The sequence below is a fragment of the Candidatus Methylomirabilota bacterium genome (assembly GCA_035936835.1).
Lineage (GTDB): Bacteria > Methylomirabilota > Methylomirabilia > Rokubacteriales > CSP1-6 > AR37.
On record DASYVT010000023.1, the window covers coordinates 1 to 57,671 of the forward strand.

The following is a 57,671-nucleotide window of genomic DNA, read 5'->3' on the forward strand; positions in this document are numbered from 1 at the left end:
CGATCCCGGTTGTGCGCTACCAGGTCGCCGCGCTGGGCCTGGCGGGCGGTACTCACGTGCGGAAGTCCCCCTACGATCCCCAGCTGCTTGACATCAAGTTCTTCGACTCGCGCGGACTCGAGGTGGCGCCGGACAAGGAAAAGGCTATGGAGCGCCTGTTCTTCATGGAGGACTTCGAGCGGGCGCCGATGGACGGCATCGGGACGCTGTCCTTTCCCCACGCGGGCACGGACAGGTACCGGGACGGCCTGCTCGGCTCAGTGGACCGCGACGTGGTCCGCCGGGCCGGCCTGCGGATGGTCCTCGACTACGCCTTCGGCTCCGCGTCGTCGATCTTTCCCTCCGTGCTCGGCGCGCTCGGGGTCGAGGTCATCTCGCTCAACGCCTACCTGGACGAGACGAAGATCTCCAAGACCGCGGAGGAGTTTCAGCGCTCGCTGCACCAGCTGTCCAACATCGTCCGCACGCTCGGGGCCGATCTCGGGGTGCTCCTCGACACTGGGGGCGAGAAAGTGTTCCTGGTCGATGAGAAGGGCGAGATCCTCGCGGGCGACCTGGCGCTGGCCTTAGTCGCGCTCCTCGTGATGCGCACGCGGCCGTCCGGCCGCATCGTGGTGCCGGTCACCGCATCGCGGGCGGTCGAGCGGATGGCCGAAGAGCACGGGTTCCAGGTCACGCGCTCCCGCGGGACCGCGCGGGCGCTGACCGAGGCCGCTTTGGCGCCCGACGTCGCCCTGGTGGGCGAAGAGCTGGGCGGGCTGATCTTCCCGAGCTTCCACCCGGCGTTCGACGGAATGTCGGCGGTCGTGCGGATCCTCGAGATGATGGCGCGGCTCGACGTGCGGCTGCATCCCCTTACGCGCGAAGTTCCCGAGACTTACGTCGCGCGGCTCGAAGTGCCGTGCCCGGACGAGCGGAAGGGCGCTGTGATGCGGCGGCTGATCGAGGCGACCAAGGGCGGCAGCGTCGAGCTGATCGAGGGTGTGCGCGTGAGCATGGGTGATGACTGGGTGGCGGCGATTCCGGACGCGGACCGAGCGACGTTCCATGTGGTGGCCGAGTCGGCCAATCGGGATCGTGCCCAGCGGCTGGCGGAAGAGTTCCGCGACCGCATCACTGGTTGGAGAAAGGAGCCTGCGTGAAGAAGGCGACCATGAAGAAGCCGAACCCCGGAGCCGTGCAGGAGTCGAGGAGCCGGGCTGGGGGTGCCGGGCAGGCGAAGGTCAAGGAGCGTATCGACGTGGCGCTGGTGGCCCGGGGTTTGTGCGACAGCCGCGAAAAAGCGGCCCGCCTGCTCCTGGCTGGCGCCGTCACGGTGGACGGAAAGCGCGTGGACAAGCCCGGCGTCCTGGTCGCCCCGAGCGCAGACCTGCGCGTGACCGCGCGGCCGAAGTTCGTGAGCCGGGGCGGCGACAAGCTCGTGCATGCCCTGGACGCCTTCGCCGTCTCGCCCAAGGGGCGGGTCTGTATCGACGTCGGCGCGTCCACGGGCGGCTTCACGCACTGCCTGCTCGAGGCCGGCGCCTCTCGCGTGTACGCGGTGGACGTGGGGCAGGGACAGCTCGACGCGTCCCTGCGGGCCGACGGACGCGTCGTGGTGATGGAAAAGACGAATGCCCGCCAGCTGCCCGCGGACGCGTTCCCGGACGCGCCGGGGCTCGCCACCCTCGACGTCTCCTTCATCTCCCTCGAGAAGGTCCTGCCGTCCGTGTTCGCGGTGCTGACGCCCGAGGGGGAGGCGGTGGCGCTGGTCAAGCCGCAGTTCGAGATCGGCAAGGGGCTGGTGGGCAAGGGCGGAGTGGTACGAGATGCCGCCCACCACCGGACGGTCGTCTCCCGTGTCGCCCGCTTCTGCGTCCTGCACGGTTGGCACGTGCGGGGCGTGACCGCGTCGCCGCTCAAGGGGCCCAAGGGCAACCGCGAGTTCTTCCTCCATCTCACGCGCGCGGGCCGCACCGCGCCCGACCTCGACGCGCTCATTGCCCGAGCGGCGGAATCCGCCGAACCCGCATGAAGCGGATCGGCGTCGTCGCCAAGACCGACCGGGCGGATGCCCGTGAGGTCGTAGAGCGACTGCTCGCCTGGTGCGCGGAGCGAGGGCTCCAGCCGGTCCTCGAGAAGGAGACGGCGGGGCTCTGCCCGGACAGCCAGGCGGCGACTGCGCGAAAGCCCGACCTGCCGGGCCAGGTGGACCTGCTGCTCGTGCTGGGCGGCGACGGCACGCTGCTCTCCATGGCTCGGCTCGTTGGCGACCTGAGCGTGCCCATACTCGGCGTGAATCTGGGCGGCTTGGGCTTTCTGACGGCCCTGACCAAGGAGGAGCTCTTCCCGGCTCTTGAGGCTTTTCTCGCGGGCGGGCTCGTGATCGAGGAGCGCGTGATGCTCGCCGCACAGGTGTGGCGCCACGGAGAGCGGCTCTCGGAGTACGTCGCGCTCAACGACGTGGTGATCACCAAGTCGGCGATGAGCCGCATCATCAACCTGGCGGTGTCGGTGGACGGGCAGTTCGCCACGGCCTACCGCGCCGACGGGCTCATCATCTCGACACCGACGGGCTCCACGGCCTATTGCCTTTCGGCGGGCGGCCCTATCGTCTTCCCGACCATGCCCGCGGTCGTGCTGACGCCGATCTGCTCGCACACGCTCACGAACCGTCCGATCGTGCTGCCCGCTGACCAGCGCATCGAGGTGACGCTCCAGTCCGACCAGGACGTGATGCTCACCATCGACGGGCAGGTCGGCTTCGCACTCAAGGAGGCCGACGTCGTGGCGGTCCACCAGGCGGTGGCGCGCATCCGGCTCCTCCGCTTCCCGCAGAAGCACTTCTTCTCGGTGTTGCGGACCAAGCTCAAGTGGGGAGAGCGCTAAGGTGGGAAGCCGGTGACGCCAGCCTGTGCCCCCGGGGATACGTCTTGAGCCCCCCCGGGGATACGTCTTGAGCCCGAAGTCCCCCGCGTCGTAGCATGGCGTCCGCGATGCTCCGCGAGCTCGCCATCCGGAACCTCGCCGTCCTGGAGGAAGCGCGTGTCGTCTTTGCGCCGGGGCTGAACGTCCTCACCGGCGAGACCGGGGCCGGCAAGTCTATCGTCATCGACGCCCTTCTCCTGGTCCGCGGCGCCCGCGCCCAGCCCGATCTCATCCGCACGGGCGCCGAGTCCGCCTCGGTGGAGGCCGTGTTCGATATCTCCGCCACGGGCCCGGTGGCGGCGGCGCTCGACGAGGCCGGGCACGCCGCCCCCGACGGCCAGCTCGTCGTCAAGCGGGAGCTCTCCCGATCCGGGCGGCATCGGGTGTTCGTCAACGACTCGGCCGCGACGGTTGCGCTCCTCGAGCGCCTCGGCGACCTCTTGGTGGAGATCCACGGCCAGCACGAACACCAGCGGCTCATGGAGCCCCTGCGCCAGCTCGACGTGCTGGACCGCTTCGCCGGGTGCGAGGAGACGCGGACGAAGCTGGCCGCGTTCTGGCGCCGATGGGAGACGGCGCGGACTGAGCTCGTCCGCATCCGCGACGACGCTCGCGAGGGGGCCCGCAAGCAGGAGCTCTACCGCTGGGAGATCTCCGAAATCGACGCGGGCCAGCTCCGCGAAGGCGAGGAGGACGAGCTCCGCGCGGAGCGCCGGCGGCTCCAGAACGCCGAGCGGATCTTCGCCGGCCTTCAGGAAGTCATGGGGCTCCTGCACGAGGACCCACAGGCGGCCGGCTCGGGAATCGGCCGCGCCGCCGCGTTGCTTCGGGAGCTTTCGCGCTTCGACCCCGACGTCGCCACGCCCATCGAGGCGCTCGAGGGGGCACAGGCCTATGTCGAGGACGCCGTAGCGCGGGCGCGCGGGCTCCGCGACCGTGCGGTCTTGGATCCGGACCGGCTGAGGCAGATCGACGAGCGCCTCGACGCCATAGGCAACGTCAAGCGCAAGTACGGCGAGACCGCGGCTGCCGTCGCCGCCTACCGGGAGGAGATCGCTCGGGCGCTCGACCGGATCGAGCGCCACGACGCCATCGCCGAGGAGATTGAGCGCGAGGTGGCGGAGGCGGCCACGAGCGCGGCGCGGGCGGCGGCGGTCCTGTCGGAGGCCAGGGTGGAAGCGGCGCAGCGACTCGAGCGGCTGATCCAACGCGAGCTGCGCTCCCTCGGCATGGAGCACGCGCGTTTCCGCTCGCCATTGAAGCGCGAGGTGGCTGGGGAGGGAGACCTCTCGAGCGGGCCGGGCGGCTGGCGCCTCGGTGTCCGGGGGGCGGAGACGGTCGAATTCCTTCTGTCGGCCAACCCTGGAGAGGAGCTGAAGCCGCTGGCGAAGGTCGTCTCGGGCGGCGAGCTGTCGCGGACCATGCTCGCGATCAAGACCATCCTCGCGGCGGCCGAGGATGTGCCGAGCATGGTCTTCGACGAGGTGGACGCCGGCATAGGCGGGCGCGTCGCCGACGCGGTGGGACAGAAGCTCCGTCAGACCGCCGCGGGGCGCCAGGTGCTGTGCGTGACGCACCTCGCCCCGATCGCCGCCTATGCCGAGCACCACCTGCTCGTGGAGAAGCGCGTGGCCAAGGCTGCCACGCGGACGACGGTGACTGCGCTGGATGCGGGCGGCCGTGTGGAAGAAGTCGCGCGGATGCTGGGCGGTGAGCACGTGACCGAGGCCTCGCGGCGGCACGCGCGTGAGCTCCTCCGGGCCGCTCGACCAGCCGGGTAGTGTAAGATACATCGTATGCTGAACGTCCTCGTTCGCGCGGTCTTCGGCACCAAGCACGAGCGCGATGCCAAGCGCATGCGTCCGGCGGTCGAGGCCATCAACGCGCTCGGCGGCGATCTCGAGCGTGTCCCGGACGCCGCCCTCCGGGCCAAGACCGACGAATTCCGCAAGCGGTTGGCCGACGGCGCGCAGGTGGACGATCTCTTGGTAGAGGTCTTCGCCGTGTGCCGCGAAGCCGCGCGGCGGACGGTCCGGATGCGGCACTTCGACGTCCAGCTCATGGGCGGGATGGTGCTGCACCAGGGCACGATCGCGGAGATGGCGACCGGTGAAGGCAAGACGCTCGTCGCGACGCTGCCGGCCTATCTGAACGCGCTGCCGGGGCTTGGCACGCACATCGTGACCGTCAACGACTACCTCGCGCGCCGCGATGCGCAGTGGATGGGCCCCATCTACCACGCGCTCGGGCTCGGCCTGGGTGTGATCCAGCACGAGGTGTCGTACCTCTTCGACCCGGCACACGTGTCACCCGACATCCGGCTGGCGGGACTCAGGCCCTGCACGCGCCGCGAGGCATACCACGCCGACATCACCTACGGCACCAACAACGAGTTCGGCTTCGACTACCTCCGCGACAACATGCGCTTCGGCCTCGAAGACATGGTCCAGCGCGAGCACCACTACGCCATCGTCGACGAGGTCGACTCCATCCTGATCGATGAGGCCCGGACCCCGCTCATCATCTCGGGCCCGGCCGAGGGCTCGACCGACCGCTACTACAAGATCGACCGAATCATCCCGAAGCTCACGCGCGCGGCGACGATCGTGGAGGGCAAGCTCTCCGAGATCGAGGCGCAGGCGCCGGGCGACTACATCGTGGACGAGAAGTCGCGGGCGGTGTCGCTGACCGAGCAGGGCATCTCGCACTGCGAGAGGCTCCTGAACGTCGACGACCTCTACGACCCCTCGCAGATGGACGCGCTCCACCACATCAGTCAGGCGCTCAAGGCTCATGCCCTCTTCAAGAAGGACGTGGACTACGTGGTCAAGGACGGGCAGGTCATCATCGTGGACGAGTTCACCGGGCGGCTGATGCCCGGACGCCGCTGGTCGGACGGCCTCCACCAGGCGGTCGAGGCCAAGGAAGGCGTCAAGATCGAGTCAGAAAATCAGACCCTTGCCACCATTACGCTCCAGAACTACTTCAGGATGTACGAGAAGCTCGCAGGGATGACCGGGACGGCGGCGACGGAGGCCGACGAGTTCGCCAAGATATACAAGCTCGACGTCACGGTCGTTCCGACCAACCGGCCTATGTCCCGCGTCAACTACCCGGACGTGGTCTACAAGACGGAGCGGGAGAAGTTCGACGCGGTCAGCGCGGAGATCGCCGCGTGCCACGAGAAGGGCCAGCCCGCGCTCGTCGGCACGGTCTCCATCGAGAAGTCCGAGCACCTCTCGCGGCTCTTGAAGAAGCGCGGCATCCCGCACCAGGTCCTCAACGCCAAGTACCACGAGCGGGAAGCCGAGATCATCGCGCAGGCCGGCCGCGAGAAGTCCGTCACGATCGCCACGAACATGGCGGGACGGGGCACCGACATCCTGCTGGGCGGCAACCCGGACTTCCTGGCCAAGGAGCTCCTGAGGAAGAAGGGACTCGACCCGGCGCTGGCGCTGCCTGAGGCCCGCCAGACCGCCTGGGAAGAAGCCAACAAGGTCACGCAGCCCGAGCATGAGCGCGTCGTGAAGCTCGGGGGGCTCCACATCATCGGTACGGAGCGTCACGAGTCCCGGCGAATCGACAACCAGCTGCGGGGCCGATCGGGGCGGCAGGGCGACCCGGGCTCCTCGCGCTTCTACCTGTCCCTCGAGGATGACCTGCTCCGGATCTTCGGCTCCGAGCGCATCCAGCGCATCATGGAGCGGCTGGGGATGGAGGAAGGCGAGCCCATCGAGCACAAGCTCGTCACGCGGGCCATCGGCACCGCTCAGAAGCGCGTCGAGACGCGCAACTTCGAGATCCGCAAGCATCTCCTCGAGTACGACGACGTGATGAACAAGCAGCGAGAGATCGTCTACGGCCTCCGCCGCGACATCCTCGAGGGCGAGAGCCAGGAGGACCGGATCCTCGAGTGGACGGGGGAGGTCGCGGAAGGCATCACCGAGCGGTTCGCGGCCCGCGACGTCCATGTTGACGACTGGGACCTACCCGGTCTCAACGAAGCGCTCTACCGCCAGTTCGACCTGCGCCTGGGCGGCGAGAAGACCGAGGGCGCGGTGGAAGCCGGGTCGGCCGAGGCTCTCAATGCGGCAGTCCAGGAGGCCGTGGAGGCGCTGTACCGGGAGCGCGAGCAGCAGGTGGGGCCTGAGCTCTTGCACCGGCTCGAGCGCTGGATCCTGCTGGGACTGCGCTGGGAGGACGGCGAGTTTCGCGGGATCGACCAGCTGTGGAAGGACCATCTGCTGAACATGGATCACTTGAAGGAGGGCATCGGGCTTCGCGGCTACGGCCAGCGTGACCCGCTGACCGAGTACAAGAAGGAAGCCTTCGACATGTTCCAGGAGATGATGGACCACCTGAAGGAGGTCGTGCTCGAGCAGCTCTTTAAAGTCCGGATCGGCAGCGCGGATCTTGCCCCCATGCCCGGCCCGGCGCCGGCCGCAGTCCGGGAGCCCAGGTGGCGCGAGATCCACGGCACCAACGGGGAAGCCGCGCCCAGTGAGCCCCGCATGCTGGCCGGGGCAAAGGTCGGGCGCAACGAGCCGTGTCCTTGCGGGTCGGGCAAGAAATACAAAAAGTGCTGCCTTCTCAAAGGTGTGTGACCTGCTCCGACGAGTAGCCTGCTCCGGGAGCCCCGCATCTAGTGCTCCGGTGGTCCTCAACCCCCTTCATATGGGGTTTTCCCTTGTGCGTCCGACCCTGGCCGTGTTATCTGTGAGTGCCGGAGTCCGGCAACCGTATGCGCCTCGAACAGATCGTCATACAGGGCTTCAAGTCCTTCGCCGAGAAGACGGAGGTCCCGGTCTTTCCCGGTGTGACGTGCATCGTCGGCCCAAACGGCTGCGGAAAGTCCAACGTCGCCGACGCAGTGAGGTGGGCGCTCGGCGAGCAGAGCCCGAAGATCCTGCGCGGTCATAAGATGGAGGATGTGATCTTCCACGGCTCCTCCTCGCGCAAGGCCGTGGGGCTGGCCGAAGTCGGCCTCGTCTTCAACAACGACGGCGGGCTCAACGTGCCGTGGAGCGAAGTCGGCGTGGCCCGCCGACTCTACCGAACCGGCGAGAGCGAGTACCTTCTCAACAAGGGTGTCTGCCGCCTCCGGGACATCCAGGACCTCTTCGCGGGAACCGGCGTCAACCCCAAGGCCTACGCTCTCATGGATCAGGACCGGCTCAACCACGTCCTGACGGCCAAGCCCTGGGAGCGGCGCATCTTTATCGAGGAAGCGGCCGGCGTCGCGCGCTACAAGCAGCAGCGGGCCGAGACCCAGGGCAAGCTCGACGCCACCCGCCAGAACCTGCAGCGCGTCCGCGACGTCATGGACGAGGTCAAGCGACAGGTCAGCTCCCTCGAGCGCCAAGCGAAGAAGGCCCAGCAGTACAAGGTGCTCCATCAGGAGAGGCAGGCCCTCGACCTGGCCATGCTGGCGGCCGACTACGCCGGGCTGACGGCTGCGCATGGGGCGCTGGTCCAGGAGGGCGCCAGGCTCCGCCGGGAGGAAGACGAGCGGCGGGTGGCCATCGCCCAGATCGAGGCCCGCGAGGCGACGCTGCGCGCTGCGATACAGGAGAGCGAGTACCGGCTGGCGGATCTCAGGCAGTCTGCGCAGAAGTTCCAGGGCGAGGTCGAGCGCCTGCTCGAGCGGCGCGAGCAGATGGGCGCGCAGATCCGTGAGATGGGGGAGGAGGAGCTGCGGCTCGGCGAGGAGATCCGCTCTCTCGCCGAGCGCCGAGCCGAAGTCGGCCTCAAGCGCGAGGACGTGATCCGAGCCCTGGGCGAGGCGCGGCAGCGCTTCGCCGGGCTGGACCGGCAGGTCAAGGAGCTCGAAGCCGATCTGGAGATGCGGCGGGCCGAGCTTGGCAGGCGCCGGGAGGCCGTCGAGGCGCTGCGCCTCGAGCAGATCCGCGTAGCCGGGGACCGCGCCGAGCTGACGCGTTCCGCGGGCGAGCTGCGGGAGCGCGGCGCCCAGCTCGAGCGTCGGCGCGAGCGGCTTGAAGCGGAGACGACGTCGGCTCGGGGCGAGGCCGACGCGCTGGCGGCGGCGCGGCGTCACCTGGAGCGGAGCTTCGAGCAGACAGGTGTCCAGCTCTCCCTGCTGACGGGGGAGAGGGAGCAGGTCGAGCAGGAGCTCGTCCGGCAGGGAGTCATGCGCGTTCAGGCGCAGGAGTCGCTGGCGGCGCTCCGGGTGACCATCGCCGCGAAGGAGTCCGCCCGCGAGGCGCTGGGTCGGCTCGAGCGCGAGCGCGAAGGCTACGGCGCCGGGGTGCGCTCGCTGTTCTCACCGCAGGCGGCTTCGTCCGTGGCCGGCGTGGTGGGCACGGTCGCGGACCTGCTCGAGGTCCCGCCGGGTCTCGAGCCGGCGGTTGAGGCGGTGCTCGGCGACCGCCTCCAGTGGGTGATTGTCGAGCGCTTCGAGCATGCGCGGGCGGCGCTGACCTATCTCGAGCGCGAAGGCGCGGGCGCGGCGACGCTCCTCGCCCTCGAGACGCTCGCTCCCGCACGCAGCGCCGGCGAAGGGCGCAGCGACGACAAGGACGTCACCTGGGCGGATCGCCTGGTCGGCGGGCCGCGGCCCGAGCTGGTCCGACACCTGCTTGGGGGCGTCGGAGTCGTCGGGCACCTCGACCTGGCCGAGGCCCTGTGGCGGCGCGACGGAGCCGTGGCGACGTATGTCACGCGGGCCGGCGAGGTGCTGGCCCCGACCGGGGCGCTGACGGGCGGTCGTCGACACAACGAACGGCAGGCCAATGACCATTCCCTTCTCGGAAGGAAGCGAGCGCTGCGCCAGCTGTCGGAGGAGTTGGGCGAGCTCGCCCTCCAGGCGGAGGAGGCCCAGCGGCGGTTCCATGCGCTGGACCGTGAGGTCGAATCGCTGCGGGGCCGCCAGGAGGTCTTGCAGGTCTCCGTCCACGCTCAGGAGACGGCCCGGCTGAGCGGCGAGAAGGATATCGAGGCCGCGCGCCGCGAAGCCGAGCGAGTGCTGCGCCATCTCGAAACACTCCAGGCCGAGGGACGCCAGCTCTCGGGCGAGGCGTCGACGGCGGCGCGCGAGATCGAGGCGCTGGAAGGGCGGCTGGCTGAGGTGGCGGCCCGCGAGACAGCCATCGAGCGGGAGATGACGGCGCTGCGGCAGAGCCTCGAGGCCGACCAGGCCGGCGAGGCGTCCATCGTGGTCGCCGCGACGTCCTGTCGTGTCGACCTCGCCACCGTTCTCGAGCGCGTCGAGGCGCTCGGACGCGAGATCGACAGTCTGAGCGAGCTTGAGCTCGAGTTTGGGGCGCGTCTCGAGGAAGCCGGGAGCCGGCGCGCCCAGATTCTCGACCGGCGCCAGGACCTGACGCGGGAGCAGGGCCGGACAGACGAGCGTGCGCGCGAAGTCGGGGCGGAGCGCGACCGCAAGGAGCGGGATGTCGCCGTGCTCGCGGAGGAGCACGGGCGACGGCTCGACCTGAGGCAGACGACGGAGAACGAGCTCCGCGAGGCGCAGCGGCGGCTCGACGGCTTGGTCTCGCGGATTCACGAGCTGGACCTGAAGGAGACGGAAGGGCGCGTCCGCCGGGAGGAGCTTCTCCAGGAGGCCGGGCGCCGCCACGCCGTCGACGGGGCGGAGACGCTGCTCGCCGCTCACGATCCGACTCGGGACATCGAAGCCGGTAAGATCCGCTACGAGGATCTCGGCGCCAAGCTCGAAGGGATGGGGCCCGTCAACCTCGTGGCGGACGACGAGTACCGGGAGCTCCAGGAGCGGCTCGAGTTCCTTCGAAGCCAGCACGACGACCTGGTGCAGTCCATGAAGGATCTCGATCGGGCGCTCCGCGGCATGACGCGGACGGCGCAGGAGCGCTTCCAGGAGGCCTTCGAGGAGATCAACCGGCATTTCGGTGAGATCTTCCAGCGGCTATTCGAAGGCGGACGGGCCGAGTTGCGCATGGTGCCGCCGGAGGAAGGCGAGGATGACCCGCTGGAGCTGGGCGTCGAGCTCATGGCCCAGCCGCGCGGCAAGCGGCTCCAGGCGGTGACTCTGATGTCGGGCGGGGAGCGGGCGCTCACCGGCCTCGCCCTCCTGTTCGCGATCTTCTACTACCGGCCGAGCCCATTCTGCGTGCTCGACGAGGTGGACGCCCCGCTCGACGACGCCAACATCCACCGGTTCATCAGGGTGTTGCGGGAGCTCTGCTCCCAGACCCAGTTCATCGTCATCACGCACAATCGCAAGACCATGGAAGCCGCCGACGTGCTCTACGGCGTCACCATGCAGGAGCCAGGGCTCTCCCGCCTCGTTTCCGTCAAGCTGACCGAAGCCTAACTCCGCCCCCGCTTTGACTCTTTGGCCGCCCAGGGCGTAGACTGCCCTGGAGGTGTCATGAGCTCTCTGGGAATTCGTCTGCGCGAGCTTCGCGAGGCCAAGGGTGTGTCGCTCGACAACATCGCGCGCTCCACTCGGGTCGGGCGAGGGCACCTCGAAGCCCTCGAGTCCGACAGGTTGGATGAGCTGCCTTCGCCGGTCTTCGTCAAAGGCTTCATCCGGGCATACTGCGAGTTCCTCGACGCCTCACCTGACGAGGCGCTGGGGCTGTACCGCGAGGCCGCCGGGAAGACCGTGAAGCCGGAGCGAGTCCAGAGCGCCACGCTGACGAAGCCGTCCCGCCGCGTCGGGCCGCTCATGGTCAGCCTCGTCCTCTTCATCGCACTCGGCGCGAGCCTGTTCGCGCTTCGAATGGGGCTCAAGAGCTCCCCGCGCCCGGCGCCGGCCGTGTCGGGGCCTGCGCGGGGCAACCCCGAGAGCGTAGCCTCGTCGACGCCCGCCCCCGCCACATCCTCGACCGCCGTGCGCGTACAGCCGGCGCCCGTTCCGGCGGGGGAGCCAAGGCCCGCAGGGCAACGGCTCCTGATTCGCGCCGTGGAGCCGACGTGGATACGGGTGCAGGTGGATGAGGGGCAGGTGACGAAGGAGCTTTTGCAGGCGGGCGCGGTCCGCGAATGGACAGCCGCGCGAAGGTTCGTCCTCACCGTGGGCAATGCGGGCGGCCTCGAGGTCGACCTCAACGGGCGACGGATTCCGGCGCTGGGAGCCAGGGGCGCGGTCATCCAGAGACTGGTGCTGCCGGCGGAAGCCCAGCGGGCGGGATCGTAGTGGGCTTCCTCGGCGCCTTGGCCGATCGCCTGAAGCAGGGGCTTGAGCGCTCGCGCCTGACGCTGAACCAGGGGCTCGACGGCCTGCTCTCGGCGGGCAGGGTTGTCGACGAGGTCATGCTTGAGAAGCTCGAGGAGGTGCTGGTCGCCTCCGACCTCGGGGTCCGTGAGGCGGCCGAGTTCGTGTCGCGCGTGCGGGCCGAGGCCAAGCGCACGGGGGCGCTGTCGGGACAGGACGTGCGCGCGCTCCTGCGAAGGTTTCTCGAGGAGGCCCTGGCGGGCGCGGCAGCGCCGCTCAACGTGGACGGAGCGCCGAGCGTCATCCTGATGCTGGGGGTCAACGGCGCGGGCAAGACCACAAGCACGGGCAAGCTTGCGGCGACGCTCCGCGCGTCGGGCAAGAGCGTCCTGCTTGCGGCAGCCGATACCTTCAGAGCGGCGGCGGTGGAGCAGCTCGAGGAGTGGGGGCGCCGGGCGGGCGCGGAGGTCATCCGTCAGGGCGCGGGCGCCGACCCAGCGGCCGTAGTCTTCGACGCCGTGAAGGCCGCGGCGGCCCGCGGCGTGGACGTGCTCCTCGTGGACACCGCCGGCCGCCTCCATACGAAATCGAACCTGATGGACGAGCTCGCCAAGCTCAAAAAGGTCGTAGCCCGGCAGCTGCCGGGGGCGCCGCACGAGTGCCTGATGGTGCTGGAGGCTTCGACCGGGCAGAACGCCTTGGCTCAGGCCAGGCTCTTCCACGAGGCGGTAGGGCTGACGGGGCTCGTGCTGACGAAGCTCGACGGCACGGCCAAGGGCGGCATCGTGGTGCGCATCTACCGCGAGCTGGGGGTGCCAATAAAACTCATAGGAGTAGGGGAACAGGTGGAGGACCTCCAGCCCTTCGATCCGAAGGCGTTCGTGGACAGCCTGATCTCCCCATGAAGACGGACGCCGCGCTCAGACCCGAAGACTTCCGTTGGATGGGGCGCGCTCTTGAGCTCGCCGGGCGCGGCGTGGGCATGACCTCTCCCAATCCCGTCGTGGGCGCCGTGCTCGTGGCGGCGGACCGCGCCGTCGGGGAGGGCTTCCACGCCCGAGCGGGCGCAGCCCACGCAGAGACGGAGGCGCTCGGACAGGCGGGCGCAGCGGCCCGCGGCGCGACGCTCTACGTCACGCTGGAGCCCTGCAACCACACGGGCCGGACGCCGCCGTGCGTGGAGGCGATCAGGGTTTCCGGTGTCAAGCGGGTCGTCGTGGCAACGCGCGATCCCAATCCCCGGGTATCGGGCGGTGGAGCCGCCGCGCTGTCCCGGGCCGGCGTCGAGGTGACGGTCGGCTGCCGCGAGGATGAGGCGATAGCCCTCAACCGCGTCTTTATCATCGCGGCTCGGCGCGGCCGGCCTCACGCCACCCTCAAGTGGGCCGCGACGCTGGACGGCGCGACCGCCGACGCTCGGCGAGCGTCCCGCTGGATCACCGGACCCGAGGCGCGGCTCGAGGCGCACCGCATGAGGAGCCGAGCGGATGCCATCGTCGTCGGGATAGGGACAGCCCTGGTCGACGATCCCGGTCTCGACGTGCGGCTGGGTCATCCCTGGCCACGCGAGCCCTTTCGGGTCGTCGTCGACAGCCGAGCGCGTCTCCCGGTGTCGGCACGTCTCATCGGAGCGGGCAAGCCCGAGCGCGCGCTCGTGGCAATCACGGACGCCGCCGACCCGGAGCGCCTCGGCAACCTCGAGACGCGAGGGGTCACGGTGCTCAGGTGCAAGTCGCACGAGGGTCATGTTGACGTGCGCGACCTCGTATCTCGGCTCGGTGCCCTCGACGTAGGCGGGATCCTCGTGGAGGGGGGCGGCACGCTTGCCTGGGCCTTCCTCGAGGCGGGGCTCGTGGACCGCGTCGTCGCCTTCACGGCTCCCAAGCTCCTCGGGGGCGCGTCTGCGCCCAGGGCTCTCGAGGGCACCGGCCTGCTCCTGCCGGAGGCGATTCGGCTCGAGGGAATCTGTGTCCGTCCTATCGGGACGGACTGGATGATGGAGGCGGATGTCGTGCACCAGGGCGTCAAGGCCTGATATGTTCACGGGCATCGTCGAAGAGACGGGCCGGGTGCTGCGCCGCACCGGCGCCCGGCTGGTGGTCAGCGCGGGCGCGACGCTCGACGCCACGCAGGTGGGCTCGAGCCTCGCGGTGAGCGGCGTCTGTCTGACGGCCGTGGAGCTGGGTGCCGACTCCGTCGGCTTCGACGTCGGGCCCGAGACCCTCGCCCGGAGCGCCCTCGGGGATCTCTCGCCCGGAGACGAGGTCAACCTCGAGCGCCCCATGCGGCTCGACGGCTTCGTAGGGGGGCACCTGGTCCTTGGACACGTGGACGGCGTCGGGGTCATCGAGGCGGTGGAGAGGGAGGGAGAGACGGCGCGGCTCAGAATAGAATGGCAGGACCCGGGGCTGGGCCCGCTTCTGATCCCGAAGGGCTCGGTTGCGGTGGACGGGGTCAGCCTAACTGTCGCGGTCCTGGGGGCGAAGGCTTTCGAGATCATGGTGATCCCGCATACACTGGAGCGGACGACGCTGGGCGGGCTGAAGGCTGGCCGGCGGGTCAACCTGGAAATGGACGTAATCGGGAAGTACGTGCTGCGCGCCCTGAGCTTGAGAGAGGAGCGACGGTGACGACCGAGAGTAGGCGGGAGTTCGCGAGCATCGAGGAGGCGGTGGGAGACATCCGCGCCGGGCGGATCATCGTGGTGGTCGACGACGAGGACCGGGAGAACGAAGGCGACTTCCTCATGGCGGCCGACAAGGCCACGCCCGAGGCCGTCAACTTCATGATCGTGCACGGGCGGGGCCTCATGTGCATGCCCATGCTGGGCGAGCGGCTCGAGGAGCTGCAGATCCCCATGATGGTCAACGACAACACCGCGCCGCTGGGGACCGCCTTTACGGTGAGCGTGGACGCGCGGCGCGGTGTCACCACCGGCATCTCGGCGTACGATCGCGCGGTCACCATCCGCACGCTCGTCAATCCCCTGTCGCGCCCCGACGATCTGACGCGCCCCGGGCACATCTTCCCGCTTCGGGCTATGCCGGGCGGGGTCCTGCGGCGGGCGGGGCACACGGAGGCGGCCATCGACCTGGCGCGGCTTGCCGGCAGCGCACCGGCCGGCGTCATCTGCGAGGTGCTCAACGACGAGGGCGGCATGGCGCGGGTGCAGGACCTGCTCTTCCTGGCGAAACGCCACGGGCTCAAGTGCATCACGATCAAGGACCTCATCGAGTACCGCATCCAGAAGGAGAAGCTCGTGCGGCGGGCGGCAACCACGCAGCTGCCGACCGAGTACGGAGATTTCACCTGCATCGCCTACGAGACCACGGTGGACGACCGCCTCCCGCTGGCCCTCGTCATGGGCGACGTGTGCAGCGACGACCCCGTGCTGGTGCGTGTCCACTCGGAGTGCCTGACGGCCGACGTGTTCGGCTCGCGCCGCTGCGACTGCGGCTCGCAGCTGCACAAGGCCTTGGCCATCATCGAGCGCGAAGGGCGCGGCATCCTCCTGTACATGCGTCAGGAGGGGCGGGGGATCGGGCTCTTGAACAAGCTGCGCGCGTACGAGCTCCAGGACCAGGGTAAGGACACCGTCGAGGCCAACCACGTCTTGGGCTTCCAGGCCGACTTGCGCCACTACGGCATCGGCGCGCAGATCCTCGTCGATCTCGGCGCGAAACGCCTGCGCATCCTCACGAACAACCCGAAGAAGATCGTCGGGATCGAGGGCTACGGGCTGCAGGTGGTCGAGCGCGTGCCGATCGAGATTCCGCCCACCGAGAGCAACAAGCGCTACCTGATGACCAAGCGCGAGAAGATGGGCCACCTCTTCTCTTCGCTGCCTGATTGAGATGGCCGGAGCCGCCCCCGAGAGGAACCCGAACAAAACATCCAGGCACGGCGCCCGCCGAGCGCCCACGGGTCGCTTCGCCGTCGTGGCGGCGCGATTCAACGAGTCGATCTCGAAGAAGCTCGCCGACGGAGCCGTCTGCGCGCTCGAGGCCGGCGGCGTGGCCGGCGAATGCGTCGAGGTCCACTGGGTGCCCGGCGCGTTCGAGCTTCCGCAGGCGGCCATGGCGCTCGCGCGGACGGGCTGGTATGCCGGCATCGTCTGCGTCGGTGTGGTGATCCGGGGCGAGACCCCGCACTTCGATTACATCGCGGGCGAGGCCGCCCACGGGCTGTCGAGGGTCGCGCTCGAGACCGGGGTGCCGGTGAGCTTCGGTGTGATCACCGCGCTGACGGAAGCGCAGGCGTGGGAGCGCGCCGGAGGCGCCGTCGGCCACCGCGGCGAGGAGGCGGCACGGGCGGCGCTCGAGATGGCGGGCTGGATGCGGGGGCTCAAGGCCGGCCGCGCTCGCCCGCGCCGGCGCTGATGGGCAAGCGCCGCAAGGCCCGCGAGCTGGCGTTGCAACTGCTCTACCAACTCGATGTCCAGGGCGAGGGCTCGCCAGGGCCCCACCTCGACGAGTTCTGGACGCGCCACCCCGTGGACGTCGAGGTGCGCGAGTTTGCCGAAGCCCTGGTGCGCGGGACCAAGCTCCACGAGGCGAAGATCGACGAGCTGATCTCCCAGTACGCGCAACACTGGGAGCTCGAGCGGATGGCGGTGGTGGACCGGAACATCCTCCGCGAGGGCATCTTCGAGATCCTGTGGGCCGGCGACGTGCCTCCGAAAGTCGCAATCAACGAGGCGCTCGAGGTGGCCAAGAAGTTCAGCACGCAGGAGTCGAGCCGCTTCATCAACGGGATCCTCGACCGCGTCCACAAAGAGCTGCGGCCCTCCGGCTGAGGCCTGCGTGCGATACGCGGTCCTCTCCGACGTGCACGGCAACCTGGAAGCTCTGTCGGCCGTGCTGGCCGACGCGGCTTCCGAGGGAGCCCTCGGAATTCTGTGCCTGGGAGACGCGGTCGGGTACGGCGCTGATCCCGCTCCCTGCATCGAGCTGTTGGGCGAGCGCTCCACGCGGATGGTCGCGGGCAACCACGAGCACGGCGCGTTGGGCTTGCTGGACGTCCGCTGGTTCAACGCAGCAGCACGTGCGGCGGCGCTCTGGACTCGCGACCGCCTGGGCGCGGACCACCAGAGTTTTCTCTCCGCGCTCCCCCTCGCATCGACGCTCGGCGAGGCGACCTGCGTCCACGCGAGCCCGCGGCGCCCGGAGGAGTGGGACTATCTCCTCTCGGCGGAGGACGGGTTCCAGGCGTTCGGCGACTTCGCGACGCGTCTGTGCTTCGTCGGGCACTCGCATCGACCGGGCGTCTGGTCGCTGGGCTCGAGCGGGCCGGAGTACGAGGACTTGGCCGGCCCGGCCTTCCATGATCGCCGCATCCCCTTCCACGACGGGCGGCGGTACATCATCAACGTAGGCAGTGTCGGGCAGCCCCGCGACCGCGATCCGCGGGCCGCGTACGTCCTATGGGACGAGGACGAGCGAAGCGTCACGCTTCGGCGCGTGATGTACGATCACAAGACGGCGGCGGCCAAGATCCTCCGAGCCGGGCTCCCGCGCGCGCTGGCCGATCGCCTCGCGCACGGGGTGTAGCCCGCTGCCTCTCCCCGGCCGCACGGCGACACGCAGGGCTGTCCTCACGTTGTCGGGGGTCGCCGGGGCCCTGGCATTCCCGACGACGGACTGGTCGATGCTGGCCTGGGTCTGGCTGGTGCCCGCCTTTCTCTGCGCTCTCGAGCGTTCGCCCAGAGAGGCCCTCGCCGACGGATGGCTGGCCGGCACGGCATTCTTTGTCGTGCTCCTTCGCTGGCTCGACCACACCTTCCAGAACTACAGCGCCATCCCGTGGCCGGTGACGTGGCTTCCGATCCTCGCGCTGGCGGCCTACTGCGGTCTGTATACGGGGCTCGTGTGCGCCGCCATCGGGCGCCTGCGCGGCCGTCTCGGCGACGGCTGGGCGCTCGCAGTGGCGCCCGCGCTCTGGGTGGCGGGAGAGTGGATCCGCGACTGGCTCATGGGCGGGTTTCCGTGGGGCCTGCTGGGCTACTCTCAGCACCTGGCGCTCCCGGTGATTCAGATCGCCGAGATCGGCGGTGTCTACCTCGTGTCGATGCTTCTCGTAGCCGTGAACGCCGCCATCGCGGGGCTCTGTGTTCTCGGCAGGCGTCGGGCGGCTCCGGGCCTCGCGTCGGTCGCCCTCCTGCTGATGGGTTCGCTTGCCTTCGGCTGGTGGACTCTCTCGCACGAGTTCGGCCCTGCTGCCGACCGCGCGCTGCGCTTCGTCGAGATCGCCGTGATCCAACCCTCCGTCGAGCAGAGCCAGAAGTGGGACCCCGCGTACCAGGCACAGACTCTCGACCTCTACGAGAGCCTGACGCGCCAGGCAGCCATGACGAAACCGGCCGTCATCCTCTGGCCGGAGACCGCCGCGCCTATCTTCCTTCGCGGCGATCCCGCCCTGCTCAAAAGGCTCGTGGCGCTGTCCCGGGAGATTGAAGTGCCGGTGCTGGTCGGCTCCATCGACCAGCTGACGGGCCCACGGGATCAGTTTCTGAACAGCGCTTTTCTACTGGGAGATCAGGGGATTACGGCCAAGTATGATAAGATTCACCTCGTACCGTTCGGCGAGTATGTACCCCTTGCCGGGATCTTCGGCTTTGTCAGACAGTGGGCGGAGTTCATCTCTGATTTCGCGGCCGGCAGCCGCCAGACGGTGTTCCCGCTGCCCGGGGCGCCATTCGGCACCGTGATCTGTTACGAGGTGATTTTCCCCGGTCTGTTCAGGGGCTTCGTGGTTGGAGGCGCGAGCTTCATGGCCAACATCACCAACGATGCGTGGTTCGGACGGACGAGCGGCCCTTGGCAGCACCTGGGCATGCTTGCGCTCCGCGCTGTCGAGAACCGAGTGGCCATTGCCCGGGCGGCAAACACGGGCATCTCGGGATTCCTGGGCCCGGACGGACGCGTGGGGCGGACGCTGCCGCTCTTGGAGCGCGGCTTCCTCTCCGCCCGGATCCCGCTCCGGTCGCGAACGACCCTGTACACGCGGTTCGGTGACTGGCTCGTCTACCTGTGCCTTGGGTTGTCCGCCGCGGCGTGGGCCGCCGCGGCCATCAGGAAGCCTGCGGCGCTAGGCAGGAAGCCTTCGGCGACATGTTAGGCGACCTGAAGCGCGACCTCGCCGAGGTCGGGAAGCGCGTGCTGGACCTTCGGGGGCACCTTTGACCTGGAGGCGAAAGAGACGCGCATCGCAGTGATCGACCAGGAGATGTCCGCCCCGGCCTTCTGGGAAGACAGCCGCAAGGCTCAGGCGCTCGTGCAGGAGCGCGCGGATCTGGCCAGGACGGTTGGACGCTTCAAGGATCTCGCGGGTCAGGCCGAGGATCTCCGCATGCTCTGGGAGATGGCGACCGAGGCGGGGGACGAAGGCGAGACCGCCGGTCTCGAGCAGGCGCTCTTCGCCCTCAGGAAGGATCTCGAAGCTTTCTCCGTCAAGATCGTGCTCTCTGGGCCCCAGGATCGGAAGAACGTCGTCCTCTCGATACATCCGGGCGCGGGCGGCACCGAATCCCAGGACTGGGCGCAGATGCTCATGCGCATGTACTTGAGATGGGCCGAGCGCACGGGGTTCAAGGCCGAAGTCGTGGATCTGCTGCCGGGCGAAGAGGCGGGCATCAAGTCCGCGACCATCGAGATCACGGGCGAATACGCGTACGGATACCTGAAAAGCGAGATCGGCGTGCATCGGCTCATCCGAATTTCGCCCTTCGACGCCTCGAAGCGTCGCCATACGTCCTTCGCCTCGGTGTCGGTCATCCCCGAGGTGGAAGACGTCGAGGTCGTCGTGAAGGACGAGGAGATCCGCGTGGACGTCTACCGCTCCTCGGGCCCGGGCGGGCAGGGAGTCAACACCGCCGACTCGGCCGTCCGGATCACGCACCTGCCGACGGGCATCGTGGTCGCCTGCCAGAACGAGCGCTCCCAGCTTCGCAACCGCGACACGGCGATGCGCGTCCTCAAGGCGAGGCTGTACCAGGTCTACGAGAAGAAGCAGCGCGAGGAGCTGGCGGCGCTGACGGGCGAGAAGAAGGACGTCGCCTTCGGCAGCCAGATCCGGACCTACACCTTCCACCCCTACCAGATCATCAAGGACCACAGGACCGGGGTCGAGATCGGCAAGGTCGACGCCGTCATGGACGGCGAGATCGACCCCTTCATCGAGGCGTATCTCGCCTCGGGAAAGTCGGGCTAGCGTGGCCGCCGCGCAGCCAGAGGGACCCCTGCCCGAGGCGCCCCAGCCGGAGACACCCAAGCCGGAGACACCCAAGCCGGAGACAAATGACCTCATTCGGCGGCGCCTCGAGAAGCTGGAGGCGCTTCGCGCCGGCGGGATCGACCCGTTCGGGCAGCGTTTCGCGGTCACGCACTGGGCAGGCGAGCTCGGGCGCCGCTTTCACGCCGCGGGTGACGACCTGCTCAAGCAGGCCGGCCCCGTGGTCGTCGCCGGGCGGGTGGTCGCGCTCAGGCACCACGGGAAGACCTGCTTCGCGCACCTGCGCGACCAGTCCGGGCAGATACAGCTCTACGCCCGGGTGGACGGGCTCGGGGAGCGCTACGCGCTGTTCACCAACCTCGACGTCGGCGACTTCATCGGTGTGACAGGGGAGCTCTTCCGAACGCGCACTGGCGAGTTGACCGTCGCCGTCCGGAGCTTCGAGTTCCTCGCCAAGTCGCTCCGGCCGCTGCCGGAGAAATGGCACGGGCTCAAGGACGTCGAGACCCGGTACCGGCGCCGCTACGTCGACCTCGTGATGAACCCCCAGGTCCGCGAGGTCTTCGTGATCAAGAGCCGGCTGATCCGCGAGATGCGCGCCTTTCTGGACGCGCGTGGCTTCCTCGAGGTCGAGACCCCGATGATGCAACCCATTCCCGGCGGAGCGGCGGCCAAGCCCTTCGTGACGCACCACAACGCGTTGGACATGGCGCTCTACCTGCGCATCGCCCCCGAGCTGTATCTCAAGCGCCTGGTTGTCGGCGGGCTCGACCGCGTCTACGAGATCAACCGGAGCTTCCGCAACGAGGGGATCTCGACGCAGCACAACCCCGAGTTCACGATGCTGGAGTTCTACCAGGCCTACGCGGACTATGAGGACCTCATGAGCTTGACGGAGGAGATGCTCGCGCATCTCGGGCGGGAGGTCCTCGGAGCGACCACGCTCCGGTACCAGGGCGAAGAGGTGAGTCTCGCGGGCCCGTGGCCGCGCCTGCCGTTCTTCGATGCGATCTCCCGGGCCATCGGCGCCGCCGTCGGCCCGGAGACCCCTGAGGCCGCCTTGCGGAAGGCGGCGGTGGCGGCGGGCGTGCCGGAGCCCAAGGCGGGGGCGGGCGCCGTCGGCCTGTGGAAGGACGTCTTCGACACGCTCGTCGAGCAGACCCTGGTCCAGCCGACCTTCATCACCGACTTCCCCATCGAGCTCTCGCCGCTGTCCAAGCGCAAGACCGGCAACCCGCGGTTGGTGGACCGCTTCGAGCTGTTCATCTGCCGGCGGGAGATCGCCAACGCCTACTCGGAGCTCAACGACCCGGTAGACCAGCGCCGCCGCTTCGAGGAGCAGGCACGCGAGCGCGAGCGCGGCGATGAGGAAGCGCACTGGATGGATGAGGACTTCGTCCGCGCCCTCGAGTACGGCATGCCGCCGACGGCAGGCGAGGGGATCGGCATCGACCGGCTGGCCATGCTCTTCACCGACTCGCCGTCGATCCGCGACGTGATCCTGTTCCCCCACCTGCGCCCCGAGCGCGGCCAGGCTGGCCAGCCCGCGCCCGACGATGAAGAGGGCGAGGGCTGATGCCCGGCCGAGGCCTCCCCTTCGAGCTGTTCCTGGCGCTCCGCTATCTCCGCGCGCGCGGACAGCGCGCCAACTTCTCGCTCTTCGTCTGGATCGGCGTGGGAGGCGTCTTCCTGGGCGTCAGCGCCCTCATCGTGGTGCTGGCCGTGATGACCGGGTTCCAGGACGGCATCAAGGACAGGATCATCGCAGCGAACCCTCACATCCTGGTCGTCGAGCGGGGCGGTCGCGGGGTCGCCGGGGCCTCGGAGGTCGCCTCGCGGGTGCGATCCATACGCGGGGTGCTCTCGGCCACGCCTTTCGTGGTCCAGCAGGCGCTGTTCACCAGCCAAGGCCGCGGCGCCACGGGCGGGCTCCTGCGGGGCGTCGATCTCGCGTCGCCGACCGTCCGGGCGCAGCTCGCGGGCGAGGTCAAGACTGGAAGCCTCGACCCGCTGCTGCGGGTATCGGGGGAGCCCGCCCTCCTGCTGGGACGAGAGCTCGCGAGGACGCTCGGCGTTGTTCCCGGCGATCACCTAACGCTCATCTCGCCCGAGAGCGCCATGACGGGGGTCGGCCTCGTTCCCAAGATGCGGCGATTCGAGGTGGCGGGTTATGTCGAGGTGGGGCTGTACGAGTACGACGCCTCATTGGCCTACACCGGGATCGCGGCTGCCCAGGAGTTCGCAGGGCTCGGCGACCGGGTCTCCGGGGTCGAGGTGAAGCTCGACGACCCCTTCGATGCCAAGAAGATCGGCCGGCGAATCGCCGCGGTCGTCGGGCCCGGGCTCTGGATCCGCGATTGGATGGGGATGAACCGCAACCTCTTCGCGGCGCTCCAGCTCGAGAAGCTGGCGCTCTTCGTCATCGTCACGATCATCGTGCTGGTCGCGGGCTTCGCGATCATCGGCCACCTGATCCTGCTCGTGGCGGAGAAGCGCAAGGAGATCGGCATCCTCAAGGCCATGGGCGCGAGCGCGGGAAGCATCGGGAGCGTCTTCCTGGCGGCCGGGATGGCGATCGGCCTCGTCGGCACGGTGGCCGGCAGTCTCTTCGGCCTGGCGTTGATCTGGGTCCAGAACACATACAAGATCATCCGGCTGGCCGGTGACGTGTACCAGATCGACCACCTTCCCATGAAGCTGACCGGGCTCGACTTCGCCCTCGTCACGAGCGCGACGCTGCTGATCTCGTTCCTGGCGACGCTGTCCCCGGCGCGCCGGGCCGCTCGGCTGGACCCTATCGAGGTGCTCCGGTATGAGTGAGGCGCTGGTCGCGGCGCGCGAGCTTGAGCGGGAGTACCGGGTCGGCCCCGAGACCGTGCGTGTGCTGCGGGGCGTGAGCCTGTCCGTCAACGCGGGGGAGAGCGTCGCCCTGATCGGCGCCTCGGGGGTCGGGAAATCGACGCTGCTCCATCTCCTGGGCGGGCTCGATCGCCCTACGGTCGGGCAGGTGCTCTTCGCGGGCGAGGACATGTACGCCCGCTCGGAGGGCGCGCTGGCCCGGCTCCGGCGCACCGAGATCGCGTTCATCTTCCAGTTCTACAATCTCTTGGGCGAGATGACCGCGCTCGAGAACGCGATGATGCCGGCCTTGCTCCAACGCCTGCCGGCCGCCCAGGCCCGGGAGCGCGGAGCCGCTGCTCTGCACGAGGTCGGGTTGGGCGACAGGCTCGGCCACCGCCCGGGCGAGCTGTCGGGCGGGGAGCAGCAGCGGGTCGCCATCGCCCGCGCGCTCGTCGCCCAGCCCCGACTGGTCCTGGCCGACGAGCCCACGGGCAACCTCGACCCCAAGACCAGCGAGGTGATCTGGGATCTCTTCCTGAGACTGCAGGCGGAACGGGGCCTGGCCTTCGTCATAGCGACCCACAACCACGATCTGGCTCGCAAGGCCGACCGCGGATACCGGCTGCTGGAGGGGCGGGCGGTCGCCTGGAGCTGAGGGTCGCGGAGGCCCTTTCCGGCCTCTCATCGAATTCGCGCACTTAGATCTCACCAAAGGGGCCCGAAGGAAGAAAATGCTAGGCCGACCGAGGACTTGGGAGGTATACTTTGCCCAGGTCAGGGTCGGGCTCAGGGGCGGTTCTAACCCTTAGAGAGCAGTGCTAACCCTTAGGGGGCAGTGCTAACCCGAAGTTGCGAGGGCTCCAAGTGTTCGAGAGATTTACGGAGAGAGCGCGGCGGGTCATCATCCTGGCGAGAGAAGAGGCGGGCCGCTTCCGCCATGATTTCGTCGGGACCGAGCACATCCTCCTGGGGCTCATCCGGGACGGCGAAGGGATCGCGACGGCCGTCCTCCAGCGCCTCGGCCTCAGGCTCGAGACGGTCAAGGCCGAGGTGGAGCGGGCGCTGGCCGGCTTCCCGAAGACCCTGACATTCGGCGAGGTGCCTTTCACGCCTCAGGCCAAGCGGGTCCTCGAGCTCAGCATCGAGGAAGCCCGCCAGCTCGGGCACAACTACATCGGCACCGAGCACCTCCTCCTGGGGCTCATGAAGGAGGGGCAGTCCATCGCGGCGAAGATCCTCGAATCCCTCGGTGCGCGCCTCGACGAGGTTCGCCAGGAGACGCTTGCGCTCTTGGGAGACCAGTACTACCCGCGTCCCAAGAAGCGCTCGCAGACACCGGTGCTCGACGAGTTCGCCCGCGATCTGACGCAGTTGGCCCGCGAGAGCAAGCTCGACCCGGTCATCGGGCGGGAGACGGAGATCGAGCGCGTCATCCAGATCCTCGCCCGGAGGACCAAGAACAACCCGGTCCTCATCGGGGAGCCCGGCGTCGGCAAAACGGCCATCGTCGAGGGGCTCGCCCAGCGCATCGTGGGCCACGAGGTGCCCGACGTGCTGGCGCAGAAGCGGCTCCTGCAGCTCGACCTGGGCGCCCTTGTAGCCGGCACGAAGTACCGCGGGCAGTTCGAGGAGCGGCTGAAGGCCGTCATGAAGGAGATCCGCCAGTCGGAGAATGTGGTGCTCTTCCTCGACGAGCTCCACACGCTGATCGGGGCGGGCGCCGCGGAAGGCGCGATCGACGCGTCGAACATGCTCAAGCCGGCGCTGTCGCGAGGCGAGATCCAGACCATCGGCGCGACGACGCTGGATGAGTACCGCAAGTACATCGAGAAGGACGGCGCGCTCGAGCGCCGCTTCCAGCCCGTTATCGTCCGCGCCCCCTCTGTGCCCGAGTCCGTGGAGATCATCAAGGGGCTGCGCCACAAGTACGAGGCGCATCATCGCGTAAAGATTACCGATGAGGCGATCGATGCGGCTGTGAAGCTCGCCGACCGCTACATCACGGACCGGCAGCTGCCTGACAAGGCCATCGACGTCATCGACGAGGCCTCCTCGCGCACCAGGCTGATGGCGCTGACCCCTCCGCCCGAGATCAAGGAGATCGGCAAGGAGGTCGAGCGCGTCGTCCGCGAGAAGGACATGTACCTGGAGGCCCAGGAGTTCGAGAAGGCCGCGTCTCTCCGGGAGAAAGAGAAGCTGCTCCGCGCGCGGGACGAGGAGATGAAGCGCGAGTGGGACAAGCGCAAGGGCAAGGGGCCCCAGACGGTCAGCGAGGAGGATATCGAGTACATCGTCTCACGCTGGACGGGCATCCCGCTGTCCAAGCTCGAGGAGAAGGAGTCTGCGAAGCTCGCCCGGATGGAAGACGCGCTCCACGGGCGCATCATCGGTCAGGAAGACGCGGTCGTCGCGGTGTCCCGCGCGATCCGCAGGTCGCGGGCAGGACTCAAGGACAGCCGGCGGCCCGTGGGATCCTTCGTGTTCCTCGGTCCGACGGGTGTGGGCAAGACGGAGCTGGCCCGGGCGCTGGCGGAGTACCTCTTCGGCGACGAAAACGCGCTCATCCGAGTGGACATGTCCGAGTACATGGAGAAGTTTTCCGTTTCGCGCCTGCTGGGGGCGCCTCCCGGCTACGTAGGCTACGAAGAGGGCGGTTACCTCACGGAGAAGGTGCGGCGCCGCCCGTATTCGGTCGTGCTCTTCGACGAAATCGAAAAAGCCCACCCGGATATCTTCAACATGCTGCTCCAGGTACTGGACGACGGGCGCCTGACCGATTCGGTGGGCCACGTGGTGGATTTCAAGAACACCATCCTGATCATGACGTCGAACCTGGGGACCAGCTTCATCGGCAAGCGGTCGGCCCCGGGCTTCCTGGCCGAAGGGGACGAGACGAGCTACGAGCGCATGAAAGAGAAGGTGCTGGACGAGTTGAAGCGCGCGTTCCGGCCGGAGTTCATCAACCGGATCGACGACATCATCGTGTTCCACGCGCTGTCCCGGGAGCACATCACTGCGATCGTGCAGCTCATGGTCGATCGCATCAACAAGCAGCTGTCGGACAAGGGCATCCAGCTCGAGCCCACCGGGGCTGCGCTGGACCTGCTCGTCCAGAGGGGATACGACCCGACTTACGGGGCGCGCCAGCTGAGGCGGACGATCCAAAAGTACGTCGAGGATCCGCTCGCCGAGGCGATCGTGCGCGGGCAGTTCGGGGACGGCGCGCGGATCGAGGTGGATGTCGAGGCGGGTAATTTCACCTTCCGCGAGATTCAGATCGCCGAGCCGAGGCTCGCGCTGGCGGAACGTTAGAGCGACACGTCCGAGACTGGACGGCCGACGAGCCATGACCGCGCGGGGGAGGCCTGCTCTCGCAATTTTTTTTGCCCTGACCCTGTCTTGGGTCGGCGGGGCGATTGTCCGCCCCGCGCTCGGGCAACCCCCCTCCGCGCCCCCTCCGGGCGCGCAGATCATCCTCAAAGACCTCGCAGTCCAGGGTAACCGCCGCGTCCAGGAAGCAGTCATCCTGGGCCGCGTCTCCGCCAAGGTCGGCGGCCCCTTCGTCCCGGCGCGACTCGCGGAGGATATTCGGTCGGTCTTCTCACTCGGCTTCTTCGATGATGTGCAGGCCAAGGTCGAAGACTTCGAGGGCGGTGTCAAGCTGGTCTTCGTGGTTACCGAGCGTCCCTTCGTCCGCGACATCACGTTCGGCGGCAACAAGCGCCTCGATGCCGCAACCCTCCAGGAGAAGATCGACTTCAAGCTCGGCGCCGTGTACAACCCCGTCGAGGTGACACGGGCCGCCGAGAAGCTGAAGGAAGCCTACGAGGAGGAGGGCTACTTCGAGGTCGGCGTGACGCCCGAGGTCGACCGGCTGCCCGACGGGGACGTCAGCGTGACGTTCCGCGTCGCCGAGGGCCGAAAGATGACGATCGACAAGATCGTCATTGAGGGCGCGCAGGGCCTGAAGCCGGAGAAGATCAAGAGCATCATGCTGACCCAAGAACGGGAATTCTACATCCTGCGGGGCACGGTCCAGCGGCAGAAGCTCGACCAGGACACCGAGCGCGTCGTCACGTTCTACAACGACAACGGCTACATCCAGGCGCGGGTGGAGACGGTCGACACCCAGGTGGACCGCGCGACCGCGCGGGTCACGATCAGGATCGTGGTGGCCGAAGGGCCGCAGTTCAAGGTCGGCGGCATCGATATCACCGGCAACAAGGTGCTGCCCCTCGAGGAGCTGCGCCGGCGCGTCCTGCTCAAGCCCGATGACATCTATTCCCGGACCAAGCTGCAGGAGACCGTCAAGGGTATCGGGGACGTCTACGGGACTATCGGGCGGACCGCGGCAGACATCGTTCCCCAAATCGCGCTCGACGTGCCGAACCGGAAGGTCAACATCACGCTCGAAGTCAGCGAGGGCCCCGAGGTCTTTATTGAGCGGATCAACATTTCAGGGAACACGCGGAGCCAGGAGAAGATCCTTCGCCGTGAGCTCCCGATGGCGGAGGGCGACCTCTTCACCACGCAGAAGCTCGCCCGAGCAAAGCAGAAGCTGGTCAACCTCACCTACTTCGAGAAGGTGGAGACCAAGACCCTGCCGGGCTCGACCAAGGACAAGATCGTCGTCAATATCGACGTGACGGAGAAGCCCACGGGCCTCTTCTCGATCGGCGGCGGTTACAGCTCGCAGGACGGCGCGTTGGGTACGGTCGACCTGTCCCAGAACAACTTCCTCGGGAAGGGCTACCAGCTCTTCCTCCGCCTGCGCGGCGGCACGCAAACGCAGCAGGGCACGATCGGGTTCACGGACCCGTGGTTCCTGGACCGGCCGCTGGCGGCGGGGTTCGACCTCTTCAACAACCGGCGGGTGTACCAGGACTACACGGTCAACTCGCTCGGCGGCGACGTGCGCTTCGGCGCTCCGATCGGAGACTACAGCCGCTGGAACGCCCTGTACCGCTTGAGCCAGGAGAAGGTCAGCAACGTCGCGTCCAATGCCAGCACGGAGCTGCTGCAGGCACAGGGCACCACGGTGACATCGCTGGTCGGGGGCTCGCTCAGCCGGGACACGCGGGACAGCTTGACGGAGCCGACACGCGGCAACTACTCCCTGTTCGGAGCCGACGTCGCGGGCATCGGGACGGGGGACAACCGCTTCTTCCGGATCACGGCCACGACGACCCAGCACCAGCCGCTGTGGTTCGACCATGTGCTCAGCGGACGCCTCATGACGGGTTACCAGCTCGGCTGGTACAAAGACCCAGTGCCGTTTTTCGAGCGCTACTACCTCGGCGGCCCAAACACCATCCGGAGCTTCAAGGCGCGCCAAATCTCACCCGTGGACTCGTCGGGCACGGCCATCGGCGGGAATTTCCAGGTGCTGGGCAACCTCGAGTACTCGGTGCCGCTGCCCTACGGAATCAGGGCAGCGCTCTTCTTCGATGCCGGCAACGTCTACGGCCCGGACCAGAGCGTGCACGCGCCGGTTGACCTGACGAACCTCAAGTACGCGGTCGGTCCCGGGATCCGCTGGAACTCGCCCTTTGGGCCCGTCCGGGTGGACTACGGCGTCAACCCGAACCCGACGGGGAAGGAGAAGTTCGGCAATATCCAGTTCTCGATGGGCTCGGCGTTCTAGCCAGGAGGAGAGAGGCATGAGTGGGCGCTTCAGGCAGGCGGTGGTGGTAACGGTGCTGGCGAGTCTCTCGGCTCTGTGGTGGGCGCTGACACCAGCCCTCGCGCAGGCGCCGCAAGCGACCCGCATCGGGTACGTGGATCTCCAGCGCATCCTCGCGCGCTCGCAGGCCGGGGTGCAGGCCCGCGAGCAGCTGGAGAAGGAGAAGGTCGGCATGCAGAAGCAGCTGGACGGTCAGAAGGCCGAGCTCGACAAGCTGCGGGACGAACTCGAGAAGAAGGGGCAGCTGCTTTCGGCTGATGCCCGCCGGGACAAGCAGGACCAGCTTGAGCGCAAGCTGCGCGACGCCCAACGTCTCGCCGGCGACCTCGAGAAGGAGCTGCAGAAGAAGGAACAGACCATGGGGGCGAAGATCCTGCGAGAGCTGGAGGGGATCTTTACCAGGGTCGGCAAGGAGAAGGGCTACGCGCTCATCCTCGAGCGCCGACAGGCCGGCGTCGTCTACGGCGCGCCCGAGGTGGACGTCACGGAGGAAGTGATCAAGGCCTTCGACGACGAGACGCGCAAGGCCAAGAAGTAGGCTGCCGTGGGCGCCCAGTTCACGCTCGGCCGGATCGCCGAGGCGCTCGGCGCCACGCTCGAAGGGGATCCGGCGCGGGTCATCCGCGGCGTCGCACCGCTCGAGGGCGCGGGGCCTGAGCACGTGTCGTTCCTGGTCCACCCTCGCTACGCGCGCGCCGCGGCAGAGAGCGCGGCAGGTGCTCTCGTTGTCGGCCGGGACGTCGAAGGCCTGCCCCAGGCGCTCCTGCGCGTCGACTCGCCACAGATGGCCCTCATCGCGCTCCTGCGGTTGTTCCACCCCGAACCTCCTGTCGCCTCCGGCATCCACGCGACGGCTGTCGTGGCCGGCAGTGCGCGCGTGCACCCGACGGCCTTCCTGGGCGCGTGCGCCGTCATCGAACCGAACGCGCGGGTCGGGGCGAGGAGCATGGTAGGCGCGCTGTGCTTCGTTGGGGCAGGGGCGATGCTCGGTGACGATGTGGTGCTCCACCCGCGCGTCGTGGTCATGGAAGGGGTCGCCATCGGCGACCGGGTCGTCGTCCATGCGGGCGCGGTGCTCGGGGCCGACGGTTTCGGCTACGCCTTCGACGGCACGGCGCATCGGAAGATTCCCCAGGTGGGCGGACTCCGCATCGAGGACGACGTCGAGATCGGCGCCAACAGCACCATTGACCGCGCCACGCTCGGAGAGACCCGGATCGGGCGGGGCAGCAAGATCGACAACCTGGTCCAGGTAGGCCACAACTGTGATGTGGGAGAGGACGTCATCTTGGTGTCGCAGGTCGGGGTGTCGGGCTCCTGCACGATCGGCAGCCGGGCGGTGCTGGCGGGGCAGGTGGGAGTTGCCGACCACGTCACCATCGGGGCAGGTGCCGTCCTCCTCGCCAAGTCAGGCGTGCCGAACGACGTGCCGGCCGGGGAAGTCTGGGCCGGCATACCGAGCCGGCCCGTGCGCGAGACGCGGCGGATCTTGGCGGCAGAGACCCTGCTGCCGGAGCTCTTCCGCAAGGTTCGCGCGCTCGAGAAGCGGGTGCGGGAGCTCGAAGGTGGGCCGCATGCCTGAGCCGGCGCGCATCCATCCGACGGCCATCGTGGAGCCCGGTGCGGAGCTCGCGGCCGGGGTCGTGGTCGGTCCCTACAGCCTCATAGGGTCATGCGTCGCGATCGGGCCCGGCTCGGAGATCGGCGCCCACGTGGTTCTCGAGGGTCGCGTCAGGTTGGGGGCGCGATGCCGTGTCGGGCACGGCGTCCTCATCGGCGGGGTGCCCCAGGATCTCAAGTTCCGCGAGGGGCTGCTCGTGGGCGTGAGCGTCGGCGACGACACCGTCATCCGGGAGTACGTCACCGTGCACAGGGCGACCCACGAGGGGCGGGACACGCGGATCGGAAGCCGCTGCCTCCTCATGGTCTCGAGCCACGTCGCCCACGACTGCGTGGTCGGCGACGAGGTCATCATCATCAACTATGCCGGGCTGAGCGGTCACGTGACCGTCGAGGATCGCGCGACGATCGGCGGGCTCACGGGGATCCATCCCTTCACGCGGATCGGCACGTACGCCTACGTTGGCGGCTGCGCGAAGGTCACGCAGGACGTGCCGCCCTTCGTGATGGCCGACGGCATACCCGCGACGGCGCGCGGCGTCAACGTGATCGGCATGCGCCGCGGCGGCGTGGACGGCGATGGGCGCCGCCAGGTGCGTGCCGCTTTCCGAATTTTGTACCGCTCCGGCCTCGCGCCCGCCGCCGCCGCCGCCAAGCTCAAGACGGAGCTCGGCGGCCACCCGCTCGTGGCGCGGCTTGTCGACTTCATCGAGGACTCGAAGCGCGGCATCGTCCCGGCCCCGCCGCCGACAAATGCGCAAGTTGAAGACGCGGAAAACGAGGACCGCGTGTGGTGAGCGTGCCGGAAAGCGGACGCATACGCGCCGGGGTGGTAGGTGCGGGCCACATGGGCCAGTACCACATCCTGGCCCTGGCGGAGCTGTGGGACGTCGAGCTCGTGGCGATCTGCGACGCTGATGCCACGCGCGCCCAACAGATCGCGGCGCAGTACGGAACTCGGGCGGTGGCCACGCACCGGGAGCTGGCGGAGCTCGTCGACATCGCCACGGTCGCCGTGCCGACCGAGCGCCACTTTGAAGTCGCCCGTGACCTGCTGGAGGCGGGCGTCCACGTCCTCGTCGAAAAGCCGATGACGCCCACGCTGGAAGAGGCCAAGGAGCTCTTCCGCCTGGCGCGGCAGCGCGCCCGGGTGCTCCACGTGGGCCATGTCGAGCGCTTCAACGGGGCGGTGCAGGAGCTGCGCAAGATCGTCGAGCGACCCGTCCTCATCGAGTCCAGACGGCTCGGCCCCTTCGTGCCGCGGGTGCAGAACGACTCCGTCGTGATGGACCTCATGATCCACGACATCGACATCGTGCTGGGTCTCGTGGACAGCGAGCCTCGCCGGATGAACGCCCTCGGGCGCTCCATCCACTCGCTCCAGGCCGACGTCGCCAACGTGCAGATCCTCTTCGACTCCGGAACCATGGCGACGATCACGGCGAGCCGCGCCACCGAGGAGAAGATCCGCACCCTCTCGATCACCCAGCCCGACGCGTACATCGTCCTGAACTACGCCGACCAGGACATCCAGATCCACCGGCGGGCCGCGCAGGAGTACACCCTCAACCGCGAGTCGATCCGCTACCGGCAGGCGTCCTTCGTCGAGCGCCTTTTCGTCCACAAGGACAACCCTCTCAAGCTGGAGATCCGCCACCTGATATCGGCCGCTCGCGCCGCGAAGGCGACCGGCCAGGTGGAGCTGCCCGAGACCGACGACCTTCGGTCGCTGGCCGTGGCGCTCGAAATCGAGCGGATGATCCGCGAGGGCCGGGGTGAGGTCGCCTGGCCGAAGGATCTCCCATGGAGCGCCGCCTCGCGGTGATGGCCGGCGCCGGGGTCCTCCCCGGCCGGGCCGCCGCCGAAGCCGCGCGCCAGGGATGGCGCGTGGTCGCGCTCGCCTTCGACGAGGCGGCGGGCCTTGACGCCCACGCCGAGCGCGTGGTGCCCTCCGCCATCACCGACATCCACGCAGTCCTCCAGACGCTCCGCGGCGAACGTGTCCAGGCGGCCGTGTTCGTGGGCAAGTTCTGGAAGCAGCGCGTGTTCGACGAGGTCGGAGAAACCGACGAAGCCGGCCGCCGCCTGGCCGGTGGGGGGCTGTCGGACGCCGCGCTGGCGGGCACGGTGGTGGCAACGCTCGCCGGAATGGGGATCGAGGTCCTCGACCAGCGACCCTTTCTCTCGCCGTGGATCATGGGGCCCGGGACGGTGACGTCGCGGGAGCCGTCGCCGGACGAGTGGGGCGAGATACGCGCGGGGTTCGCGCTCGCGCGTCGCCTGGCGGAGCACGGGATCGGGCAGACCCTCGTGCGCTCGCGCGGCGTCACGCTGGCCGTCGAGGCAGCCGAGGGCACCGACGAGACGATCCGTCGGGGCGCCAAGCTCGCCGGCCTTGGCGCGGTTGTCGTCAAGGCGGTGGCAGCAGGGCACGACTTCCGCTTCGATATCCCCACCGTCGGCCCGGCGACGCTTGCGGCCATGGCAGAAAGTGGCGCGACGGCGCTGGCCGTGGACGCCGGCAAGGTGCTCCTCGTCGAGCGCGAAGAGGCGGTGCGAATAGCGGACCGCGCCGGCATCGCCGTGGTGAGCGTTGATGACGGCAGCTGACGGACGTCTGATCATGCTGTCAGCCGGTGAGGCTTCCGGCGACCTACACGGCGCCACCATGTGCCGGGCGCTCCGGGCGCTCGACCCGAGCCTGCGGCTGATCGGCATGGGCGGGCCCCGAATGGCGGCGGCGGGTGTCGAGATCCTCGTTGACCCGACGGCACACGCCGCGATGGGGACGAGCGAAGCCATCAGTCGTGTTCCCGGGCTCTACCGCGCGTACAGACTCCTGGTGAGGCGGCTCCGGGAAGCCCGGCCGATGGCGATGGTGCTCATCGACTTCCCCGAGTTCAATCTGCGGTTAGCAAAGCAGGCGCGGCGCGCGGGGATTCCGGTCGTGTACTTCATCCCGCCGCAGATCTGGGCCTGGCGACGGGGACGCATACGGCAGATGGCCCGGCGCGTGACGCGGGTCCTCGCGGCGTTTCCCTTCGAGAAGAGCCTGTACGAGGAGGCCGGCGTCTCCGTGGAGTTCGTGGGCCACCCCCTGTTGGACGAGGTGCCGAGCGACCTCGACCGAGCGAAGGCCCGCGAGCGGCTCGGTGTGGGAGAGAGACAGACCCTCGTGGGCCTCCTGCCCGGCAGCCGGCGGCAGGAAGTCGACCGCCTGCTGCCGCCCATGCTGGATGCGGCAGCCCGGCTCTCCCGATCCGACGGCCGACGCTGCTTCGTGCTTGGGTTGGCCGCGAGCGTGGATCGCGGGCCCGTCACCATCCACCTCAGGCGCGCGTCCGAGGCGGGCGGCCCAGCGGTGGAAGTGGTGGACGGACTCACGCACGAGGTGATGGCGGCCTCGGACGCGCTCCTGATCGCCTCGGGGACGGCGACCCTCGAGGCGGCGCTGCTCGGGACGCCGATGGTCGTCTGCTACCGGGTGTCGCGACTGAGCGAGGTGGTCGTGCGCCTGCTGAATCGTTCGCCGTGGATCAGTCTCCCGAACATCGTCGCCGAGCGCGGCGCGGTGCCCGAGATACTTCAAGATAAGGTCACCGGAGCGCGGCTTGCGAGCGAGGCGGAACGCCTGCTCGTCGATTCCGTGGCGGCGACCGCCCAGCGTGCGGCGTTCAAGGAGGTGCGCTCGAGGCTGGGGCAGCCGGGCGTCGGGGCGCGGGCGGCGCGGGCCGTGCTGAAGGTCGTGGGCGCCGCATGAAGGCCGCCCGGCTCGGCCGGAAGCTGGCCCCGGCCGCAGGGTCTTGGGCGCTCCGGCTGCTGGCCGCCACGCTCCGTCTACGGCGCGAGGAGAAAACCGTGGAGCCCCTGAGGGCCGCGGGCGCGCCGGCCATCTACGTCGTCTGGCACGCGCGCCTCCTGCTGCTGCCGTACCTCTATCGCCGGCGGGGGCTGTGGGCGCTGGTCAGCCGCTCCGAAGACGGCTCGATGATATCCGACCTCGTGCGTCGCTTCGGCTTCGTCACCGTCCGAGGATCTTCGAGCCGCGGGGGCGCGGAGGGGCTCCGGGCCCTCGCCCGCGCCATTGGAGAGGGCCACAGCGTCGTCGTTGTGCCCGATGGCCCGCGGGGTCCGCGGGAGGTGCTCAAGGCCGGGGTCGTCGTCCTGGCAAGGTTGACGGGCGCGCCGGTGGTACCGGCGGCTCTCGCGGCGTCTTCCGAATGGCGGGCGCGCTCGTGGGACGAATTTCGGATCCCGAAGCCGTTCTCGCGGTGTGTAGTCCGCTTCGGCGAGCCGATCCTCGTCCCCCGCGACATCGACGCGGCCGGAGAGGAAATCTCGCGCAAGGAGATCGAGGCCGCCTTGAATGCCGTCACGTGGCAGGTCGACGAGGAGGCGCGCCGCTGATCCACGCTCTCTACTCCGTGGCGCTCCGGCTCGGGCTGCTCGCCTACCTGCCCGTGTTCGCGGTTCGGAAGCTCAGGCGCTCGGGCTACGACAGGGCGATCGGCCAGCGCCTTGGGCGCTACGGGACGGACCTGCCGGCCGAGCCGCGCTGCTGGATCCACGCCGTGTCCGTGGGGGAGGCGGCGACGGCTGTCGCGCTGGTCGAAGCGCTCGTCCGCCGCTGGCCGGAGCTCGGTATCGTCATGACGACGGTGACGCCGACGGGGGCGCGCATTGTGTCCGACAGGCTCGATGGGAAGGTGAGTCACCGGTACTTCCCCGTCGACCTGCCCGGGCCCGTCCGCCGCGCGCTGGATGCCGTGAGGCCCCGCTTCTTCATCGGCATGGAGACCGAGCTGTGGCCGAATTTCTTCCGGGCGCTGGCGGCGCGCGGCATCCCGTCCATGATCGCCAACGGGCGCGTCTCGGACCGCTCCTTCCGGCGCTACCGCCGCGTGCGCTTCGTCACCTCCCGGATGCTGCGCGACGTCGGGGTCTTCGCGATGCAGTCGCAGGAGGACGCGCGCCGCATTATCGCCCTCGGCGCGCCGCCCGAGCGGGTCGTGGTCACGGGTAATCTCAAGACGGACCTCGCTCCCCCGGATGCCGGGGGCGAGTCCCTGTGGCAGCGGCTGCTCGGACTCGGCGAGGATGACCTCGTGTGGATCGCGGGCAGCACGCATCGGGGCGAGGATGCCGCCGTGCTGGACGCCTTCGCGCGGCTCCGCGCGCGCTTCCCGCAGCTCGTCCTGCTTCTCGCCCCGCGGCACCCGGAGCGGGTGCCGGAGGTGGAGCGCCTCGTGGTCGAGCGTGGGCTCAGCGCGGTCCGCCGCAGCGATCTTCCGGGCGCGCGGGACCGGAGCGCGGTGATCATCCTCGACACGGTCGGAGAGCTGGCGCAGATCTACAGGGTCGCAACCGTGGTATTCGTCGGGGGCAGCCTCGTCCCGACAGGGGGCCACAACATGCTGGAGCCCGCGCTGCTGCGAAAGGCGGTCCTCTTCGGGCCTCACACGGGCAATTTTCGCGAGAGCGCCGACGTCCTCCTGGCCGCCGGCGGCGCGGTGCTGGTCCGCGAGGGCGCGGAGCTCGAGCGCTGCGTCGGCCAGTTGTTGGGCAACCTCGAGCTGAGGCAGCGTATGGGAGAGGCCGCCTTCCAGGCCCTCGTGGGTCGTCAGGGAGCCGTGAAGCACACCCTCGAGCTCGTGGAGCGCTTCTTGATGGAGCCGGCGCATGGCTGAGCCGGCGCGGGCGCCGGAGCTTTGGCTGCAGGAAGCCTGGCATGGGCGGGCCAGCCCGGTGGTCCGCGCGGGTCTCTGCGTGGCGGCGGCGGCTTATCGCGCCGCCCTCACGGCACGCTCCGCGTCCTACCGGATCGGCCTTCTGTCCACGCGCGGCCTTCCCGTGCCGGTGATATCGGTCGGCAATGTCACGGTGGGCGGGAACGGAAAGACACCCCTGGCCGAGGTCGTCGTGCTGGCGCTGGCCGAGATGGGCGCGCGGCCCGCTCTCATCAGCCGCGGCTACGGGCGGCGCACGCGCGGCGTTCGAATCGTGACCGATGGCGGCGGCCTCCGGCTCGGCGCCAGGGACGGCGGGGACGAGCCTGTGCTCCTGGCTGAACGGCTGCCCGGCGTGCCGATCGTGGTGGGGGAAAGCCGGTACGAGGCGGGGGCGGTCGCGGTCGGGACATGCTTCGCCAACGCGCTGGTCCTCGACGACGGATTCCAGCACCGGACGCTGACCAAGGACCTCGAGATCGTCGTGGTTTCCGGAAGCGACTCGTGGGGTAACGGTCGACTCTTTCCGAGGGGCTCCCTGCGCGAGCCGCTGTCCGCGCTCAAGCGGGCCGGCCTCGTCGTGGTCACGAACCCGCCAACTGCCGCCGCCACAAGCGATATCGCCCACGTGCTACGGCGGAGAGGATCGGCCGCGACAGTTCTCTGCGGCGCCTACCGCCCGACATCGCTTCGGCGCGGCGACCACGTTCGTGCCGAAGCGCCTGAGGCGCTCTGCGGGCGGAAGGTGCTCATGCTGGCGGGACTGGCGGCAGCCGGGGGATTCCTCGCGACGGCCGAGGGCCTGGGAGTGGAGGTAGCGGGGTTGGCGGAGTTCCCTGACCATCACTGGTACACGCCAGCCGATCTCGCTCGCGTGGCCGCGCGGGCGCGCGCGACGGGGGCCGAGGCCGTCCTCACGACGGAGAAGGACTGGGTCCGGCTCCGCGAGATGCCCCGGGGGAATGTGCCGTTCTGGGTGCTGTCAGTGCGGCTCGACTTGGGCGCCGACAGCGTGGCCCTCTGCCAAGTGCTCAGCGAGACGCTGAGACGCGCGGCCGGCGGGCGGCGGCTGCCGTGATGTTCGACGCCGGGGTCGTCCTGGTGCGCCTCCCGAACTGGCTCGGCGACACGGTGATGGCGCTGCCCGCCTTGCACGGCCTTCGAGCGGCCCGCCCCGGGGTTTGCGTGGTGGCCGTCGGCCGCTGGGCGCCCCTCCTCGCGGGACAGGGTGTGGCCGACGCCCTTGTGCCCTATCCGCTCGAGTGGAGGGACCGCCGCCGGCTCGCCGCCTCACTGCGGGGAATGCGCGCGGATGCCGGGGTACTGCTCACGAATTCTTTCGAGTCCGCCGTCGCGGCGCGGCTCTGGGGCGCCCGTATGCGGCTCGGCTATGACACCGACTTGCGGTGGCCTCTCCTGACGCATGCCGTACCGCTGCCTTCGCCGCGACTGCATCAGATCGACGAGTACCGCGGACTCCTTGAGGCGGCAGGCGTGGCGGCGCCGGTAACGGTTCCGGTCTGGCGCCTCGGGGAGGACGCGGCGGCCGGCGCCGCGGTCTCGGCGCTGCTCGACGAGTGCGGAGTCTCCCGCGGGGCCCGAGCGGTGGGACTCCACCTCGGCACATCATTCGGCTCGTCGAAGCAGTGGCCGGCGGCGTCATTCGCGGAAGTCGCATCGCGCCTGCGTGAGCGCGAGCTTCGCCCCATTCTCCTGGGCAGCCCTAGCGACGTGGAAATGGCCGCCGCCGTCTCGGCCTCCGCCGGCTGGGCCATTCCATCGCTCGTCGCTCGGGACCGGCCCGAGCTTCTGCCAGGACTTCTCGCCCGCCTCGCGTGTCTCATCAGCAGCGACACAGGGCTCGCGCATCTCGCGGCGGCGGTCGGCACGCCTACGGTCACGCTCTTCGGGCCGACGGATCCCCGTCTTACGGCGCCCAGGAGCCGCGCGGCCCGGAGAGTCGAAGGGCGTGCACCGTGCGCGCCGTGCTTCCTGCCGCGCTGTCCCATCGACCACGTGTGCATGCGGGACATCACGGCGGCGTCCGTGACGGAGATAGTGGAGGAGGGGCTCACGGCATGAGGACCGTGCTCCACACCGAGTCCTCTCCGGGCCTCGGAGGCCAGGAGCTGAGGACGCTCAGAGAGGCTCGCTGGACTGCAGCACGAGGCTGGCGGGTCCTCCTGGCGGGTCAGCCCGATGGGCGGTTCGTGGGACAAGCGCGCGCGGCAGGTCTCGAGGCCGTCGGTGTCCGCATGCGGGGCGCGTGGGATCTCGGCGCCGTCTGCGCGCTCCAGCGGCTGATCAGGCGGGAGCGGGTCAGCATCGTCCACACCCACAGCTCGGTGGACGGCTGGGTGGGCGGGTTGGCTGCGCGCGCCGCTGGCGTCCCCGTCGTGCGGACGCGCCATGTCTCGATCCGCATACGACGGCGCTGGAACCCCGTCTATCGCTGGCTCGCGGATCGGGTGATCACGAGCGGTGAGGCCATCCGCAGCCTCGTGATCGAGGCCGGGGTCGATCCCGGGCGGGTCACCGCCATCCCGGCGGGCGTGGACCTCGCGGAATTCATCGGTGGTTCAAATGATGGCCCCGCGGTGCGCGAGAGCCTGGGCCTGGCGCGGCCCGTGATCGGGTCGGTCGCCATGTTCAGGGGTTCGAAGGGCCATGCGCATCTCCTCGACGCTTTCGTCGCGGTTCACGCCCGGCATCCCGCGGCGCGGCTCCTGCTCGTCGGCGACGGAATCCGGCGGCCTTGGGTCGAGGGTCTCGCGAAGGACCGCGGTCTCGGTGAGGCGGTCGTCTTCACCGGCTTCCGGACCGACGTGTCGGTGCTCTTGCGCGCCATGGACTGCTTCGTCCTGGCTTCGACGCGGACCGAGGGTGTGCCGCAGTCCCTTCTCCAGGCTTTCGCGGCCGGGGTACCCGTGGTGGCGTGTGCGATCGGTGGAATTCCCGAGGTCGTCAAGGATGGCGAGACGGGCATTCTCGTCCCGCCCGAGGACGCCGCCGCCCTGGCTCGGGCTATTGAGTCCGTCTTGAGCGACGGATCGGGCGCCGCGGCTCGCGCCCGGGGGGCGCGGCGGCTGGTCGAGGAGCGTTTCTCTCATGGCGCTTCCGTCTCGCGCCTTCTGGCGCTCTATGACGAGGTCATCGCGGGAACGGCCCCGCGCCGGCTCGGCGCATGAGCGGAACGGGCCGGCTCACAATCCTCCAGGTCGTCGCCAACCGCTGGTGGACGGGCAGCGCGGAGCCGGTGCTGCGACTTGTCCTCGGACTCCAGGCCAGGGGGCATCGCGTGCTTCTCGGTCTGGCGTCAGGTGACCGCTTCGAGGCGAAGGCGCGCGAGGCCGGCATCCAGCCCGTCAACGACTTGAGGCTCGACGTGAAGTCCGGCCCGGCAGGCATCGTGCGCGATGCCCGGCGGCTCAGGAGCCTCGTGACCCGCGAGGGCGTGGACGTGGTCCACGCTCATCACGGCCACGACCACTGGCTGGGGTGGTGGGGGCACGGCACGGCAGCCCTCATCAGGACCTTCCACAACGAGCGCGCGGTCCGCCGGGCATGGCCGGACTCGGCGCTCTACAGACGTACCGACTCCGTCATTGCCGTGAGCCGGCGCATCGAGGAGCGCCTTCGCGAAGCGCGCGTCCCCGGTTCGCGGCTCTACCGCGCGGACGGCGTGGTGGACGCCGCGCGCTTCGTCACGGACGTTCCGGGCGCCGCGAAGATCCGGGAGGAGTTCGGGGCGGCCGGCGTCCCCCTCGTCGGCTGCGTCGCGCGGCTCGCTGCCGGCCGGGGTCACGAGACCCTCATCGAGGGCTTCCGCCTGCTCGTAGCAGAGCGGGGCGATGCGCGGCTGTTGCTGGTCGGGAAGGGCGAGCGGCGCGATGCGCTCGAGGGACTCATCAAACGGCTCGGGCTCGAGCGCTGCGTGTTCTTCGCCGGCTATCGGGATGCCGACCTGCCGGCGGTGCTCGGAGCCCTCGACGTGTTCGTCCTCATGGGAGCGGGCTCGGACGAGTCCTGCCGCGCGGCCCTCGAGGCCATGGCCGCGGGGCGGCCTGTCCTCGCCGCCCGGGTGGGCGCGCTCCCCGACGCCGTGGTCCACGGAGAGACGGGGCTCCTCCTCGACGAGCCGAGCCCGGCGGCAGTGTCTGCCTCCCTTGCGCGTCTCCTGTCGGCTCCCTCTGAGGCGCGCGCCATGGGCGAGGCCGGGAGACGCCGCGCCCTTTTCCTCTTTACCTCGGAGCGCCACGCGGAAGCTACGGAGGCGCTGTACCTCGAAACCATCGGGAGGCTCCACGCGGCACCGTGAAGGTGATCCACATGGTCTCCTGCGGCGGGTGGTCCTCGGATGCCTACTGGGCCGCGGGGGTATGCCGCGAGCTGACGCGGGCCGGACACGAGGCGACGCTCGTCTGCCGCCGCGGGACCGAGGAGCGTGTCATGTCGCGCGCACGCGACGAAGGCGTCCAGCGGATCGAGACCTTGAGCTTCCGCTCGGGCCTCCATCCCTCCGCCGACATACCCGATGTCAGGACGCTTCGGGCGTGGCTCCCGGCCGCCGACATCGTCCACGTCCATCGCGGCAAGGAGCACTGGCTGGCGGCAATCGCGAACCGCCTGTCTCCGCAGAGGCGGCCCCTCGTTCGCACCCGCCACATCGTCCAGCCGATACGTCCGCACGCTTTGAACCGCTGGCTCTACGGCCGGGCGACGGATCTTGTCGTGACGGTGAGCGAGGCCATCCGCCGCCAGTGCCTCGCGGCGGGCCTGGCGCTCCCCGATCACGTGGTGGCGCTCCCGGGCGGCGCGGACGGGGAGCGATTCAGGCCCGGGCACGACGGCGCCGCTCTCCGACAGAAGCTGGGGTTACCGGCAGGGGTGCCGCTCGTGGGGCTCTTGTCCGGCTTCCGCGTCATGAAGGGCCATGCGGTGGCGGTCGAGGCGGCTCAGAGGCTCACCGGCTCGGGACGTGCCTTTCACCTCCTCTTCGTGGGCCAGGGACCCTTCGAAGCCGCGACCCGGGAGAGCGTGGTTCGCGCCGGCCTCGGCGACCGAGTCTCCTTCCTTGGCTTCGTCGACGATCCGGCCCGAGTGGTCGGAGCTCTCGACATCGCCCTGTACCCGCCGCTCGAGTCCGACGGGATGTCGCGCGTGCTCTTCGAGTACCTGGCGGCCGGCCGGGCCGTCATCGCCAGCCGCGTCGGCGTCGCGGCCGAAGTCCTGACGGACGATGAGTCGGCGCTGCTCGTGCCGGGGGGCGACGCGCCCGAGCTCGCCCGCGCCTTAGCAACCCTGCTGGATGACGGCGCGCTTCGGCGAAGGCTGGGCGAGAGGGCGGTGGCCCTGGCCCATGAAAGCCTGACAGGCGCGCGCGTCACGGCGAGACTGCTCGATCAGTACCGGCGGCTCGCCGCAGGATCATGAAGATCTCCGTGCTCTGCTTCGACGTCTCAGCCAATGCCGCCGGCCGCGCCGATCTCCTGGCGAGACTGCTGGTACCCCTCGGCTCCGTGGAGGTGATCGGACCGCGCTCGGGACCAGGGCTCTGGGAGCCCGTGGCTTCCGGGCCCGTCCGCTACACGAGTGTCCCGGCCCGGCGCATGCCGGGATTCGTCGCCACCATGGCCGACCTCGCGCGGCGAGCCGACGGGGATCTCATCTACGCGTCCAAGACGAGGCTCGCGAGCGCCGGCGTCGGCTACCTCAAGCGCGTTGCGGGAAAACGTCCGCTGCTCCTCGACATCGACGACTGGGAGCTGGGTTTCTACCTTCGCTCGGGCTTCTGGGGCACCGTCGGCCGCGCGCTCAACCTCGGCAACCCGAGCGGCCTGCCGTGGACGTGGCTCTGCGAGCGACTCACGGCGCTCGCGGATGGAGTGACGGTCGCCTCGCGCTTTCTTCAGCAGCGCTTCGGGGGCACGCTGATCCCGCACGTCAGGGACACCGACGCGTGGAAGCCGGGCTGCGCGAGCGCTGCTGCTGGGCGCCGCCTCCTCGGCGTGGCGGACAAGCGCGTCGTCATGTTCCTCGGCACGCCGCGAGACTACAAGGGGCTGGACGACCTCGCCGCGGCCGTGGCTTCACTCGGACGCGCTGACGTGGCCTTGGTGGTGGTGGGCGCCCAGGCCGACAGCGCGGCGGGCAAGCGGATCCTCGGGCGATGCCCGCGGGCCGCGCTCGTGCCGTGGGTGCCGTTTGAGCAAGTCCCGACGCTCCTCTCGGCGGCCGATGTGGTGGCCGTGCCCCAGCGGGAAACGCCGGACACCGTCGCTCAGGTCCCGGCGAAGATCTTCGACGCCATGGCTCTCGGGCGCCCGGTGGTCTCGACGCGAGTCTCCATGATCCCGGAAATCCTCGACGGCTGTGGTCTCCTCGTCGAGCCGGGGAACGTTTCGGGGCTGGCCGCCGCCATTCGGACGCTCCTCGACGATTCCAGCCTTGCGGAAGTTCTGGGCGCCAAGGCGCGCGAGCGCTGTGTGGAGCGCTACAGCTTCCAGGCGGCGCGGGGGGAACTGTTCCCGCTGATCGAGCGAGTCATGGCGACGCCCAAGGGAAACCCATGAAGCTCGCCGTCATCTGCCGCCCCTTCTCCTTCCACGGCGGCGTCGAAACCTCCACCGCGGGCCTGGTCAATGCGCTTGTCGAGCGCGGCGGCTACGACGTCGACCTCATCACGTCAGCGGGGCAATTCCCTGTCCCCGGCGTCGGCCACCGCCGGCTCGCGGTTCCGGGGCAGCCGTCAGTGCTCCGCCAGCTCTGTTTCGCCCTGGCGGCGAAGAGGGCGGTGCGCGCGGGAGCCTACGACGTCGTCCAGAGCCACGAGCGGTGCCTGGCCCAGGACATCTATCGGGCCGGCGAAGGCTGCCATCGGGCGTACCTCGAGGCCATGGGGCGCGGCGGCCTTCAAGTAAATCCTCAGCATCAGCTTCTCCTGTGGCTGGAGCGGCGCATCTTCACGCTTCGGAGCGCGCGCCACATCGTGGCGATTTCCGCAAGGGGCAAGGCCGAAGTCGAGCGTCTCTACGGCACGCCGGCTTCGAGCGTGACCGTCGTCTATAACGGTGTGGACCTGGGCCGCTTCCATCCAGAGAACCGCCTCCGCTGGCGAGCGGAGACTCGGGAGGCGCTGGGTATTCCGCGGGAAGCGTGGCTGGTTGCGTTCGTCGGCTCCGGCTTCGAGCGCAAGGGCTTAGGACCCCTGATGGAGGCTGTGGCCGCCCTCCGGTCCCGTGACGTCCGCCTCCTCGTGGCTGGCAAAGGGCGCACCGAGATGTACCGCCGGCTGGAGGCACGGCTCGACCTGCAGGGATCCGTGACCTGGATAGCGCCGCGTCCCGACGTCGAACGGCTCTATGCCGCCGCCGACGCCGTGGCTCTGCCGGCCCGCTACGAGCCATTCGGGAACGTGCATCTCGAGGCGCTGGCGTCGGGGGTTCCCGTACTGACCAGCTCACTAACGGGTGGATCTGAGGTCGTGAGCGACGGCGTGAGTGGCGCGGTTACCGCCTCGCTCGAGCCGGCGGATATCGCGCGAGGCTTGCGGACTATTCGGGACGGCGATGCCGGCCGGTTGGCGGAGGCGGCGAGAGCGTCAGCGGAGCCGTTCACCTATGCGGCGCAGGTCGAAGGGCTCGAACGAATCTACCGCCTGCTCAAGGCCTGACGGGGTTCCTCGACTCAGTAAACAGGGATTTTCATTGATCAATCCGGGCCGGGGCATTACACTGCCCTCATGTCCCCGGCGTCCACTGGCCGTTCCGCCGTGTTCATGGACCGTGACGGTTGTCTGATCGAAGAGGCGGGGTATATCAATCACCCCAGCCGGGTACGCATGCTGCCGAGATCGCCCGCCGCTGTGGCCCGCCTCAATCGGGCAGGGATCGCTGCGGTGATGGCGACCAACCAGGCCGGCATTGCGCGAGACTATTTTTCGAAAGAGACACTCGACGCGGTCAACGCCGAGGTTGAGCGCCAGCTGGGCGACCAGGGAGCGCGGCTCGACGCGCTCTATGTCTGCACCCATCATCCGACAGCCGGGCAGCCACCATTCCGCCTTGAGTGCGAGTGCCGGAAGCCCAAGCCGGGGCTCCTGCTCCGCGCGGCAGCGGAAATGGGTCTGGATCTATCCCGGTCGGTGATGATCGGCGACAAGCCGTCGGATGTCGCGGCCGGTCAAGCGGCGGGCGTGGCGACGGTCCTCGTGCTCACGGGGTACGGCCGTGGGGAATGGGAGAATCGGCGGCACGAGTGGACGCTCGGGCCCGACCACGTGGCCGAGGATCTCTTCGACGCCGTCCTATGGGCGCTGGGGAGACTGGACATGTCATGTTCCCGGTGAAGAGGCTCCGCGCGCTCATCACGGGATTCACCGGCAAGAGGATCGTCGTCGTCGGCGACCTCATCGCCGACGAATACCTCTACGGCAAGCCCGCGCGCATCTCCCGGGAGGCGCCCGTCCTCATCCTCCGCTTCACGGACGGCGAGGTTCGCCTGGGCGGCGCCGCGAATGCCGCTCACAATGTCCGTGCCCTCGGGGCGACGTCCCTGCCCGTAGGCGTCCTAGGCAGAGACCCGGCGGGAGACGAAGTCCTGCGGCTCTTCGGCGAAGCCGGGATCTCATCCGAGGGCGTCAGCAGGGCCGCGGGGCGCTTGACCCCGGTGAAGACGCGCATCATGGCAGGCGGCTACGAGTCCACGCGCCAGCAGGTCGTCAGGCTGGACCGCGAGCCCGAGCCCAGCCTGCCGGGCGATGTCGAGGCGCGGCTGATCGCCGCCGTGCAGGCGGTCGGGAGCGGAGCCGACGCCTTCCTCGTCTCCGATTACGGCTACGGCACCGTCACGGCGGGGGTTTTCGAGGCCGTCCTCGAGACGGCCCGCCGGCGCCGCGCCATCGTGGCTGTGGACAGCCGCTATGACCTGCCGCGCTTCCGGGGCGCGACCGCGGCGACTCCAAACGAGCCCGAGGTCGAGGCGCTGGCGGGGACCGAGCTGGGGGACGACAGCGCTCTCGAGAAGGCCGGGCGCGTGGTGCTCGAGCGGCTCGATTCGCGCTATCTCCTGGTCACGCGCGGCAACCGGGGCATGGCGCTGCTCGAGCGCGAGGGTCCCGTGACGTTCATGCCGATTCACGGGAGCGACCAGATCGCCGACGTGACCGGCGCGGGAGACACCGTGATCAGCGCCTTTACCGTCGCGCTCGCCGCAGGCGCAGGCGCGGTCGAGGCCGCGTGGCTCGCCAACGTGGCCGGCGGCGTGGTGGTGATGAAGCGAGGCACGGCGACGGTCTCCCCGCAGCAGCTTTCCGAGTCGCTTGGCGACGATGGCGCCGCTGCTCGGCGTTGACGAGGCGGCCCGTCTTGCCGAGGGCTGGCGGCGCCAGGGCAAGCGGCTGGTCCTGGCCAACGGCTGCTTCGATCTCCTCCACGTCGGCCACGTGCGCTACCTCAGCGAGGCCCGCGCGCTCGGCGATGCCCTCCTGGTCGGGGTCAACGGGGACATTTCCGTGCGCCGGCTCAAGGGGCCGGGGCGGCCCATCATGACGGCCACCGAGCGCGCGGAGATCGTCGGCGCGCTGAGGTCCGTGGACGGCGTGGTTATCTTCGAGGACGACACAGCTGAAGCTCTCGTGGCGAGACTCCGGCCCGACGTGCACGCCAAGGGCACCGACTACACGGCGGAGTCCGTGCCGGAACGGAGCGCGGTTCTCTCGGCCGGAGGGCGCGTCGCCATCGCAGGGGATCCGAAGAGCCACGCCACGCGCGACCTCATCCGGCTCATCTTGGAGAGATTCGGGGAGAGATTCGGAGAGAAGCCCGGGGCGGGGCGATGACGTCGCGCAGCCCGCGCATCGCGATCATCAAGCTGTCCTCACTGGGCGATGTGGTCCACGCCCTCCCGGTCGCGCACGCGCTCAGGCGCGCGCTCCCCTCCGCGCACCTGACGTGGGTGGTCGAGGCGCGCGAGTACGCGATCCTCCGCGACCACCCCGATCTCGACGCGGTGGTGCCGGTGGACACGCGCCTGTGGCGCAGGCTCATCTGGCGCCCGGCGGGAGCCCGCCAGGTGCTGGGCAAGGTCGGGCGGCTCCGAGAGAGGATCCGCCGCGCCTCCTTCGACGTGGCCATAGACCTCCAGGGACTGCTCAAGAGCGGGCTCCTGACAGCCTACACAGGGGCGCCCCTGCGGATAGGCTTCAGCGCGGGCCGGTGCCGCGAGCGCTGGAATGCGCTCTTCACCAACCGTCGCGTGACGCCCCCCGACTCGGCACGCCATATCGTCGAGCAGTACCTGGCGCTCCTCGCCCCGCTCGGTATTGAACCGGGGCCCGCGGAGTTCCACGTGCCCGCGCGCGCGGCGGCGGAGCGCCGGATCGAGGAGCTCCTCGTCAAGGAGGGCGTCAAGCCCGGCGACCGGCTGGTCGCGATGAACCCGGGCGCGGGCCATCCGCAGAAGCGGTGGTCTGTGGGGCGCTTCGGCGCCTTGGCCGAGCGGCTGGCCACTGAAGCGGGCGCGCGTCTCCTGCTGCTCTGGGGCCCCGACGAGGCGCACATGGCGCGCGAGATTTCCCTGGCGCTGCCGGGGCACAGCGCGCTCCTCGCCCCGCCGACGGACCTCGGCGAGCTCGCGGCCCTCTTGAAGCGCTGCCGGCTGATGATCGCCAATGACACGGGGCCGCTCCACTTGGCGGCGGCGCTTGGGACGCCGTCTCTCGGGCTCTACGGGCCGACCCGCGCCGAGCGCAACGGCCCCTACGGGAAGCTCTGCCGGGGACTGCAGAGTCCGGACGGCACGATGGCCGGACTCGAGGTCGCGGGAGTCTTCGAGGCCGCGCGAGGCATGCTCGAGGGCGCGGAGTGAACCGGCTCAGCGTCGCCATCATCGCCTGGAACGAGGAGGAGCGGCTGCGCGCCTGCCTCGAGAGCGTCGCCTGGGCGGACGAGATCATCGTGATCGACGCCGAGTCCACCGACAAGACCGTCCAGGTCGCGCGCGAGTTCACGGACAAGATCTGGGTGCGGCCGTGGGCCGGCTTCGCCGCGCAGAAGAACTTCGCGCTCGAACAGGCGACCGGCGAGTGGGTGCTGTCGCTGGACGCCGACGAGCGCGTCCCCCCCGGGCTCCGGGAGCGCATCGGCCGCATCGTGCGCGCGAACGGGCCAGCCGACGGCTATTCCATCCCACGGAAGAACGTCTTCTGGGGCGTCTGGGTGCGCCACGGCGGGCTCTATCCGGACTACCAGCTCCGCCTTTTCCGACGGGACGCCGGGCGCTTTGCGGACAGCGCGGTGCACGAATCGGCCGTGGTCGAGGGCCACGTCGAGCCCCTCGTCGAGCCGATGCTGCACCACTCGTACCGCGGACTCGAGGATTTCGTCGCGCGCTCGAACCGGTACTCCACGCTTGCGGCCCAGGAGATCGTCAGCCGCGGCGGACGGGCGGGACTCGCCGACTTGGCGCTCCGTCCGCTCGGGCGGTTCCTCTCTATGTACGTCCTGAGATTAGGCTTCCTCGACGGCTGGCGCGGCTTCGTGCTCGCCGTGCTCTACGCCAACTACGTGTTCCTCCGCATGGCGAAGGCCTGGGAAGCGCGCCGGGGCTCGGGACAGGGAGATCCGGGAGCGTCATGACCTCCAAGCAGCGGGTGGTCTCCGGCATGCGCCCCACGGGCAAGCTCCATCTCGGCAACTACCTGGGCGCGCTCGAGAATTGGGTGCGCCTCCAGGACGAGTACGACTGTTTCTACTTCGTTGCGAGCTGGCACGCGCTCACGACAGACGCGGAGAACAGCGGCCAGGCGCCGGACAGCACGATCGAGATGCTGGCGGACTGGCTCGGCGCGGGTCTCGATCCGGAGCGGAGCACGTTCTTCATCCAGTCGCTGGTGCCCGAGCACGCGGAGCTCCATCTCCTGTTCTCCATGGTGACGCCGGTCGGCTGGCTCGAGCGCGTCCCCACCTACAAGGAAATGGTGGAGCAGCTGGGGATCGCGTCGCCCTCGTACGGGCTACTGGGGTACCCGCTGCTTCAGGCGTCGGACATCCTCATGTACAAACCGCAATGGGTGCCGGTCGGCATCGACCAGGTGCCGCACGTCGAGCTGACGCGCGAGGTGGCGCGGCGCTTCAACAACACGTGGAAGCCGGTCTTCCCGGAGCCCGGGGCCAAGCTGACCCAGATCCCGAAGGTGCCGGGGACTGACGGCCGAAAGATGTCGAAGTCGCTCGGCAACGCAATTCTATTGTCGGACACGCCCGAGGTGATTACAGCCAAGGTCAAGCCGATGATCACGGATCCCGCCCGGAAGCGGCGGAGTGACCCGGGCAACCCGGACCTCTGCCCGGTCTTCGACCTCCACAAGATCTTCACTCCCGAGGCGCCGCGCGAGGCCTGCGCAACCGGCTGCCGGACGGCGGGCATCGGCTGCCTCGACTGCAAGGCGGTGTTGCTCACCCACATGCTGCCGCCGCTCGCCGGGATTCGTGAGCGGCGCGAGCGCTTCGCGGCCAAGCCGCGCGAGATCGTGGAGATCCTCCACGAGGGTTCGAAGAAGGCGCGCGAGTTCGCGAAGAAGACCATGGACGAAGTCCGCGCGGTGATCAACCTGGAGCCCAATTGAGTGCGGACACGGAGACGGAGCCGCAGGGCCTGACCGTCAGGGTCGAGTCCTTCGTCGGTCCGCTGGATCTGCTGCTCCACCTCTGCAGGACCAGCGAGGTCGACCTCGCCAACCTGCCCATCCGCACCATCACCGAGCAGTACCTCGCGCATCTCGAGTCGGTGCAGTTCCAGGACCTCGACACCGCCGGCGCCTTCATGGTCATGGCCGCCACCCTGATCTACCTCAAGTCCAAGCTCTTGCTGCCGGTCGATCCCGAGGCGCCGCCGGACACCCTCGACGAGGAGGGCGAGCTGCTGCGCCAGGAGCTGGCCGAGCGGCTGCGCGAGTACGCGCGCGTCAAGGAGCTCGGCGCCTGGCTCGGCGAGCGCGAGGCGGAGCAGGCGCTGCTCTACGGCCGCACCGTCGGCGATCTGCCGCCGCCCGAGGACGTCCCGCTTGAGGACCTCTCGGTTCATCTCCTGCAGAGGGCCATCACGCGGCTCATCGAGGAGCAGAAGCGCCAGACGCCGCGCCAGATCGAGCCGAACCCGCTCTCGGTCCTCGAGCGCATGGGCGAGGTCATCGAGCTGCTGCGGCACACGTGGTCCATCCTCTTCTCGTCCGTCGCCGGGCAAGAGCGCGTCCGCGCCGAGTGGATCGTGACGCTGCTTGCCTTGCTCGAGCTGGTGAGGCTCGGGCAGGCGCGCGCCCACCAGGCCGAGCTGTTCGGGGAGATCGTCATCGAGTCGGCCTCCCCGACCGATACGGCCTCGGACGTCATCCCGCGCAGCGACGCGTCTACCCATGGAGAGACCACGCATGACTGAGCCTATCGACGTCCTCGAAGCGCTGCTCTTTGCCTCTGAGGCTCCCGTCGAAGCCGAGCGAATCCAGGAGGTGCTCGACCTTCCCTCCGCGGGCCAGGCTCGCGAGCTGGTGCGCGTGCTCGGGGAGCGGCTCGACGGGCAGGGCAGGGCGCTCCAGATCATCGAGGTGGGCGGCGGCTTCCGCCTGGTGACGCGGCCCGAGGTCGCGCCCTGGCTCGTGAAGCTGGCCCGCAGCCGGACGCGCTCCCGGTTGTCGCGCTCGTCGCTGGAAACCCTCGCCATCATCGCATACCGCCAGCCGGCGTCCCGTCCCGACATCGACGCCGTCAGGGGCGTCAACTCTGAAGCGGTCCTCGACAACCTCCTCGACCGCCGCATGGTCCGCATCGCCGGGCGGAAGGACTCGCCCGGCAGGCCGTTCCTCTACGAGACGACGCGCGACTTTCTGGTCGCCTTCGGCCTGAGAGACCTGGCCGACCTGCCCAAGGTCGAGGGTGATCTCGTGATCCCGGAGACCCCGCCAGACGCCGCGGGGGCGGCGGGATCCGGCGACGCCGTGGAGATCTCCCCTGCCACCGATGCGGCTCAGCAAGATCCTGGCCCAGGCGGGGCTGGCGTCACGCCGCGGGGCTGAGGCGCTGCTCGAGGCCGGCCGCGTCACCGTCAACGGAACGGTGCGGCTCGAGCCCGGTGCCCAGGCGGACCCCGCGACCGATCTCATCGCCCTCGACGGCCGCCCGGTCGGCGCGCGCGAGGCGTACGCATACGTGCTGCTCCACAAGCCGCGCGGCTACGTCACGAGCCTCCATGACCCCGAAGGCCGCCCGGTGGTGATGGATCTCCTGCCGCGGGAGACGCCCAGGCTCTTCCCCGTCGGGCGGCTCGACTACGACGCCGAGGGCCTCCTGCTCCTCACAAACGACGGCGAGCTGACCAACCGGCTGCTGCATCCGCGCTACGAGATCCCCCGCGTCTACGAGGCCGAGGTGGAGCGCCACGTCGGGCCGGGCGACCTCGAGCGGTGGCGGCGCGGCGTACTTCTGCCGGACGGTCCGGCGCTGCCCTCGGCCGTCCGAATCCTCAGGCGCGGGAAGGCGAGCACGTGGCTCAGCGTGACGTTCAAGGAAGGGCGCTACCGCGAGGTGAAGCGCTACTGCAAGGCCCTCGGCCACCCCGTGATGCGTCTGCGCCGCGTCCAGTTCGGCCCGCTGCGTCTGGGGGCGCTCCCGTTGGGGCAGACGCGTGCCCTGACCCCAGCCGAGCTCGATGCGCTGCGGAACTTGCGCCACCAAGGCGCTTCGCCTATACTACCCAGGATTCGCCGATAGATCCGCATCAGGAGCCCTTCATGGACCTGGACGACTGGCGATCCAGGATCAACGACCTCGACGAGCAGATCCTCAACCTTCTCAACCAGCGCGGACACGCCGCCCTTCAGATCGGCGAGCTCAAGCGGCAGCAGGACAGGCCGTACTTTGTCCCGGAGCGCGAGGCCCAGGTCCTGGAGCGCCTCGCCGCGCTGAATCGAGGCCCCCTGAGCGCTGAGGCGGTCCGCGCCGTCTGGCGGGAGATCCTCTCGGCCTCTCTCGCCCTCGAGAATCCGCTGCCCGTCGGGTACCTCGGTCCCGCCGGCACCTTCACCCACGCCGCGGCGATGCGCCGTTTCGGGACCTCGGCCCACCTCATCCCGATCAAGACCATCGCGGACATCTTCGAGGAGGTCGAGCGGGGGCGCGCGGAATACGGCGTGGTGCCGGTCGAGAACTCGACCGAAGGGCCGGTCAACGTCACGCTCGACCGCCTCATCGACTCGGAGGCCCTGATCACGGGCGAGCTCACGCTCGAGATCAGCCAGCACCTGCTGTCGAGGGCCGGCGAGCTCGGCGAGGTCAAGGTCGTCTGTTCCCACCCGCAGGCGCTCGCGCAGTGCCGGCAGTGGCTGCTGGCCCACCTGCCCGACGCCCGCACCGAGGAGATGTCGTCGACGACCGCGGCGGCCGAGCGCGCGAAGGACGACCCGACGGTGGCGGCCGTCGCCTCGGAGCTGGCAGCCCGGACGTACGACGTGCCTGTGCTGCAGAAGCGCATCGAGGACAATCCATACAACACCACACGCTTCCTGGTGATCGGACGCCGCCCGGTCGGTGCCACGGGGCGGGACAAGACCTCCATCCTCTTCTCGATGAAGAACGAGCCGGGCGTGCTGTACAGCATCCTCCAGCCCTTCGCCGCGCGCCGGCTCAACATGACCAAGATCGAATCGCGACCAACCAAGCGGCGCCCCTGGGAGTACGTGAACTTCGTCGACTTCGAGGGTCACCGCGATACCGATGACGTCCGGGCCGTTCTCGACGAGGTCAAGGAGCGCTGCCAGTTCCTGAAGATCCTCGGATCCTACCCGGCCGCCTAAGGAGCCGCTCATGACTGTGTCCTGGGAATCCCTCGCCAACGACCACATCCTCGGGATCGACCCCTACGAGCCGGGGAAGCCGATCGAGGAGCTCGAGCGCGAGTTCGGCCTGACCGACGTCATCAAGCTCGCCTCGAACGAGAACCCCCTGCCGCCCTCGGAGCGCGTCCTCAAGGCCATCTCGGAGGCGCTGGCCCATCTGAACCGCTACCCCGACGGCAGCGCTCACTACCTGCGTATCGCGCTGGCGCGGCGTCACGGGCTCACGCCCGAGCACATCATCATGGGCAACGGCTCCAACGAGCTGATCGAGTTGCTCGTGCGAGGCTTCCTGCGGCCGGGCGAGGAGGCGATCATCCCGCACCCGACGTTCGTCGTCTACCCCATGATCGTCCAAGCCGCCGGTGGTATCCGGGTAGTTGTCACCCTGAAGGACCATCGGCTCGACCTCGAGGCCATGGCGCGCGCGATCACGCCGATGACGAAGATAGTGTTCATCGCCAACCCGAACAATCCGACGGCGACCCTCGTGACGGCGGAGGAGGTCGCGGCCTTCATGGCGCGCGTGCCGGACAAGGTCATCGTGGTCTTCGACGAGGCCTACTTCGAGTTCGCCCAGGGGCCGGACTTCCCCGACTCGGTCCAGTACATGAAGCAGGGCCGCAAGGTCGCCGTGCTGCGGACCTTCTCCAAGGCCGCGAGCCTTGCGGGGCTTCGTGTAGGCTACGCGATCGCGGACCCCGACTGCGTCGCCCTTCTCAACCGGATCCGGCAGCCCTTCAACGTCAACTCGCTCGCCCAGGTGGCCGCGTTGGCAGCCCTCGAGGACGACTCGCACATCCTCGAGTGCCTGCGGATGAATGAGGCTGGACGGCACTTCCTGTGCGACGAGTTCACATCGATGGGGCTGAAGTACGTGCCCTCGCGCGCCAACTTCATCCTTCTCGACGTGGCCCGGAGCGGCAGCGACGTCTTCCAGCGCCTTTTGAAGGAGGGCGTGATCGTGCGCCCCATGTCGAGCTTCGGCATGGAGACGGCGCTCCGCGTGACCATCGGCACGCCTGAGGAAAATCGGCGCCTGATCAAGGCGCTGAAGAAGGTCCTGGCGGAGGGCAAGGTCGGGTGATCCGCCGCCTCGCCGTTGTCGGGCTGGGGCTCCTCGGCGGTTCCGTGGCCAAGGCGGCTCGCGCCGAATCGCTGGCGCGGGAGATCGTGGGGGTCGGCCGCAACCCCGCAAACCTCGCGCTGGCTCTCAGCGAGGGGGCCGTCGACCGCGTCACGACCGATCTTCGAGAGGGCCTGACCGGCGCCGACATGGTCGTCCTGGCGACCCCCGTCGCCACCCTCGAGCATCAGATGCCCGCCGTGTGGCAGGCAGCCGAGCCGCAGGCCCTCATCACCGACGTCGGCAGCACGAAGGCCGCGATCGTGCGCGTTGCCGAGACGCTCAGCGTCTCGCGGCCGCTCGACTTCGTGGGCAGCCACCCCATGGCGGGATCGAACCTCTCGGGCTTCGCGGTCTCCCGCGCGGATCTCTTCCGGGGCGCCACGATCATCCTCACGCCCACCGACCGCACCGCGCGGGACGCCGTCAAGCGCGTCACGGAATTCTGGGAAGGGGCCGGCGGGCGAGTCGTCACCATGGATCCCGCCACCCACGACCGGGCCGTGGCCGCCATAAGCCACCTGCCGCACCTCGTGGCCGACGCGCTCGTGGATGCCGTGGTCCGGATGGATCCGCAGTTCTTCGACGTGGCCGCGCGGGGCTTCAAGGACACCACGCGCATCGCGGCGTCGAGCCCGACCGTCTGGAGGGAGATCTTCGAGGAGAACCGCGAAGCGCTGGCCGAAGCCGTCGCGGCTTTCCGGGCGGCGCTGGACGACCTCGAGCGCGTGCTGCGCTCAGGCGACGCGCCGCGCATCGAGGCCGAGCTGGAGCGCATCCGCATGACCCGGACGAGGCTTGGGTGATGCGGATCCGCGTGCGGGCTCCCAAGCGGCTCTGCGGCACGGTCCAGGTGCCGGGGGACAAGTCCATCTCTCACCGGGCGGCCCTCTTCGGCGCGATCGCCTCGGGACGTACGGAGATCACGGGCTACCTCGAGGGGGAGGACTGCCTGAACACGCTCAAGGCGGTCCGCGCCCTCGGCGTCCTCGTGACGCGGAAGGGCCCGGGGCACTACCTCGTTGACGGCGCCGGGCTCTTCGGCCTGCGCGAGCCCGAGCAGGTCATCAACCTCGGCAATTCTGGCACAGCGGTCCGCCTGCTCATGGGCGTCCTCGCGGGACAGCCCTTCTGGACCTTTCTGACGGGCGACGACTCGCTGCGGCGGCGGCCCATGAGACGGGTCGGCCTACCCCTGACGCGCATGGGCGCCATGGTGGTCGGCCGCGAAGACGGCTCGCGCCTGCCGCTGGGAGTGCGAGGGACGAGGCCGCTCAAGGCGATTGCTTACGACTCACCCGTCGCCTCAGCCCAGGTCAAGACGGCGCTGCTGCTGGCCGGTCTCTGGGCGGACGGGCCCGTCACCGTCACGGAGCCTGTGCGCTCGCGCGACCACACGGAGCGCATGCTGACGGGCTTCGGGGCGGGGCTGTCGGTCGACGGCACGACCGTCACGCTCACGCCGGGGGCCGAGCTTCGCGGACAGGGCGTCGCCGTACCGGGGGACATCTCCTCCGCGGCCTTCCTGTTGGTAGCGGGCACGATCGTGCGGGGGGCGGAGATCACGGTCACGGGCGTGGGTGTCAACGAGACGCGCGCGGGGCTCCTCGACGCGCTCGAGTCGATGGGCGCCTCGGTAGGCCGGAGCCACGCCGCCCTGGCGGCGGGCGAGCCCGTCGCCGACCTCACGACCCGCAGCGCGACTCTCCGCGGCGCGCTCGTGGGCGGCCCGATGATCCCGCGCCTCATCGATGAGGTGCCCGTGCTCGCGGTGGCGGCCTGCATGGCAGAGGGACGGACGCGGATCACCGACGCAGCGGAGCTGCGCGTGAAGGAATCGGACCGCATCCGCTTCGTCGCCACGGAGCTCGGCACGCTGGGCGCGCGCATCACCGAAACTCCAGACGGCCTCGAGATCGAAGGCGGCACGCGGCTCCGCGGCGCCTGCGTCCAGAGCGGCGGCGACCACCGCATGGCGATGGCGCTCTGCGTGGCCGGCCTCGTCGCGGAGGGAGAGACGATCGTCGAAGACACCGAATGCATCGGGACCTCGTACCCCGGTTTTGTCGCGACAGTCAACACGCTGGCCGGCGCGCCCTGCCTGGAAGAACTGCCGTGACTTGCCGACGCGATCCCGTCATCACCATCGACGGCCCGGCCGGCGCGGGCAAGTCCACCACCGCCCGCGAGGTCGCCCGCCGGCTCGGGTTCAGGCTCGTGGACACTGGCGCGCTGTACCGCGCGTTGGCGTGGGCGCTCATGCAGGCGGGCGTGTCGCCGGAGGACGAGATCGGCGTCGGAGCGCTGCTGGCCCGGACGACCGTCGAGCTGGCCGACATGGGCGCCGGCGGGGGCACCAGCGGGCGCGTGCTGGTCAACGGCCGCGACGTCACCGCCGAGATCAGGACGCCCGAGATCGCCCTGACGACGTCGAGGCTGACGGCGCTCAGAGCGGTGCGCGACAAGATGACGCCGCTCCAGCGGAGCCTCGCGGCCGCCGGCGGGGTCGTCCTTGAGGGCCGGGACACGGGCAGCGTGGTCTGCCCCGACGCGGAGGTCAAGGTCTACCTGGACGCGGACCTTGCCGAGCGGGCCCGCCGCCGCCGCGACGAGCTGGCCGCGCGCGGCCTGCCCGCCGACTACGAAAGGGTGAAGGCGGAGGTCGCCTTGCGGGACCGCCAGGACATGGAGCGGGCGCTCGCGCCGCTCCGCAAGCCGCCGGGGGCCGTGACGGTCGACTCGACGGCGCTCTCCCCGGAGGCGGTGGTTTTGCGGATCCTCGACGCGGTGGAGCAGGCGCGGTGCTGTACCTGATCCTGAAGCCGCTGGTGGTGTTTCTGATGCGGGCGTGGTTCGGACTCCGCGTGAGAGGAGCGGAGCACATCCCGTCCTCGGGGCCTGCGCTCATCGTCTCGAACCATCAGAGCATTCTCGATCCGCCGGTAATCGGCGGGGCGGCGCGGCGCCAGATCTATTTCCTCGCGAAGGCGGAGCTGTTCCGGATCCCCCTCTTCGGGTGGTTGTTCCGGGCGCTCCACGCGCGGCCGGTGCGCCGCGAGGGCTCGGACCCGGGTGCGCTCAGAATAGCCGCGCTGTTGCTCGAACAAGGCAAGGCGCTCCTGGTCTTTCCGGAGGGGACGCGCAGCCTGGACGGCCGTCTTGGGGAAGGGAAGCCCGGTGTCGGGATGCTCGCGGTCACGAGCGGGGCGCCGGTGGTGCCCGCGTACGTCTCGGGCACCCTCGAGGCCCTGCCCAAGGGCGCGGTCTGGCCCCGGCGCAGCCAAGTGAGCGTGAGCTTCGGTCCCGCGTTACACTTCAAGGCCCCGATCGGTTCCGGCCGCAAGGAGCGCTACCGGGAGGCTACAGAGGAGATGATGCGCGGGATCGCGCAGTTGAAGGCGCAGAGCGCCACGACACGCTCCGGGGATCCTTAGGAGTGTGGGGGGAGTACGGGGGCCATGTCGAGGCCCCCGTTGCTGGGGGAGTACGGGGGCCATCTCGGGGCCCCCGTTGCTGAACGACGTCAGGGGCGGTCGCGAAGTCCGACGCCCCGGCGATATCCATCAAGGGAGGAAGCACCGCATTATGGAGACGGAGAACCGGAAGGCGAAGCTCCTCGAGGGGGTGCAGGAGGAGGTGGCAGAGGCCCCCGAGGAGAGTATGGAGGATTGGTTCAACCGGGGCGTGGGCGACATCGAGGAAGGGGAGGTCGTCCGCGGCAGGGTCGTCGAGGTCCGCGACAGCGAAGTGCTCGTGGACATCGGCTACAAGAGCGAGGGGACTATCGCGATGGAGGAATTCCGCCACGCGGGCACCCTCCCGAAGGTCGGCGACGAGATCGAGGTCTACCTCGAGTCCAAGGAGGACAGCGAGGGGCTGATCGTCCTCAGCAAGGACAAGGCCGACAAGATCAAGGTCTGGGACGCCATCTCCAAGTCTCACGACAGCGGCACGCCCGTGGAAGGCAAGGTGGTCGAGGTCGTCAAGGGCGGGCTCTCGGTCGACGTGGGCGTCCGCGCCTTTCTGCCGGGCTCCCAGGTGGACCTGAGACCTGTTAAGAACCTCGCCTCGATGCTCGGCCAGATGATCCGCGCGAAGGTCATCAAGCTCAACCGGCGGCGAGGCAACGTCGTTCTGTCCCGGCGCGCGGTGCTCGAGGAGGAGCGCGAGGAGAAGCGGAAGCACACGCTCTCGGTGCTCTCGGAGGGCATGGTGCTCACGGGCGCCGTCAAGAACATCACCGACTACGGCGCCTTCATCGACCTGGGCGGGATCGACGGCCTCCTGCACGTGACCGACATGTCCTGGGGCAGGGTCGGACACCCGTCGGAGATCTTCCAGATCGGCGACCAGGTCGAGGTCGTCGTGCTGCACTTCGATCGCGAGACCGGGCGCGTCTCGCTTGGCTACAAGCAGAAGTCGTCCGACCCCTGGGCCGTCGTCGACGAGCGCTACCCCGTCGGCGCCAAGGCGCAGGGGCGGGTGGTGAGCCTGACCAATTA

Annotated in this window: 52 protein-coding genes (1 of these 52 running past the window's edge); all 52 read left to right on the forward strand. The window is 69.4% G+C overall.

What is annotated here, in order from left to right; genetic code table 11:
- A partial coding sequence (locus VGV06_02120) for a nucleotidyltransferase (protein HEV2053951.1) occupies positions 1-1,142 on the forward strand: 1,142 nt, incomplete at its 5' end.
- Positions 1,139-2,014, forward strand: a complete 876-nt coding sequence (locus VGV06_02125; protein ID HEV2053952.1) for a TlyA family RNA methyltransferase — start codon at positions 1,139-1,141, stop codon at positions 2,012-2,014. The genes VGV06_02120 and VGV06_02125, both read left to right, overlap by 4 nt.
- The gene (locus VGV06_02130) at positions 2,011-2,868 is read left to right on the forward strand and encodes an NAD(+)/NADH kinase (protein ID HEV2053953.1); all 858 of its coding nucleotides are present in this window, start codon (positions 2,011-2,013) and stop codon (positions 2,866-2,868) included. Before VGV06_02125 ends, VGV06_02130 begins: the two co-directional genes overlap by 4 nt.
- Before the next feature lie 107 nt (positions 2,869-2,975).
- Positions 2,976-4,688 carry a DNA repair protein RecN gene (gene recN / locus VGV06_02135; protein HEV2053954.1) on the forward strand — a complete coding sequence of 571 codons (1,713 nt, stop codon included), beginning with the start codon at positions 2,976-2,978 and terminating at the stop codon, positions 4,686-4,688.
- Between the two features lie 15 nt (positions 4,689-4,703).
- On the forward strand, positions 4,704-7,511 hold the full coding sequence (gene secA, locus VGV06_02140) for a preprotein translocase subunit SecA (protein HEV2053955.1): 2,808 nt from the start codon (positions 4,704-4,706) through the stop codon (positions 7,509-7,511).
- 137 nt (positions 7,512-7,648) lie between these two features.
- Positions 7,649-11,215 (forward strand): chromosome segregation protein SMC, encoded by a 3,567-nt coding sequence (gene smc / locus VGV06_02145; GenBank protein ID HEV2053956.1) that lies wholly within the window; start codon positions 7,649-7,651, stop codon positions 11,213-11,215.
- Positions 11,216-11,272: 57 nt separating this feature from the next.
- A complete protein-coding gene (locus VGV06_02150) occupies positions 11,273-12,043 on the forward strand; it encodes a RodZ domain-containing protein (protein ID HEV2053957.1) in 771 nt (256 codons plus the stop codon).
- The gene (gene ftsY / locus VGV06_02155) at positions 12,043-12,966 is read left to right on the forward strand and encodes a signal recognition particle-docking protein FtsY (GenBank protein HEV2053958.1); all 924 of its coding nucleotides are present in this window, start codon (positions 12,043-12,045) and stop codon (positions 12,964-12,966) included. Before VGV06_02150 ends, ftsY begins: the two co-directional genes overlap by 1 nt.
- On the forward strand, positions 12,963-14,096 hold the full coding sequence (gene ribD, locus VGV06_02160; protein HEV2053959.1) for a bifunctional diaminohydroxyphosphoribosylaminopyrimidine deaminase/5-amino-6-(5-phosphoribosylamino)uracil reductase RibD: 1,134 nt from the start codon (positions 12,963-12,965) through the stop codon (positions 14,094-14,096). The genes ftsY and ribD overlap by 4 nt, the downstream gene beginning before the upstream one ends.
- A 1-nt stretch (position 14,097) precedes the next feature.
- Positions 14,098-14,691 (forward strand): riboflavin synthase, encoded by a 594-nt coding sequence (locus VGV06_02165; protein ID HEV2053960.1) that lies wholly within the window; start codon positions 14,098-14,100, stop codon positions 14,689-14,691.
- Positions 14,688-15,914, forward strand: coding sequence for a bifunctional 3,4-dihydroxy-2-butanone-4-phosphate synthase/GTP cyclohydrolase II (locus VGV06_02170; protein HEV2053961.1), 1,227 nt, complete (start codon positions 14,688-14,690; stop codon positions 15,912-15,914). Before VGV06_02165 ends, VGV06_02170 begins: the two co-directional genes overlap by 4 nt.
- Before the next feature lie 85 nt (positions 15,915-15,999).
- Positions 16,000-16,440, forward strand: coding sequence for a 6,7-dimethyl-8-ribityllumazine synthase (gene ribH, locus VGV06_02175; GenBank protein ID HEV2053962.1), 441 nt, complete (start codon positions 16,000-16,002; stop codon positions 16,438-16,440).
- A complete protein-coding gene (nusB, locus tag VGV06_02180; protein ID HEV2053963.1) occupies positions 16,437-16,856 on the forward strand; it encodes a transcription antitermination factor NusB in 420 nt (139 codons plus the stop codon). Before ribH ends, nusB begins: the two co-directional genes overlap by 4 nt.
- A 7-nt stretch (positions 16,857-16,863) precedes the next feature.
- Positions 16,864-17,610 carry a metallophosphoesterase family protein gene (locus VGV06_02185; protein HEV2053964.1) on the forward strand — a complete coding sequence of 249 codons (747 nt, stop codon included), beginning with the start codon at positions 16,864-16,866 and terminating at the stop codon, positions 17,608-17,610.
- Positions 17,611-17,659: 49 nt separating this feature from the next.
- The gene (lnt, locus tag VGV06_02190; protein HEV2053965.1) at positions 17,660-19,177 is read left to right on the forward strand and encodes an apolipoprotein N-acyltransferase; all 1,518 of its coding nucleotides are present in this window, start codon (positions 17,660-17,662) and stop codon (positions 19,175-19,177) included.
- A protein-coding gene (gene prfB / locus VGV06_02195) for a peptide chain release factor 2 (protein HEV2053966.1) occupies positions 19,171-20,269 on the forward strand; the annotation gives its coding sequence in 2 pieces (ribosomal slippage) (positions 19,171-19,239 and positions 19,241-20,269; 1,098 coding nt in all). The genes lnt and prfB overlap by 7 nt, the downstream gene beginning before the upstream one ends.
- Positions 20,270-20,297: 28 nt before the next feature.
- Positions 20,298-21,866 carry a lysine--tRNA ligase gene (gene lysS, locus VGV06_02200; GenBank protein HEV2053967.1) on the forward strand — a complete coding sequence of 523 codons (1,569 nt, stop codon included), beginning with the start codon at positions 20,298-20,300 and terminating at the stop codon, positions 21,864-21,866.
- A complete protein-coding gene (locus VGV06_02205; protein HEV2053968.1) occupies positions 21,866-23,110 on the forward strand; it encodes an FtsX-like permease family protein in 1,245 nt (414 codons plus the stop codon). The genes lysS and VGV06_02205 overlap by 1 nt, the downstream gene beginning before the upstream one ends.
- On the forward strand, positions 23,103-23,786 hold the full coding sequence (locus tag VGV06_02210) for an ABC transporter ATP-binding protein (protein ID HEV2053969.1): 684 nt from the start codon (positions 23,103-23,105) through the stop codon (positions 23,784-23,786). The genes VGV06_02205 and VGV06_02210 overlap by 8 nt, the downstream gene beginning before the upstream one ends.
- Before the next feature lie 209 nt (positions 23,787-23,995).
- Positions 23,996-26,443, forward strand: coding sequence for an ATP-dependent Clp protease ATP-binding subunit (locus VGV06_02215; GenBank protein ID HEV2053970.1), 2,448 nt, complete (start codon positions 23,996-23,998; stop codon positions 26,441-26,443).
- Positions 26,444-26,477: 34 nt separating this feature from the next.
- Positions 26,478-28,775 carry an outer membrane protein assembly factor BamA gene (gene bamA, locus VGV06_02220; GenBank protein ID HEV2053971.1) on the forward strand — a complete coding sequence of 766 codons (2,298 nt, stop codon included), beginning with the start codon at positions 26,478-26,480 and terminating at the stop codon, positions 28,773-28,775.
- A 16-nt stretch (positions 28,776-28,791) separates the two neighbouring features.
- Complete coding sequence (locus VGV06_02225; GenBank protein HEV2053972.1) at positions 28,792-29,352, forward strand: OmpH family outer membrane protein; 561 nt, start codon at positions 28,792-28,794, stop codon at positions 29,350-29,352.
- A gap of 6 nt (positions 29,353-29,358) precedes the next feature.
- Positions 29,359-30,396: a UDP-3-O-(3-hydroxymyristoyl)glucosamine N-acyltransferase gene (gene lpxD, locus VGV06_02230; protein HEV2053973.1), complete on the forward strand. Its 1,038-nt coding sequence runs from the start codon at positions 29,359-29,361 to the stop codon at positions 30,394-30,396.
- On the forward strand, positions 30,389-31,231 hold the full coding sequence (gene lpxA / locus VGV06_02235; GenBank protein ID HEV2053974.1) for an acyl-ACP--UDP-N-acetylglucosamine O-acyltransferase: 843 nt from the start codon (positions 30,389-30,391) through the stop codon (positions 31,229-31,231). The genes lpxD and lpxA overlap by 8 nt, the downstream gene beginning before the upstream one ends.
- 32 nt (positions 31,232-31,263) lie before the next feature.
- The gene (locus VGV06_02240) at positions 31,264-32,259 is read left to right on the forward strand and encodes a Gfo/Idh/MocA family oxidoreductase (GenBank protein ID HEV2053975.1); all 996 of its coding nucleotides are present in this window, start codon (positions 31,264-31,266) and stop codon (positions 32,257-32,259) included.
- Complete coding sequence (locus tag VGV06_02245) at positions 32,238-33,044, forward strand: LpxI family protein (protein HEV2053976.1); 807 nt, start codon at positions 32,238-32,240, stop codon at positions 33,042-33,044. The genes VGV06_02240 and VGV06_02245 overlap by 22 nt, the downstream gene beginning before the upstream one ends.
- Positions 33,031-34,194, forward strand: a complete 1,164-nt coding sequence (gene lpxB, locus VGV06_02250) for a lipid-A-disaccharide synthase (protein ID HEV2053977.1) — start codon at positions 33,031-33,033, stop codon at positions 34,192-34,194. The genes VGV06_02245 and lpxB overlap by 14 nt, the downstream gene beginning before the upstream one ends.
- The gene (locus VGV06_02255) at positions 34,191-34,841 is read left to right on the forward strand and encodes a lysophospholipid acyltransferase family protein (GenBank protein ID HEV2053978.1); all 651 of its coding nucleotides are present in this window, start codon (positions 34,191-34,193) and stop codon (positions 34,839-34,841) included. Before lpxB ends, VGV06_02255 begins: the two co-directional genes overlap by 4 nt.
- Positions 34,811-36,121 (forward strand): 3-deoxy-D-manno-octulosonic acid transferase, encoded by a 1,311-nt coding sequence (locus VGV06_02260; GenBank protein ID HEV2053979.1) that lies wholly within the window; start codon positions 34,811-34,813, stop codon positions 36,119-36,121. The genes VGV06_02255 and VGV06_02260 overlap by 31 nt, the downstream gene beginning before the upstream one ends.
- Positions 36,114-37,238, forward strand: a complete 1,125-nt coding sequence (gene lpxK, locus VGV06_02265) for a tetraacyldisaccharide 4'-kinase (protein HEV2053980.1) — start codon at positions 36,114-36,116, stop codon at positions 37,236-37,238. Before VGV06_02260 ends, lpxK begins: the two co-directional genes overlap by 8 nt.
- The gene (gene waaF / locus VGV06_02270) at positions 37,238-38,242 is read left to right on the forward strand and encodes a lipopolysaccharide heptosyltransferase II (protein HEV2053981.1); all 1,005 of its coding nucleotides are present in this window, start codon (positions 37,238-37,240) and stop codon (positions 38,240-38,242) included. Before lpxK ends, waaF begins: the two co-directional genes overlap by 1 nt.
- Complete coding sequence (locus VGV06_02275) at positions 38,239-39,348, forward strand: glycosyltransferase (GenBank protein HEV2053982.1); 1,110 nt, start codon at positions 38,239-38,241, stop codon at positions 39,346-39,348. Before waaF ends, VGV06_02275 begins: the two co-directional genes overlap by 4 nt.
- Entirely contained in the window at positions 39,345-40,478 is a 1,134-nt protein-coding gene (locus VGV06_02280) for a glycosyltransferase family 4 protein (GenBank protein ID HEV2053983.1), read from the forward strand. Before VGV06_02275 ends, VGV06_02280 begins: the two co-directional genes overlap by 4 nt.
- On the forward strand, positions 40,475-41,593 hold the full coding sequence (locus VGV06_02285) for a glycosyltransferase family 4 protein (protein ID HEV2053984.1): 1,119 nt from the start codon (positions 40,475-40,477) through the stop codon (positions 41,591-41,593). Before VGV06_02280 ends, VGV06_02285 begins: the two co-directional genes overlap by 4 nt.
- Positions 41,590-42,732, forward strand: coding sequence for a glycosyltransferase (locus tag VGV06_02290; protein HEV2053985.1), 1,143 nt, complete (start codon positions 41,590-41,592; stop codon positions 42,730-42,732). Before VGV06_02285 ends, VGV06_02290 begins: the two co-directional genes overlap by 4 nt.
- On the forward strand, positions 42,729-43,832 hold the full coding sequence (locus VGV06_02295) for a glycosyltransferase family 4 protein (GenBank protein ID HEV2053986.1): 1,104 nt from the start codon (positions 42,729-42,731) through the stop codon (positions 43,830-43,832). Before VGV06_02290 ends, VGV06_02295 begins: the two co-directional genes overlap by 4 nt.
- 105 nt (positions 43,833-43,937) lie before the next feature.
- Complete coding sequence (locus VGV06_02300) at positions 43,938-44,507, forward strand: HAD family hydrolase (protein HEV2053987.1); 570 nt, start codon at positions 43,938-43,940, stop codon at positions 44,505-44,507.
- Entirely contained in the window at positions 44,495-45,511 is a 1,017-nt protein-coding gene (locus VGV06_02305) for a PfkB family carbohydrate kinase (GenBank protein ID HEV2053988.1), read from the forward strand. The genes VGV06_02300 and VGV06_02305 overlap by 13 nt, the downstream gene beginning before the upstream one ends.
- Positions 45,489-45,998, forward strand: coding sequence for an adenylyltransferase/cytidyltransferase family protein (locus VGV06_02310; GenBank protein ID HEV2053989.1), 510 nt, complete (start codon positions 45,489-45,491; stop codon positions 45,996-45,998). Before VGV06_02305 ends, VGV06_02310 begins: the two co-directional genes overlap by 23 nt.
- Positions 45,995-47,026 (forward strand): lipopolysaccharide heptosyltransferase I, encoded by a 1,032-nt coding sequence (gene waaC / locus VGV06_02315; GenBank protein HEV2053990.1) that lies wholly within the window; start codon positions 45,995-45,997, stop codon positions 47,024-47,026. Before VGV06_02310 ends, waaC begins: the two co-directional genes overlap by 4 nt.
- Positions 47,023-47,796 (forward strand): glycosyltransferase family 2 protein, encoded by a 774-nt coding sequence (locus VGV06_02320; GenBank protein ID HEV2053991.1) that lies wholly within the window; start codon positions 47,023-47,025, stop codon positions 47,794-47,796. Before waaC ends, VGV06_02320 begins: the two co-directional genes overlap by 4 nt.
- On the forward strand, positions 47,793-48,785 hold the full coding sequence (trpS, locus tag VGV06_02325) for a tryptophan--tRNA ligase (protein ID HEV2053992.1): 993 nt from the start codon (positions 47,793-47,795) through the stop codon (positions 48,783-48,785). Before VGV06_02320 ends, trpS begins: the two co-directional genes overlap by 4 nt.
- Complete coding sequence (locus tag VGV06_02330; protein HEV2053993.1) at positions 48,782-49,594, forward strand: segregation/condensation protein A; 813 nt, start codon at positions 48,782-48,784, stop codon at positions 49,592-49,594. The genes trpS and VGV06_02330 overlap by 4 nt, the downstream gene beginning before the upstream one ends.
- Complete coding sequence (scpB, locus tag VGV06_02335; GenBank protein ID HEV2053994.1) at positions 49,587-50,228, forward strand: SMC-Scp complex subunit ScpB; 642 nt, start codon at positions 49,587-49,589, stop codon at positions 50,226-50,228. Before VGV06_02330 ends, scpB begins: the two co-directional genes overlap by 8 nt.
- Positions 50,173-50,922 carry a pseudouridine synthase gene (locus VGV06_02340; protein ID HEV2053995.1) on the forward strand — a complete coding sequence of 250 codons (750 nt, stop codon included), beginning with the start codon at positions 50,173-50,175 and terminating at the stop codon, positions 50,920-50,922. The genes scpB and VGV06_02340 overlap by 56 nt, the downstream gene beginning before the upstream one ends.
- A 20-nt stretch (positions 50,923-50,942) precedes the next feature.
- Positions 50,943-52,004, forward strand: a complete 1,062-nt coding sequence (pheA, locus tag VGV06_02345) for a prephenate dehydratase (protein HEV2053996.1) — start codon at positions 50,943-50,945, stop codon at positions 52,002-52,004.
- Between the two features lie 10 nt (positions 52,005-52,014).
- Entirely contained in the window at positions 52,015-53,130 is a 1,116-nt protein-coding gene (gene hisC / locus VGV06_02350; GenBank protein HEV2053997.1) for a histidinol-phosphate transaminase, read from the forward strand.
- Positions 53,127-53,975, forward strand: a complete 849-nt coding sequence (locus VGV06_02355) for a prephenate dehydrogenase/arogenate dehydrogenase family protein (protein HEV2053998.1) — start codon at positions 53,127-53,129, stop codon at positions 53,973-53,975. Before hisC ends, VGV06_02355 begins: the two co-directional genes overlap by 4 nt.
- Entirely contained in the window at positions 53,975-55,288 is a 1,314-nt protein-coding gene (gene aroA / locus VGV06_02360; GenBank protein ID HEV2053999.1) for a 3-phosphoshikimate 1-carboxyvinyltransferase, read from the forward strand. Before VGV06_02355 ends, aroA begins: the two co-directional genes overlap by 1 nt.
- Positions 55,285-55,983, forward strand: coding sequence for a (d)CMP kinase (gene cmk, locus VGV06_02365; protein HEV2054000.1), 699 nt, complete (start codon positions 55,285-55,287; stop codon positions 55,981-55,983). Before aroA ends, cmk begins: the two co-directional genes overlap by 4 nt.
- Positions 55,971-56,603, forward strand: a complete 633-nt coding sequence (locus VGV06_02370; protein ID HEV2054001.1) for a lysophospholipid acyltransferase family protein — start codon at positions 55,971-55,973, stop codon at positions 56,601-56,603. Before cmk ends, VGV06_02370 begins: the two co-directional genes overlap by 13 nt.
- A gap of 151 nt (positions 56,604-56,754) precedes the next feature.
- Positions 56,755-57,671, forward strand: partial view of a 30S ribosomal protein S1 gene (locus VGV06_02375; GenBank protein ID HEV2054002.1) — the 5' portion only. The gene runs 799 nt beyond the window's last position; only the first 917 of its 1,716 coding nucleotides appear in the window; it begins with the start codon at positions 56,755-56,757; its stop codon lies beyond the right edge, outside the window.

What these genes read in the sequence shown, in the direction of transcription:
- secA (HEV2053955.1), top strand. Translation starts at nt 4,704, where the DNA reads ATGCTGAACGTCCTCGTTCGCGCGGTCTTCGGCACCAAGCACGAGCGC.
- lpxA (HEV2053974.1), top strand. Translation starts at nt 30,389, where the DNA reads ATGCCTGAGCCGGCGCGCATCCATCCGACGGCCATCGTGGAGCCCGGT.
- VGV06_02150 (HEV2053957.1), top strand. Translation starts at nt 11,273, where the DNA reads ATGAGCTCTCTGGGAATTCGTCTGCGCGAGCTTCGCGAGGCCAAGGGT.
- lpxB (HEV2053977.1), top strand. Translation starts at nt 33,031, where the DNA reads ATGACGGCAGCTGACGGACGTCTGATCATGCTGTCAGCCGGTGAGGCT.
- waaC (HEV2053990.1), top strand. Translation starts at nt 45,995, where the DNA reads ATGACGTCGCGCAGCCCGCGCATCGCGATCATCAAGCTGTCCTCACTG.
- scpB (HEV2053994.1), top strand. Translation starts at nt 49,587, where the DNA reads ATGACTGAGCCTATCGACGTCCTCGAAGCGCTGCTCTTTGCCTCTGAG.
- VGV06_02210 (HEV2053969.1), top strand. Translation starts at nt 23,103, where the DNA reads ATGAGTGAGGCGCTGGTCGCGGCGCGCGAGCTTGAGCGGGAGTACCGG.
- ribD (HEV2053959.1), top strand. Translation starts at nt 12,963, where the DNA reads ATGAAGACGGACGCCGCGCTCAGACCCGAAGACTTCCGTTGGATGGGG.
- waaF (HEV2053981.1), top strand. Translation starts at nt 37,238, where the DNA reads ATGTTCGACGCCGGGGTCGTCCTGGTGCGCCTCCCGAACTGGCTCGGC.
- VGV06_02225 (HEV2053972.1), top strand. Translation starts at nt 28,792, where the DNA reads ATGAGTGGGCGCTTCAGGCAGGCGGTGGTGGTAACGGTGCTGGCGAGT.
- recN (HEV2053954.1), top strand. Translation starts at nt 2,976, where the DNA reads ATGCTCCGCGAGCTCGCCATCCGGAACCTCGCCGTCCTGGAGGAAGCG.
- VGV06_02205 (HEV2053968.1), top strand. Translation starts at nt 21,866, where the DNA reads ATGCCCGGCCGAGGCCTCCCCTTCGAGCTGTTCCTGGCGCTCCGCTAT.
- VGV06_02245 (HEV2053976.1), top strand. Translation starts at nt 32,238, where the DNA reads ATGGAGCGCCGCCTCGCGGTGATGGCCGGCGCCGGGGTCCTCCCCGGC.
- VGV06_02255 (HEV2053978.1), top strand. Translation starts at nt 34,191, where the DNA reads ATGAAGGCCGCCCGGCTCGGCCGGAAGCTGGCCCCGGCCGCAGGGTCT.
- VGV06_02300 (HEV2053987.1), top strand. Translation starts at nt 43,938, where the DNA reads ATGGACCGTGACGGTTGTCTGATCGAAGAGGCGGGGTATATCAATCAC.
- VGV06_02165 (HEV2053960.1), top strand. Translation starts at nt 14,098, where the DNA reads ATGTTCACGGGCATCGTCGAAGAGACGGGCCGGGTGCTGCGCCGCACC.
- VGV06_02130 (HEV2053953.1), top strand. Translation starts at nt 2,011, where the DNA reads ATGAAGCGGATCGGCGTCGTCGCCAAGACCGACCGGGCGGATGCCCGT.
- lpxK (HEV2053980.1), top strand. Translation starts at nt 36,114, where the DNA reads ATGGCTGAGCCGGCGCGGGCGCCGGAGCTTTGGCTGCAGGAAGCCTGG.
- hisC (HEV2053997.1), top strand. Translation starts at nt 52,015, where the DNA reads ATGACTGTGTCCTGGGAATCCCTCGCCAACGACCACATCCTCGGGATC.
- bamA (HEV2053971.1), top strand. Translation starts at nt 26,478, where the DNA reads ATGACCGCGCGGGGGAGGCCTGCTCTCGCAATTTTTTTTGCCCTGACC.
- VGV06_02310 (HEV2053989.1), top strand. Translation starts at nt 45,489, where the DNA reads ATGGCGCCGCTGCTCGGCGTTGACGAGGCGGCCCGTCTTGCCGAGGGC.
- smc (HEV2053956.1), top strand. Translation starts at nt 7,649, where the DNA reads ATGCGCCTCGAACAGATCGTCATACAGGGCTTCAAGTCCTTCGCCGAG.
- VGV06_02340 (HEV2053995.1), top strand. Translation starts at nt 50,173, where the DNA reads ATGCGGCTCAGCAAGATCCTGGCCCAGGCGGGGCTGGCGTCACGCCGC.
- VGV06_02280 (HEV2053983.1), top strand. Translation starts at nt 39,345, where the DNA reads ATGAGCGGAACGGGCCGGCTCACAATCCTCCAGGTCGTCGCCAACCGC.
- pheA (HEV2053996.1), top strand. Translation starts at nt 50,943, where the DNA reads ATGGACCTGGACGACTGGCGATCCAGGATCAACGACCTCGACGAGCAG.
- VGV06_02290 (HEV2053985.1), top strand. Translation starts at nt 41,590, where the DNA reads ATGAAGATCTCCGTGCTCTGCTTCGACGTCTCAGCCAATGCCGCCGGC.
- VGV06_02275 (HEV2053982.1), top strand. Translation starts at nt 38,239, where the DNA reads ATGAGGACCGTGCTCCACACCGAGTCCTCTCCGGGCCTCGGAGGCCAG.
- aroA (HEV2053999.1), top strand. Translation starts at nt 53,975, where the DNA reads ATGCGGATCCGCGTGCGGGCTCCCAAGCGGCTCTGCGGCACGGTCCAG.
- VGV06_02295 (HEV2053986.1), top strand. Translation starts at nt 42,729, where the DNA reads ATGAAGCTCGCCGTCATCTGCCGCCCCTTCTCCTTCCACGGCGGCGTC.
- trpS (HEV2053992.1), top strand. Translation starts at nt 47,793, where the DNA reads ATGACCTCCAAGCAGCGGGTGGTCTCCGGCATGCGCCCCACGGGCAAG.
- VGV06_02305 (HEV2053988.1), top strand. Translation starts at nt 44,495, where the DNA reads ATGTTCCCGGTGAAGAGGCTCCGCGCGCTCATCACGGGATTCACCGGC.